Consider the following 57,671-nt stretch of genomic DNA (forward strand, 5'->3'; position numbering starts at 1 on the left):
CTTTAGCCATAATTTATCCTCTGAGATAGATTGTGGTTAGCTGGCGGCGGGAATTACCAGTTCCCTCTGTCAGCGCTTATTGCATTTAAACACGTCAAACGCAGATTTATAGTATTTGATTCTATAGTGCCTTGCAAATGAATTTTTTTAGCTGTTTTAGCAGGCACTATAGAAAATTCTATTTCCTCTATCACCCTCGTCAAGCCTTTTGCAATAAGGACTCTCCTCCCCCTCTTTCCTATAAACCCCGATGAATACAGTGCCCATGACTTCCTTTTTAGGTAGTGTTTTTTCTAATTTGAAAAAGAAATAATACACCCCTTTCGATTTCAAAGGATTTAGACATGTCTAATAAAGAGAAAGGGATGACTGCCATACCGCCACTTCTGATCATCGAAGATAATTTTATCTGCCAGAGAATCTATGTTGCAGCACTGCGTGATTATTATCCTGTCGAATTGGCCAGTAATGCTGAGGAAGCCTTAGAACGACTGGCAGAACAAGCTTACCAGTGTATTATTTCTGACTTGGGGTTACCGGATAGACCAGGGATTGAATTGTTACCTATTATTCGCAATAGCACACTGAATCAACACACTCCCATCGTGGTTATCTCAGCCCATATGAGCGAGGAGCTGAAACAAATTTGTTTACAGTTGGGAGCTGATAAGGTTTGTGTCAAGCCAATCACCGCAGTGGTACTACGGGAAATCATTGCAACACTCACAAGAGATCAAGTCTTTTGAAAAAGGGTATTGTCAATATCAATCGGTGTGGGAATGATATGTCCCAAGACCTCGTGCATAGACCCTGCTGTTAGTATTTATCCCTTAAAGCGCTTTGACGGGGTGTTAAAATAGCCAGTACAATCGCGATGATGAATAAAGCAGGAACATCACCATACAAATGCTCAAAATGCTGTGGGTAATATAATGCCTGGATAGCCATGATACCGCCGTGCACGATACTAGACCAAACAGTAAACCATATTAAACTTAAATGCTGAACCGGATTCTTCGCTGCCAGGATTAAAAAAACCCCCAAGGTTGCATAAACCCCTACTATCATTTGTAAATAGACGTTATGCCCAACCAGGTGCCATGCCCAGCCTGAAGGCCATAAAAAAGTTAATGGGTACACCCCGAAGATAAAAATCAATCCAATAATAACCAAGGCAATTCGAAGCACTTTGTAACCGTTTTTGGCGTCCATGATAATCTCGGCTAGAAAGACCTTATATTTATTTTAGCATGAGGATTATCATACGTTATTCGGGGGGAATCTATCCTTACCTCCCCCCTCATCGTATACCGACGCTTTCCTTCTCTTGCAGCATGAATTCTGTGATCTCCGCTAAAAGACGTGCAGATGCTTAACCGTTACCCTCTTTCCTATTTTGGCGAATACTAACACCCGCCACGCCATTCCCCCTCACGTAAAATGCTAAACTAAAAAAAGGTAACATCATTCGGCTGAGACATGAGTCTTTTTAACGGGATGAAAACGCGATTTATTGTTATTTTTACAATAACCTTTGTCGTCATTACTGCCCTACTTTTTGTATATTCAATCCACGTGCGCAGGCAGACAATTGATTATTACAAATTATTTTTTAAGCAGTGGGAGTCACAGCAACCTAATAACTATTTATTAACGTACAGCAGCAGCAATTATGGTAACTGTACATATACAATCAAGGTAGCTAATGGAATGCCTAAAATTGTTAAAACAGCTCATTCCGCGAATAATGATTTTTGTGAATATCTTACACCATCATGGCTAAATGAAGAGCAACCAATGACGAGCTTGTTTAATGATTTGATTCAATTAAATTATCCCCGGTGTGGAGCAAACGGTTGTATCTGCGACAATATTAATAACTTAACAGTTAAATTTGATAAACAATTAGGCTACATTCAGTCATGGAAAGAAATAAACTCAGGTGGCTTTACCCCGTATCGTACTGCAAGATTTTCCCTGGGTATTTCTTGCCATACGATGTATTCTCAACCTGTTGATTTTTCGGTATATCTAAGGCCCTTATAAATGAGAATAAATTGGATATTATCGATTCTTTTTTGTAGAAAAATACTCAGATCCAGTGAGAGCGGGCTCTTTTTTTTATTACAGCTTATCTTATTCCTGGAGTTCTGCGTCTTTCTAAGTCATTATCTGCCGTTTGACATACTCTATGAGAGGCTATTTTTATTTATAGTTTTGCTTATTTTATTTAATCTAATTTTGCTTGCCTGCTTCAAAACACATTCTTTTTTTTCTTATAACAATTCTTTCCTTATTAGTCTTTGGATATATACCTTCATTATTGTTATAGAACAGCTTCTGTTAATGCTCGTTTCTCCCTACCTGGTATCAGAGAAAGTAGTTTACCTGTGGGCAGTCTATTTTTTAATTTACTCACTCTTTGCTTATCTATGGGGATTTATGATGTTTATTAATATCTTAACTTTTTTTATTTCAAAGAAATGAAAACCTAGAGCCAAGTTTAAGTCTACTCCTGGCTATCAATTGGCAATGGAAGGTACCTTATGGTAAGGCATGGAAAAATAACCAAGTAGCAGTTTGTCGTGTTATGCCTCCTCCAATGCTTATATCTAGTTGAGTTAACATTCAGAGTAACAGAATTTTCAAAGGTGGCTGCCTACTTTAGCATGAAGATAACTAATACAGAGGGCCATGACCAAGTATCATTAAATCAACAATTGCCTAAGGACTCATTAGGCTCGATGAAAGAAGATTCTCCATATACGCCTTTGCTTCCATCATCGCAGGCAGGCTGCTATTTTATAATCAAAAAAAACCATTTTAGGGGATTTGTTATGCATAGTAAAAATGAGTTGAATAAGAGCTCAATCAATATTTCTAAAATTAATCATAGAGCGAGGCATAACACTAGCAGAAAACAGGATCTAACAAAACGATACTCTGTTAATTTTATAGAAGATCAACTCTTCTTTTCCAAGAAGAAAAGAATATCTTCCCCCTTCCACGCAAATCAAGAGAGCAACAATAGAATCAGGCCTAATATCATGGAGGTGTGTTATGAAGATAAAGCCTTGTGGAAGGCATTAAAGGAGGTAGAAGCCGCTTGTTGTTTTGGTAAACCGGTAAACTGCTACTTCTTCTTATCTTATTACAAATTTAAAAAGAGGAAAGAAAGAGCGGAACCTGACTCATTTCGAGCTATCTATAATAAATTTATCAAGGATGATGCTCGATTTCTTTTAAACCTTCCTTATGCAATAACCCTAACTGCAGAAACTGTTTACTCCAAAATAGAGAATATGGATGAGTGGGAAAGTGATGACGACCTTCATGAGGCAATTCAAGCTCTGGATGCAGTATATCGAGAAGTATCCAAGATCATGATACAATTTTGGCCGCTTCTTGAACAATATATTAAAAATCAAGAAAATTTGACAGACAAAGTTATTCCTACTCTTCTGGCTATTGTTGAACACTATGAAAAAAAATCACCCATTCTATGTAAGGACATTAAAGATATTATTGCACAGAGAACTGACCATAGAGAGTTGGTATTCAACACGTTCAAAAAAATCCTTCTGTTAATAATTGGTGACTTGATGAGATTAAGTGAAGCTCATGGAAAAAAAGACAATAGTTATTTAGTTGAAGCCACCTCTAGTCTGATGAAAATACGCAGTGAGAGGAACGAATCGGATGAAGACGAAAATTCATCAGAATTTAAAATTAATAGGCTATAAATTATGGCGTTGCAGAATATTGAATTATCCTCTTAGAACAAGATGCATTTGATCCTCCTATGCAACATCATTATTTACGGTTTGAGTATCTCTTCCGGGTCGTCCCGATGGATCTACGCAAACCATCTGTTCTATTACATTCCCTACTAATCCTGCACTATTAACTTGAAAAATTAAAATACAGGAGTAATTATTCACCACGTTCACCGAAAAGCCACAAAAGAAAGCACCCTCATCAATCTTCATCCCTAGTCCGGCCTAAAGAAGAACCTAAGTCCGTTGCTAAAAGAAGCAGAGTTAATGATTTGCAGGCTCCTTTCTCTGAGCCATCAACGAATGCTACTGTTGGTTTGGATAGGGTGGATACCTCCGATGAGACAGTCAGATCTTCTAAAGAAGAGTTATTGGCTTCTACTTATGAGGTATAAGTATTTTATTGATTAAAACAGAGTGATGTAAAAATTGAAAGTTTGCATACTTTGGTAGAATTTGAAGATAAAGCTGGATTGTTTTTTTATCTCGTCAGATTTTCATAAACAAGGATTAAGAAGAAAAATGTGGCATGCCGGATCAAGAGGGCCGTTTTATGACTGACTGATATACCCCGGTACAACAGACGACCTTCATATCAAGATAGATGATAGCTCCAGACTACAAAACTAATTATCTCAACCAGAAATCGATAGCCTTTGGGGTTCCTGCCAGCATGGCTCTACACCTTTTTCAAAAGGTGAAATTTTAGTATACGGCTAACTTGACGATGTCCCGAAGACAATAGAAGATTTGTCCTACTGAGTACAAGAAAAATAACCTCCATCGATATTCAAGGTTGCAAAACAATTGAAAAGGTAATCATCTTTTGGTAATTGTGAGTTCTTATCGAGAAATGTATAATATTGGCTCTCTATTTCATTAAATAATCGTCCAGTATCAGGTTGTTGTTCCATATTTTTTTTAAACTCACGCAAACTTTGACGTTTTTGATCAGGAGACAAAGCTTTTTTTAACTGACTATGTAATTGATTTAGACACCAAGCATATCGCTCCGCAGTAGTTCCCTCTAGATTACACGTTATTTCTTTATGATCAGCTCCTTGAAAGAATCTCATAATTTTCTCCCTTTCTGATTCATTGTTTACTTAGCACAAGTTTAATTTAATTCTATAAGTTTTGCATGGAAAAATTGCTAATTTCCAAGGTTAAGTGGAAATTCTTTTTCTCCTTCTTGTTCAGGGATGACATTACGGTTATCACTCTTATACATTATAAATTTGAGTGGAATCGCTTTCTAATTGCGAACTTTGGGAAGTTGTATGTCTCAATCTTTCTTGAAGTTCATTATCACTACAAGTTTTACAATAGTGATTGACGATCTGTAAAAACTCTTGTTTTGTGGCTTCAAAACCATAATTGCGAGTATTATTTTGGGTTAGTTCCAGTATCTGTTCTTTAGAACTAGGGTTTTCCTCTATATAATGTTTAATTACAGTTGTTGATTGCGAATTTTTTACCATTTCTGGTGATAGTTGATTCCAAGTTACAGAGAAAAGCCTTTCGCCCTCTTGTTTGGCTTGTGATCCTAACCTTTCGTGTAAGTCAGGAGGGAATGTTGCGACAATAAAAGAATGGTCTAAAGCAAAAATCGAGCAACTACAGCTATCTTTCTGCAATGACCCTTTAATTGTAGGTGGATCGACTTTGCCCGATGGAATGTCGGGGCTTTTTACATAGATTACTTTATCAATGAGGTGACTGAAGTTAGGCATCTGATGAAATCTATTTTGTCGGGAATCATCCGCAGCGTCGATAACCAAGCAGGAACGGTTTTTTTTATCAATGTCGAGCACTGTATAATGAGGACCTGATTTTACGATAATTTGAATTCTATTACTTCCTGATTTATCCTCACTAATTACCCGATCAATTTCCTCAAAGAGAAGTTTATTCTCTCGTCTAGTATGTGCTATCTTCCCCTCTTCTTTTTCCATCAAAAGCTCTTCTTGATTTGAGGGAAGCATGATGGTGAATGGATTCGCATCGACGAGATAGCCATTGTAAGATTGTTTCTGGCTCCTATCGTGCATCATAAGCAGGACTAATTCATCACGATGATCAGAAGGCGTGCTAAAATCAGTGATCTGTTTTTTTAATTTATTTTTAGTTGGCTCATGTATTGCTACAACAGATTGTGAAAAATTTTGCTCATCCTCCAAAAAAACCGCTGCATATTTTGAATTAATGTCTAATGTCGATAATTCTTGGAATATTTGATGCGCTTGGTCATATCCTTTGTCTAGGACATACTGCTTAATTTTTTTGAAGATTTCACTTAAACTAAGTTGATTTTTTGTTAGATCACCGAAGATTATTTCTACAAAATTAAAATCAGGAATTTTTTCTTTATTATCTTCATTGCTATCAATATATGCATCTAAAGCATCCCATAGGCCATCTCTAAATGTTTTTGCGCTTTCAGTATCTAAAGCTTCCTTAAAGAATGGCTGTTGCATTTTTGTCTTCCTTGAATTTTTTTCAAGTATAGTCGATGTTTTATTAAATTACTTAGGAATCAAAAAGGCTTAGTATTTTCAGGAGTATTATACGATTATATGCTATAGTATAACTGGGTCTGCACTATCTTAAGATTAAGTAGCCATCTATTTTCTTCTTATTTGCCTATCTTGCGAAATGCCATCTTAACAATGTTATTTCTTCAATTTATCTTGCTATCTTTATTTATAGGATTTAGGGGTGCTTATGAACCACAACACGTGCCATTACTGTTTGGAAGAGAACGATTATTTTTCAATAAGAGGGCAATACAAAGTAGCAAATGGAGAATTTCTCTGTTATCGACTATGCAAATCATGCTCCAATAAGTTCATTGGAATTAATTCCTATTCTGATAAAGAAGGTCGTCATATCTTCTTAAATACCGTAAAAGCTAATGCAAAAAAATACCCGCAATATGTTGAAAATTAGAATTAACTGCAAATTTTCCAATCATTAAGAGTCAAAGGGTTATTATGAAATTTAATAAAATATATATAGGTTCTTTGTCAACAAGTACCACTGAACAAGATCTAAAGAACATGTTCTCAGAATTCGGTTCTATTAATGAAATTAAATTTATAACTGATATGTATACCGGAATATCCAAAGGATTTGCATTTATTACTTATACATCTAGTTCTAGCGCATCAAAAGCTTTAATTATGAACGAAAAAGAATTTAATGATAGGACAATGCGAGTCAGTATAGCCAGAAAAAAAGAAAGCGGTTCCCAGGACAGACAAGGCAAATGGTAAGATGAAAACCGGTTAAATAGAGATTTATTTCTTTAGAAAATACCATGGAGCTTTTGTATATTTCTCTTATCCTAAATTTAATTTAGATGGAATCATTCATCTAGAACCAAGGTTTTCTATATATGATTAATTTTAAGCAATCTGACTTGCATAGCTTACTGAGACAAAAAGTAAACGCTCACTTTAAGGAAGCAAATGTTTCTAAATACGGTGGTTATACTATCGTCCTAAAAAGCATTATTCTTTTATTAATGCTTTTTATCCCATACAGCTTATTATTCATTGGCAATCATAGTAGCTTAACTATGCTTCTACTCGCAGCTACTATGGGTGTTGCAATAGCTGGATTGGGTATGAGTGTAATGCATGATTGTATTCATGGCTCATTTTCATCATCATCCAGGGTTAATACTTTGTGGGGTACAATTATCTATGTGCTTATTTCAGGAGGGAATCCTATTTGCTGGCGTTTACAGCATAATGTTCTTCACCATCGGTACACTAACATTCATGGTGTTGATGAAGATCTAAACCCTTATGGATTTATGCGCTTTAGTCCACATGATAAAGAAAAATCTTTTTTTAGGTTCCAACATATCTATGCTATTTTCTTATATTCTTTGACTACTTTAATCTGGGTATTTCATAAAGAATTTTTCCAATTAAAGAGATACTTTTCGATAGGGTTAATCAAATCAAAGGAACAATACAGGCGAGAACTTTCTTTTTTGGTTATTTCAAAAATCCTTTACTTTAGTTATATCCTTGTTATCCCTTTATTTTTTTTAAATATCAATATTTTTCAATGGATTATCGGCTTTATAGTGATGCAGTCCGTTACTGGTCTTATTCTGGCATTGGTATTTCAGTTAGCGCATGTTATTGAAAATACAGATTATCCATTACCCGATGAAGGTAATAATATTGGTCATGACTGGGCAAGCCATCAAGTAAAAACCACAACAAATTTTTCTCCCAATAATCGTCTTTTAACTTGGTTTATTGGTGGATTAAATTATCAAATTGAGCACCACTTTTTCCCCACTATTTCTCATATTCATTATCCCAAAATTGCGAAGCTGATTGAGCAGGCGATAAAAGAATATGGACTTACATACAGATGTTATCCAACTTTTAGGCAAGCCATAAAAGCCCATTTTAAACACCTTCATAATCTGGGGAATCACAAGAGGGTATTAAAGACTTAACACCTCTGAGCTACTCAAAGCTATGGTATCAGGGCCCTGCCCCCCGGTTACTTGTTGCTCCCTTTAAAAAACGGTTATTGCTTTCACTTATGAAACATTATAAAGTCCGCCAGCAAAAACTGTATAAGAAATGCAACGCGTACTGACAATCGTATTTAGGTAAGCGGCTCCAGCTTGAGGGCTTGCCAATTTCAGATTTTAATTTGTTAGTCATTCAGAGGTTAGCACCTCTGAGTCGGTTTTTTAGGGCACTTAATCCTTTTTCTAAATCATTCGGTATTTCTCACCGTACCAAACCTATGCTGAGTATATTGGCTTCAGATGAAATAACCAATTTATTAGCTCACGAAATTATTCAATTACAATAGGAAGCAAATTTATCCTGGGAAAGAACACTTGACACATAACCATCAAACAGACATTAAAGGGGTTCTGGCCTATTTGGTTTCCCTTTATTAGCACGCAAATTAATTTCTGATACCTATTTAGACCATAGAAAGTATACTCTTATTAATGCTGTAGCCTGGGCGATTACTATCCCGCTTGAGGTGATTAGACACTCATTGAGGTTAGCACTAACAATTGCTCTTGCTCCCGTAGCCGCTTTCGTCCATCTTTTGAGAAATTTAATAAATGCCCTGACCCCATTTGCAAATTGGGAATGTCCCCCTATCAAAAAACGACCTTTATTTAACGACTAAAGGTAGTCTTCACATCCATTCTAATTAAACGGCAGGCGCGCACATAGTAGTCGTCACTTCTTTGGCCACATCAGGCGCATGGAAATGCCGTGCCTGTTTAATGGCCTGGTCAATGTGTTGGGTGACTAGCTTGCCTATGCGTGCTTTATAATCTTCAAACTCTTCGGGGGTCTTAGGCAAGGGTTCACGCTTAATTGCAGCTTGTGCATGTTGGTAATAAGGATTATCTGCTTTGGTCAACTGATTGAAGTGCAAAAAGATATCGCTAGGCAGCTTACTACACTTTTGTTCTCTTTGTTGCTCTACACCCTGCTCATCTTTCTCCGTGAAAATAGCCATAGGCACACAGCGGGACTTAGCATGAAAAAAGCCATAGAGCCGATTGGCTTGGGGCGTATTGAGAAGTCTGGCTAATTGCTCCTCCTGAAAGTGAGTAATCTCATCAAGTAGACGTTTGGAGATAACTTTGCTTCTTAATTCTTCAGGTAGCAAGTGAGTTATTCGCGCTACCTCAGTCTCATCATCACTCGCGATGATAATCGAGGTTAACTTTGTGCAATGAGTAAATGCCCTCGTATCAATAGCCGTAATCCCAGCAGGAAATGTTATCGTTTGTAAGCGGCTACACCTATGAAAGGCCATCTTATCAATGGTTTTAAGCCCGGCAGGAAGTGTTATCGTTTGTAAATTAGCACAACCCCAAAATGCCCCAGTAGCAATAGTCGTAACCCCGGCAGGGATTGTTATTGTTTGTAAATTTCTACAGTTATAAAATGCATAAGGACCAATAGTCGTGACCCCAGCAGGAAGTGTTATCGTTTTTAAGCTGGAGCAACCATCAAATACCTTCTCACCAATAGTTGTAACCCCAGCAGGAAGCATTAGCGTTTGTAATTTGGTACAATTAATAAATGCCCAGGTTTCAATAGCCGTAATGCCGGCAGGAATTTGACAAGAACCATCGTCAATATCGCTGTCCCTAACTCTAACAAGGGTTTGGCCGTCACTACTTATTTGCATGATGTCTCCATTGACGATTAAAATTTCAAATACCTACTGCATAGGATTATGTATTTAAATCCTGTTAACAAAATTAAATCTAATTTTGCTTGCCTGCTTCAAAACACATTCTTTTTTTCTTGTGGGGATTTATGATGTTTATTAATGTATTCTTTTCTTTTATTCTTTTATGTCAAAGAAATGAAACATACAGGGTCAGCGCCTGACCTCTTTTATCTTCAGGATGATATTGCAAGTTCGCATGAAAAAAACTGGCTTCCGTTTATAATGTCTCTGGGCGAAGGTCTGTCATAACCCGGGTTTCACTTCGTTTCACCCAGGCTATTTACTACTTACGGAGGACACCGTGAGGAACCTCCGCAGATGAGTGTTTTAGTTTTTTGTCTTAAAATTTTACACGTAATTCTGCATAGACTTCATTAGCACGGAATTTACCATTCCATGGAGGAGTGCTGACTCCAGTGCGGCCAAGTGATGCATTTGGGGCAGAAGTAGAGGATAGGATATAGCTTGGAAATGGAATATCACCACCATCAAAATAGTTATAACCTACAGATACGATCGAGCGCTCTGTTAGCTGTGCTGATAGTCCAGCACTTGCGCGCCATGCAAACTCAGAACCAGTGACCAGTTGGTTAACAGAGGCTATTTCATTGCGGTTACCAAAAGGCAAACCAATGGTATGAAAATCATGAACTTTTGAATAATTAACACCAATCCCGGCGCCAACAAAAGGCTGCATGGCAAAGCTGCCCGACTGCCACATGAGCCTATCGGATAAAACCCCCAGATCGAGCCACCCATTCAGCATGAGTGCTTCACTGGTCAATTTGAATTTACGAATGCGACTGTCGCCGGTAAACCCAGGCGTAGACGAAACGCCAGTTTGTGGGTTGGAATAATGATAATCACCCCGGCGTTCTCCTCTGACATCTAAGCGAAAATAATCACTAATCTGGCGGCCTACTCCAAAAAAAAGCAAGGGAGCGGAACCCAGATCATCAGAGTATCCTCCTACGGCACTATCCCAAACTTGCGGGTCTACAGTAATATTCGCATCTCTGGAATGAGAATAGCCGGCGCCACCAACCAGATACCAAAATTCCGGTTGGGATACTGCTCCCATCGTGCCAGCTATTGCACTGCCATATGCAATCATTAGAGCAAACAGACTGGTTTTTTTCATTTGCAAAATCCCTTTTAAAATTCCTAAAAAGCTGGCATTTTAATCACGTAAAATCCTGGGGGTCAAGGCAATTTAAATTATTTGCCGCATGTAAGGGAAAGGTAAGCAGGAGATAAAATCCTCTGATCAAGGAACTTGACCCTTCTCGACATTAAACTCTATATAGGTCTCACTTCCGTAGTAAATTGTATTTCTGCAAAAATAAAATGGCGTTTGGAACTGAGGGGCTATAATCCCTTCCTTAGGCGTTGGGCTTACATAATCGGTTCGACTCCCAATGGAAATGACAACTTTATCCCCTTTTTTAAAAAGAGCTGCGGTAGGCATCAGGCTAAAGCAAAGCAGTACTGGTACATTTCTTTGCAAAGGCTGGTGAATGGACGTATCTAACGCGACCTCACACTTCGACGAATAGTTTTCATAAAGACTGCGAGTTGCTGCCCGTATGTGCCCCATGGTTAAAAAAGAGGAAGTGCCAGAGCTATCTATTCTATCCACTCGGACTACAACGAAGGAATCAATTTCATTACAACTAAATTTTAAGTGCATGGTAACCGGACCGGCCACTTTAAAGGTCTTGTCAACGGTAAATTCATATTCCAGGGTTTGTGCTGCCATATTATTCATATTTTTTACAATATCGGCATTAGGCGGCACATTTACCCAAGTCTCATCACTTTCTTCAGGGACAGTTTTTGAGAGTGTATTTGGACTTAAGTACCATTTTTCTTTCGCAGTATTTTCAGGAGGAAATGTGGTTGCACCCTCAAATTTTTCCTCGCCATCAACCCAATAACGCACCGGTAAGCGTTCTTGGTATCCATTATCTAACCCTTTGATTATATAATCAAAAAAAGCAGCTGCTTCCAACTGCCATTCCAGGACAGGTAATTCATACTCAGGACGGTTTATAATCAACCATTTCTTATTTTCAGGTGTCGCACTATGCTCGAATAAATCGTAAGCACCAAACTGATGTAGAGCGATATCAGTTCGATTCTGAACAACCACAAACGGGATATGTATATTTTTCAACTGTTGGAAAGGCCCGTGAGCGATATTTTCCTCTCTTGTATTTAAGTCAAACAGGATGTGTTCATAAAACGGCAGGGCTTCTTTTGCCACATAATGATCTTTCAAATTGTGATAAATATGATTGATAAAAGTATGGCCAAGCTTTGAAGTCCAGGAATGATTGATGAAATGGCTCAATAAAGCCCGTTTCCAGGGAGCAATATACCGTTTGATATTTTTTTCAGTAAAATTAGAGCCAGCCCATAAGCTCATAAAGCTATTGGCACTCAATCCCGCATAATGAAAAACATGGCGAAAATAATCGGTGCAGACTTCGTTAGCAAAGAAAGCTTTCAAGGCCGGAGGTTCTTTGGCTGCAACATTCACCTGAGACATTCCATAATAGGAAGAACCAAATAAGACAATTTGACCATCACACCAGCTTTGCTCACTCACCCACTGGATCGCATGAAAATGATCATCGACTTCTTCATCACACTGCCAATATCGTAGCTCTCCTTCAGAGCGTCCAACGCCGCGAGCGGTTAAAACAACGACATTATAACCACGATTGGTAAAATTAGGCGGTGAGCCAATCTCATTGGTCCCCGTAGGCATACCTACTGTATGCAAGTCTCGGTTATAAGCAGAAAATTGGACAATACTCGGATATTTTCCTTTTTTCTTTGGTGTATAAATGTCAGCTGAAAGGCGGACTCCATCCGGCATTGGCACATAGACGTCTGAATAAAGAATACACCCCAGGTTCTCATCGGCAAATTTTGTAGGTTTCCAACCAGCGTACTGTATCCCCAGGTAGCGAGAATGTAAGGGAATAAGGTTATCAAGCCATTTTGCTTTCATAATCTGCTACATCCTAAATAGTCCGGTTAGCCATGTTATGCCTCATGGGACATGGTTGTTTCGATAAATTTTATAATAAAATCAATTTATTATAATTTAAGTAGATGACCAAGTAAATCTTGCCTATCCTCAAACCCCACTCCTTCCACTCGCAACAAGCGTCCAAAAATAGGCTTCAAATAATGCCCATAGACTCCGTAAGCGGCTTTCTTGCTCGTATAGAATACTTCGCTCGCTGTGTAAATAACCAACGCTGATAAAAAAGTCATCTTATATCCAAAAAAATAATGGGCTTTTGAATGAAAAGATCAAAGTACTTGTTTGTTTTTTTATAAATAATCAATGATTTACGATAAATTACCATTATTCAAATTTTGGACCCTTCCCAAATTCGACGCTAGATGAAGAACATGAGAGTCTAACCCTACCCTGTCAGCGCCTTAATACTACGGCGATTCCCTTTGCAGAGAAAGGCCCGACCAGCGTTTAGATGTTTGTAGATGGTCTATACTCTAACTGATCTATTTAAAGGAGTTCCCTAAAATGAAAAGAGTATTTTTACCCATTCTATTATTCCTAGGAGTAGCATTTTCTCCTTTTACTTTTGCTGATGCCACCAAGACCTCTAATGACTGTCAAGATCAGTTAGTGGGTGTATCATTAAAAACCGCAGATGGTCAAAATATTAAGGTGTTTGTCCATAAAGATGATGTCGATAAAGTAAAACAATTGAAGCAAGGCGAGAAAGTCGAGTTATATGGATATGGCATTAACTTCTAATAGAAGCTGTTAATTGTTGTGAAACAGGATAACGTTTAAAACCTGTAATCTATTAGCTCTCAGATTACAGGTTTTTATTTGAAACCAAGGTTTACAATTTGCTAGTTTGAGTGATACACATTGATTTTGATCACCCAAGGGAAGCATCCTGATTCAGACTAAATACTGAGATGTTTCTTCGCCAATATAGCAAAATTGTCAACAAACCATGAAACAAGTCACAAAGATATAATTTCATCTATGTGCAAAGAACCAGGGATAAATGGTATGAAGCTAATAGTAATTAGAATAATAGGTTTCATTACAACAATTACCCTGTCCTCGTTCATCTTTGCTCAAAATGAAAAACAAGAAAGTTATAAATTTCCGGTTAGTTATAAAGTTGAGCACGGAATTTATACCATGCCTGTGCTAATAGGTAATCCGCCCCATTCAATTGAAGTAATAGTTGATACTGGAAGCTCTACTCTAGTAGTTATTCCTGAAAAAAAAATCTGTTCCCATTGTGATAACCCATTGACTAAAGGCTTTGTTGAAATCAATGCACTGAAACCTTCATCCACTAGCTCAAAATATGTATTGAAATATGGATCTGCAACTGACCGTGTTATTGAATTTTATGCACAAATTCAGGGGTACAAGCATAAAAATCCTATTATTCCTGAAATGCAAATATTTGTTATTGAGGATAGTACACAACCCTCCAATATTCTTGGGCTACTGAAAGAGAATATTTCAATCATTCCCAATGCCCAAACTTTTGTTAAAAATGTTCACAAGTATCATAATCTGCATCGAGTCATCACGTTTGTATTGTGTGGAGAGGATGCAGATAGCTATATAGAGATAGGTCCGGAATACATCAAGAATGTCACTGATCATCAAAATTATGAAAGCCCTATGACCCATAAAAATTATTATGAAATACAAAGTTCCGGATTTTTTGATGACAAAGGCAATCAGATCGCTAAACCAGTGCTTCCTTTTGTTGCTGCTGTACTGGATACTGGCACAGGAGGTTATGTTATTCTTAATGAAAATCTCCATAGCCAAATTTTAAAATATATCTTTGAGCATGCTGGCAAAAAAAATCAGGCTCTGGGAGAGCCTTTTTGGAAGAACAACTACTGTGTCCCATTAACAGATCTAGACTTCAGATCACTACCTAAAATCAAAATCGGTTTTCAGAGGAAGGACGATCCTTCTTCTTATTATTTATTAGATTTGGAACCTGACATTTATGTGAATAAGGCTGGTTGTGGCAATGATTCAGCCCGCCTGGTTTTTATCCGTTCATTACCACCTCATCCAACTGCTTGGCGTAATGCGAAACAAAGAGAAAGGATGAAGTATTTTCCGGCTATGATTTTAGGTTCCTCCTTTATGAATCAATATGTGATGCAATTTCATTTAACTGATAACGATCCTTATGTGACTTTTATACCAAATAAAAATATTTGTCATAAACCTGGCAAAGACAAATAAAACTTTCAAAAGAAATACTCTGTTTTTAACGTTAAATATACAAAAACCAGGGGGCCGTCAGAGGCGTTTCGGCCTAACAACGCCATTGGATCATAGCGAAGCATGACCAGCCGAAAAGGCGCGACCACATGACTTTAACTTGCCACTTCGGCTATTTTTTCACCACATCGCTAAATTTAAGAGTCTGTTAATAATCCTCTCCTATAATTTAAAAGAATTAATTTTTTACCTGGTAAATAATGCTTGAGCTTTACGTTTGGAATCCACGAAATAAAAACAAAAAAGACATACACGGATCATTAAAAGGCATTGCGAAAGCAGTGGTTCAGGGCGGCAATGTGGGGCATATGAGCCTGGCGGTGACGCTTTATGAAAATAAACACGACCTAAGTGAAATTGATAAAAAATTTAAGCAACTTAAATTCCACCAGGCTATGCCAATTTATGAATCAGTCAAAACTGGTGATCCCAATGAGCTTGGGTTTTATAAGCGAGGAAAAAAACTAAAAGGTATCAGCGCTTTCTTAAGTCTATGGCCTGGCGACGAAGGTATTACAAAATTACGCGCTGTTCAAAGCTTCTTCAGAGTAGGTGGAAAAGTTAAGTCCCTTTTTAGTGAGAAGGTTCAAATGGATATGCGGGGGGAATGGTCAGATTCTTCGGATGAGTCGCCCCATTCAAAACGCGTTATTGAACATCACCGAGGCAGTGAATTTGAACCTTCAGAACTATCACAAAAACAGCAAGCAGTGGATCAACGGATAGCTGAACTTGAAAAACAAAAACAAGAAATGCGATCCGAACTCGAAAAAAAAGGGCGGGCGCCACAAACCGCTATGGAAAAAAAATTAGAAGCGAGAAGAAAATTACTGCCACAAACCACCCCCAATGTGGTTAATCTCTTATCCAGGCCAGGAGTAAAAAAAGCAGACGACGGTCTTTCTGCAGCCCAAGAAAAACAAGAATTGGAGAAAGAACTTAAGCAATTAAAATTGGAATTCCATAATTTATTGCTAAACGCTGATATGCCGAAAATTTATGCCTATATTGAAGAGTATCGTCAATTAACTTCCGAGTTTAATAAAATCAATACACTTTATGACGACGAACCCGATAGTATTAAGGTAAGACGTCATCTTAGGCTTTATTTTCAACGCTACCCTGAAAACGAAGATGCACAAGAGTTATTGGCATTACAAACTCAAATCACTGACGCAATTAACAAGCTTCGTGATCTTGAAAAAGAAGAGCATAGAATAAATGAACTGCTAAAGCAGTATGAAAACATAAAAAAAGAACTACACGACTTAAAACAAGAAAAAGAGCAAATTGAGCTTGAACTCGAAAATAGTGAAGTGACTGAAGGCTTAAGTCCTGACCATAAAGTATCGCTTCCCACCAGAGAATGTGGCCAACCTTATTTTCTTGATGAAATAGCTATCTTAAAAAAGATGGAACGAATCTTACATGATCCGAACTATAAGTATGACTTATTCGGTCAAAATTGCGCACGCGCTGTTAAAGAATGTGTTATGGCAGGACTTTCAGAAACAACCCGCAAAGCTATTAAAAAATTACCTGATTACTCGAAACATTTTTTTGATTCCCGATTTTTCGAAACGCCGGTAATGGCGATTGAGTGGATTTTTAAGTTAAATCATTATCTTAATGAGCTCAATCAGGATCCTGGGTTGCGCGCAAAAACAGCTGTTTCGCCAAATCCCAAACCAGCATAGTCTTGACAGAGCATAGCATAACCAGGGTTTTATTTACCCTGGTCCCTTATCCAATCGACAGCGCTTTTCCATTTAATCGTTTGTTGCTTTGGCAGTATTTGATACTGGTTTTACCTGGAACAGACGCTGGACACCTAGCCGGTAAACTCCACTCTAATTTACTATCCATTGGTTTTACTTACTTGCTATAATGACGCGCAAGATGAGCAAACAATGCAAAGCTCGCTGCATAACGTCCTTAAACATTTATTTTTTTAAGAGAACCACTACTATGAACCCCCTTTCAGCTAATTATTTATTCTCATGGATTATTGCCGGTAGTTTATTTTTTACTGTAACGCCAGCCAATGCAGCAGAAGAGATAACTCCCCCTTTAATTCAAGAAAAACTGGCAAAACTGGAAGCCTCTTCAGGCGGAAAAATAGGTATTTATGCCATTAACACAGCCAATGGCCAAAAAATACATTATCGTGCTAATCAACGATTTCCTATGGGGTGCACCTCCAAGGTAATGGGGGTTGCCGCTATCCTTAAAAAAAGTATGAGTGACCCGACTCTCTTGTCACAAAGAATATCCTATACAAAAAAAGATTTGACCAATTGGGCTCCGATTGCTGAAAAACATCTCAATACAGGAATGACTGTCGCTGAATTATGCGCGGCATCCATCAGCTATAGTGATAATACTGCGATGAACCTGCTGGTAAAAAAACTGGGGGGGCTTGAAAAAATTAACGATTTTGCCCGTTCTATCCATAACGATACATTCCGGCAGGACAATGGATGGCCAGAAGAAGCGATGTCTGGGGGGCCGAATAATGTCTATGATAGCTCTACACCCAAGGCGATGGCCCAAAGTTTACAGCAATTGGCTTTAAATAACGTTTTAGCCAAGCCCCAGCATGAACTTTTATTATCCTGGTTAAAAAGCAACACCACGGGTGATAAACGTATAAGAGCAGGCGTACCGAAGGGCTGGATTGTTGGAGATAAAACAGGAACCGGCATGTATTATGGAACAACGAATGACATTGGTGTTATTTGGCCTCCTCAGTGCTCTCCTGTTGTTATAGCTGTCTATTATACAAATAATAATAAAGAAGCCATTCAACGAAACGATATTGTCTCATCAGCCACCCGGTTAGTAATCGATGGATTTGCCCATAACGATCAATGCATCCGAAACCAGTTAGCCAGTTAATCTTCTCTTATTTCGGACACATTTAGTGAATTCTTAACTCCATTTGGACCGCGCTGCGGTCCTTATAAAGGATAGATTTATTGGCTGGTTCCCTATAAATCAATACGTAACATAGCCAATTGGGTTAATGCATTAACATAGGCAATACAATTATCCAAATCGATATCGGTGGCTTTTACGGAATAAATAACAGGCTCAATTTGGGCTAACTGCGCTTCTATCTGTGATTTGAACATCTGCCTCTTATCAGGTTGTTTTGTATCGTACAGAGTCTTGACCATTTGTTCTAAAGTATCCAGGTTAATACCCAATGAAACAGCGGTGTTATGTGCTTTTTCCTGATCAATACTTCGATGAATAAGACTAATTGTCGCTTGAATAAGCGCTAATTGGGCAAACTTCCTTTTCGCCTCTATTAACTTTTTTTGCTTTTTGGGACTTAGCTGTTCTTCATTGAAGGATTCTAATAAACCGCGCGACACCCAAAATAAATTAGCGAGATCGTAGAGTTTTTCTTTTTCCTTTTTTACACTGAGTAATTCAATCATGTTATATCTAACATAGCGGAATAACTTCCTTACATGTCCAAATGCCATGTTCAGAAGATCAGTACGCCATAAAATATTAGCTACCAGGAAACTGGCAGTGATACCAATAAAAATTCCTCCCAGACGCTCCAAAGGGGGAGCCAAATCAGTAGGAGGACCTCCCGCCTGTGCCAGGGAGATAACTAAAGCAATATTTGCTTGTAAACCAATATAAGCATATTTCGTGTACTTAAAAGCAAAATAACTAAAGCCCCAGACCGCAAAAAATAAAACAAGAATCAAGTCATATAAATTCATGGAAAAAAAAGCGAGGGGAAATAAAGCCACACCTCCGCCAGATAAACAGCCTAGAATGCGATGAAAACTAATGTTTTTCATGTCAAACAGATTTCTTCTGATCGAAATAACAATGCTACTGATAATTCCATTCAACCCTCCAGGCCAATTACTCACTAGCCAGAAACTAAGGGCAAGTACAGCGGCTAAACCAGCTTTAATACTGTGCTTGATAATATCGGGATCATGACGCAATTGCTGTTTGAAACTAATTAATCGATCCTCTTTTACTTCCAAATTCTGTCCACTGATTAAAATCGTACTTAAACTGGTTATGACAGTATTGATTTGCTGCAGCAAAGGTTCGATTTGATAGTAATGTTTTATTTTTACCAGTGATTCATCTGTTTCAGATGTTATTGTTTGCTTTAAAACTGCCATCGCGCCATCAATTTGTATAGTCCGGTCGTTTTCCGCAACAGAAAAGAATGCTTTGCGTAATACGTCTAAATCATGTTGCACGGCAGTAAATACCTCGGCGACGGGCTGATACAGATCAGCAGCCCATTCCCGCCCAACTTCCCTTTCATACGAAGAAATAAAAAAGGAAATAGTCCGACTTAAATTTAAGAAAAGATCAATTAACACTCGGATCTGGTCTATTTTCTCCTTTTTGACACCTAGTTCACGCCGCATAAAATCGATTATTTCGGTTGATTTTTTTAGCTTTCTTTTCAATTGCAAATTACTGTTTTTAATTTCTGTAAAATCAAACTCGCCAGTTAATAGATTGGTTTTTAAGCCTTCCAATACATTTTCAAGTTCCGTAAAAATTGCATCGATATCCTTTAAAGCATGCTCACTGATATTATTTGGAAAAAGACAAAAAGCAGCGGCTGCCGAAACCAGCACGCCTAAACCAATCTCAATGGGCCTCCAGACTGCTACAAAAAAGGCTTCTTGAGGAGCCATCGCTAATTGAGCTATGACTAAAAAAGCCCCGATTGCCCCCAGGAGATAGGCATATGCATGGGAGCTAAAGTTATAGTAATAGACACCAATTGCAACCAGCATGAAATTCATCAACAAATAAAGAAACAAACTATTCGCAACAAAACCGGCAAAAAAGAAACCAAGCCAGACACCAAATACAGTACCCAGGATACGCAGAATTGCTTTATCAATAATGCTACCCGTATATAAATTGGCAAGAATAACAACAGTCATCCCAGCCCAATAAGGTTTGTCCAAATGCAGCATAAAGGCGATCAAGACGGCAACGACCGTTGCAATGGCGGTTCGTAATGCAGCTCTATTTTCTATCGTTTTTGGCGTGATCAATTTAAAAAGTCCTTACCACCTCACCGATAAGTGATCGTGGTTGCACTCGCACCTATTCGCATAGGATACTCGGGTGTCAGATCATCAATATAGATTCGTACTGGAAATCGCTGCGCGATCTTAATCCAATATTCGGTTGCCTCCAGGTAAACCAGGGTCGACGGAGCAACCTTGCCCGACTGAACACGATTAATACCCCAACCAATGCTTCCAACATGTCCGTGAAAAACTTTGCCAGGGTACATATCAAGCATAATCTTTGCTTTATCACCCGGTTTAATTAAGCGGATAACTGTTTCTCTGTAACGCGTTACGACCCACCAGCGTTTAGTGTCTACTACAGCAAATAGACCTTGTCCCACACTAATATATTGACCATGGCGTAAATTGAAGTTAGTCACGTACCCATCGGTTGGCGCAAGAACCGTAGTATGCTCATACAGGTAGCGCGCTTTCTCGTAAACTGCCTTTGCGGCTATAACTTTATTATCATCAAAATTCTGTTGTGCTATCTGCAATTCTTGAGCCGCACTAAGTACCATCGCTTCCTGCTCTTGAATTTTGGATTCCACATTAATTAATCGGATTTCGGGGATATCACCTCGCTGTTGCAATTTACTGTAACGCTGGTAATGATCGCGACTTAATGCAAGCATGGCCTGATTTTGCTGCAATTTATCGTGTGCTACCTTAATCGCTAATCGCTCATTCTCATAATCAAGTTTAGCGATCTGAAGTTCAGCCCAGGCTTTGTCCATCGCATATTTGTAAGGCCTGGGATCAATTTCAATTAACTTCTGCCCTTTTTTTACAGGTTGATTTTCACAGACATAAATTTTGCTAATGGGGCCCGCTACCAGGGAAGCCATGTTAATTATATTGGCTGAGACATAAGCATCATCGGAACGGGTATAATAGTAGGCAAAAAAACGATAGCCGGCAAAAGCCAATACAATAATTGTCAGCGTAATAAGGTGTGGCCAATATGGAAACGCCGCTAAACGCTCTCGATTCATTGAACAACCGTCCTTTGCCTATCTACGAATATAGCCAACCAACGAACTCTGAGTCCTTATAGATAAATAAGACTTTATTTCTTTAAGCTCATTTCATGCCAAAAAAGTCAGAGGCCTCCAATTAAGTAACAAAAATATTCCCTCTATAATTCGAAATAAATGCAAGAAAGGTTTATTCTTTTATAAAGAATAGAACTGACAAAGAGACTGCACAGGATTTTAATGGCGCTCTACCAGAACTATCGGCATTTAATAAGGGAGAAGATTCAATGGACTATTCACATTGCCTGGATAAGGATGGAAAACCCTATTGTGAGGTTTATGTTACTGATTACCGACTAATTACCAATCCCATACTGAATAAAGGCACGGGGTTTACCAAGCAAGAGCGTGAAGAATTCAATTTATTTGGGCTTTTGCCACCAGAAGAAAGCCATATTGCTGATCAGCGCGCCCGTTCTTACGCGGCCTTTAAAAATAAAAACAGTGATCTGGAAAAATATATTTATCTACGCGACTTGCAGGATTCAAACGAAACGCTCTATTACAGCTTGCTTAATGAGCATATCACCGAAATGATGCCCATTGTTTATACCCCTATTGTGGGTGATGCATGTATTAATTTTAGCCACATTTACCGTCGCCCACGCGGTATTTTTATCGCTTATCCTGATCGCGACCGTATTGATCAAATCCTGGCAAATCCGCGTTTTGATAAAGTAAAAGCTATTGTAGTATCTGATGGCGAACGTATTTTAGGCTTAGGCGATCAAGGCGCCGGCGGCATGGGGATTCCTATTGGTAAACTTGCTTTGTATTGTGCCTGCTCTGGAATACACCCCTCTGCAACACTGCCAATTTTACTCGATACGGGTACTAACAATGCCGAACTAATGAAAGATCCCTTGTATATCGGTTGGCGGCATGAACGAATTCGTGGGAAAGAATACGATGATTTTATCGCGGCTTTTATCAAAGCATTAAAAAAACGCTTCCCTCATATTCTTTTGCAATGGGAAGATTTTGCCTTGCAAAATGCTACTCGCCTCTTGGATACCTACCGTACACAGTTATGTACCTTCAATGATGATGTACAAGGTACAGCAGCCATTGCTACCGGTACCCTTTTGTCCGCTGTACAAGTAACAGGTATCCACTTACGCGAACAACGTATTGTGATTGTGGGTGCAGGATCGGCTGGTTGTGGTATAGCTGAGTTGATAGTGCATGCCATGATCGATGATGGTATTTCCGAAAAAGAAGCAAGGGATCGGATTTATATGATCGATCGCAATGGCTTGCTAGTAGAAGGAATGGCAGGTTTACTGCCCTTCCAACAAAAATTATTAAAATCCAAGCAAGCTATTGCCAATTGGCAGTGTGAAAGCAAAGACATGGTCAGTTTAAAAGATGTCATTAAAAATTTGCATCCTAATGCCTTATTGGGTGTTTCTGGGCAGGTTGGGATCTTTACTGAAGAATTAATTCGCGAAATGGCAGCGCATGTTGCCCAACCCATTATCATGCCTCTTTCTAATCCTATTACTCATAGCGAAGCGGTACCCACTGATCTCATGTTATGGACCGATAATCGCGCTGTCATTGGCACTGGCAGCCCTTTTGGCAACATTATAAAAAATGGTAAACCTTTCCGAGTAGATCAAACCAATAACGTCTATATTTTTCCAGGAATGGGTCTTGGCTTGATCGCTGTCAAAGCAAAACAAGTCTCTGATAAAATGTTCATGGCTGCAGCCAAAGCACTGGCAAGCTGCTCACCTGCCAAACACGATCCGCAGGCTAACCTGCTCCCCCCTCTTACCGAAGTGCGGGAAGTTTCCTATAAAGTAGCCTTAGCTGTCGCCAGAGAAGCTGTTAATTCCAATTTAGCTGATTTTTTAACCGATGCCGATATCGAAAAAAGCATTAAAAGTCATATCTGGGAACCTACTTATATTCCTTATAAGTTAGTCAAGAAGGAATAAAGCAATTCACGTCAGGATTCCGTGTTCACCCACGGAATCCCTCCGTTTAAAACCAGGGCACGCAAGCTCTACCCGGATTTGAATCGGGTAATTCTGCCCTGTTTTGTATTCCAGCAGATTATATTCTTTTCACTGCTGGTAACTGCCATTGACCATCAATAATTGCTGGCTTGGGCCAGTAAAATCGGAACATCAAAATGAAAGTCCCTTCAGGCGCTGGCAACCAGTTAGACTCTTTGTCTTTGCCAGGAGATTGATGTTGAATATAGAGATCAAGAGAGCCATCCTGATTATATTTTAAATTATCACGGGGGCTTAATGTATAACGGTTAAGAGGATTGGCCACAAAAAACAAACGCTCGTCATACATCGTTAGGGACCAAAACCCATTAACGGGCGGCGTTTCATCCTGGTCAAAATGAATCAGATATTGATTAGCACCATTGAGGGTCTGACCACTATTGTCTGTCATTGCTACCGGATAAATGGCGTCTTGCGGACGATTCGCACCAAGACCCGCGGCAGTTAGGAGAGCTCGCTGCTTATAGTCAGTTCCATAAATACCTGTGCGCGTTGTGACAATCCAGCCATTTCTCAAATCTTTAGCAGCCTTCAGTTTCTGCATCAGAATTTCATACTGTCCAGCCTTTACAGCATTTTCCAACGCAATTGCTACAGGAGGATCAAGTTTTGCAAAATCAAAATCCTTGCCTGCAACAATACCAATTTTAGCCAGTTTCTCAACCATGGGGGCATCCGTACTTGCAGGAGGGTTATCCTTGAGGAGAACTGCCAATTTCTTAAAATACGTTGCGGCATCCATTGCGTTAACCTGCTGACGTATGGGGGTCTTCATATCGATGCTCTGATCAACGATACCCGTAGGAGGCGTATAGGATTTACCATAGAAGCTAAGAGGTTTTAAACTGTATTTATCTTGTAGGCTATGAACAAGATGGTAATCCTCAGCGGTTCCCGTACTATAGGTACGACCTAAGATCCAGACCATGTTTGTCGGTGATTTTAATTCGACTAACCCTTCGGGCACAGTCCCTTTCCAATAAGGTCCAACAATAACAAAATCGTGTGCTTCTGTACCCGTCGTTCGGCTGCCTGGAGCAGCAAATACTTCAGTCCACCCACTTAACAAGGGCATAATGTAATAACGCCCATTTTCATTAGGTACATGCAACAGGTAGGGTTCTTTACTGAGATCAAGCCAGGCAAAAGAATAAAGCGTATCAGCATTAGGTGCTGGAATATCTTTAAATGAAGCATCGGGGAATCGCCTGATATTGATAAATTGCCCCATAGGTCCGCGACCATTGTTCGGCTTCACTGCATTAGTCATCACTCGCTTAGTCAAATCCATAGTCACTAAAGGATAACCATAGATATAAGCTTCTGTGCCTAACTGTAATGCCTCAAATGCACTCAGACTTGCTGAATTTGCCCAGGTCAAAGGATAAAAAATTAAAAAAACGAGTGTTCCTAACTTCCAAACACAGGGTTTTCCTATCATTATCCTTCTCCAACAATACTTAGGGACTGCTTACCTTTCTCTAGCTTGGTTGTGGCTTACTTTCTGCGCTTCGCTGCTCACCTACTACGTTGTATGCTGCAATACTCGAAAATCAAGCCATAATCACCCAGGCTAGAGAAAGGTAAACAGCCCCTAATAAAAAATAAATACTCTTGTTACCATAGCATAATTTCTGACAGATTAACTGACTAAATAGCGCCAACTGATAATACCTGTATGGATAAAAACCAAAGGCTTATTTTCGCAGCTAATTAAGGGAGCAATCCTGGCAATCCGCAATTGTAAGAAATTAAATCGTTCCTCCTTTGCCAGAACAGAAAGCCGCCAATGGTGTGTACTGTATATCCCTTTTTCTTTCACTGTCTGCATACAAGGAAAGACACCAAGTTCTTCTATTAAATAGAAAAACGATTGCTGCTCATAAGAGAGAGAACACCCTTTGCCATTTTTTAATAAGGTGAGTACTTCATTTGGATCTTTTTCTGTAACAAGGCAACCGGCTTGCAGCGGATTAGTGTTAAAAGCCGATAGTTTTTGAGCAATCATCTCGATTTGGTAAAATGACTGGTGTTTGTCGACCAACCGATTCAGCGACTTATATACTAAAAAGACAGTTTGCATCTGCGATACTACCAATAAGGCTAACAGCGCTAACATCAGTATCGTAGAAATTAAAACTATCCCTGCTTCGCGGTTCATGGCGTGCGAATGGTTGTTTCAATAGGCAGGTTTTGCATGTCATCCAAACCCAAATTGACTGTAACGAATGTTTTTTCCTGCGAAAAATTTATATCAGCGGTTAATTTATTAATGACAGACGTTAACTCCTCCGCATGCTTATAACGGTAAAAAAATGCCCATTTCTTTTGTCGGTTTTGTTGAATAAAAAATGCTTCCTCAATCCACTCACCGACATAAATCGGTTCAACATAATGAAAGATAAAGGGATGGGAAAAAATCATCTCAACGCCCTTAAGGGTAGGTCGCAATGATAAAATCTGCTGAACTTCAGCATGGTAACAATCAGCCAGCAAAACAGGGTGTTTGGTTGTATAGGCTTGTCCGGCAGGTATTAATAAACGGGAAGAATTTATAACTTGCAAGACAGGGGTAAAATACTCACTCATCCGATTCAAGTGCAAAGCACGGTTTTTACCAACATCCCTTTCAATCGCAAGTAAATGTGTTCTGTTATTACGTCTATCAATACTTTGCAAACGATTGATATTAACACAGGGAGTGAATCCGGCCCTTCTTACACTATCGCGAATTAAATCGCTAACCAGCTGCAGTTCAAATTCTCGTTCAAGCAAAATTTGTGCGTCCAAATAGAATTTTTTACAATTTAGATAATGCTGCAACAAAATAATGATAATTAAACTGGCCAACAGTAGGCTGATCATCACTTCCGTTAAACCAAATCCTCGCTCGTATTTCATGGCAGTACAATTTGACGTTGTAAATGACACCAATCCGGGCGGATGACTGCCACTGGCCAGCTTATCTGCAATCTAACAGTAGAATTCGTTTCTGTTTTTTGCCAGTGAAACGGCTCTTTAACCATTGCCAAAGCTTGTCTTGCAATTATTCTTTCCGAATTATTATCAAGTTGAATTAAAGCAAGTGCACGCAGCAACCCTTGATTAAGACGTTGATTGGTCTGCCATTGTTGCTGCAAAAGTGTAAGCGAAGTCGTAGTAAGTAAAAGTAGAGCGACCAATACTTCGGTCAAGGAAAATCCTTGATAAGCGTTCATATTCCATTCCTGAGGTTGCTATGCGGTGTATAGAGTACGACTTAAAAAAAGAGTAAACAAGCGATTAATACATAGTCGTTTGATGAACATAGAAACAATTTGAAATAATAGGTAAGATGATAAGTTTTCACTTTGTAAGGAGAGTTCATTGTCCTGCGATTATCACGGATTGCCACACTCCGGCATTCAATCACTTAATCCTTATGTGCCGGGTAAATCGATCGAGGAATTGGCAAAAGAGCAAGGTTTAATAGATATTATTAAACTTGCCAGTAATGAAAATCCGTTAGGATGCAGTCCTTTGGCAAAACAGGCCTTGGCCGAACTCTCTGGCATGCAGATAGCGACCTATCCCACACCGGCCAACCATCCTTTACGGCAAAAATTAAGCAAACACTTGGGCATTGATGCAGACATGCTTACCTTAAGCAATGGTTCAGACCTCTTATTTTCTATCTTATTGACAAACTTTGCCTTGCATAATAATAAGCATATGTTAACGCATGATCATGCGTTTATTTCCTATCAAATCCAGGCCCAAACGTTGGGAATACCTGTACGTAGTATTGGGTTGAAATCGAATTGGGAAGTCGATATTGATGCAATTATTGCTGCCTGTAATCAACAAACTGCACTCATCTTTATTGCAAATCCTAATAATCCTACAGGTCTATTTATCAGCCCGGATTATATTCAAAAGCTACTGAATAACATTCCGGCAACAACCATTCTTGTTCTCGATGAAGCCTATTATGAATATGCTTACCCTGAGGGTGATAAAGCCAGTATCAATCTATTGCAACACCACCCCAATTTAGTCATCACCCGCACTTTTTCCAAAGCCTATGGACTTGCCGGGCTACGCTTGGGCTATGCCATTGCCAATCTTGAAATTGCAGAATTATTACAACGTGTGCAACTTCCTTTTGCAGTTAATCAGGCGGCCCTGGCGGCAGCTCATGCCGCAATTGATGATCAGCAATTTCTGAGACAGACCGTAGAATTAAATGCCCTGGGAAGAGAGCAAATTCGCCAGGGTCTGGAAGCCTTCAATTTATCTGCTCTTCCTTCACGTTGTAACTTTATTACCTTTGATTGCGGAACTAGTGCCCTACCGATTTACCAGGGATTACTTGGAAAAGGAGTGATTGTACGCCCGTTAGCACCCTACAATTTATTTAATCATTTGCGAGTAAGTATTGGTAATAGCCTTCAAAACACCCGATTTCTTGATACACTCGCTATCTGTTTGTCTGAAAATAAGAAGGAGCCAGGCCATGAAAACTGATCTAAGTCAAAAACATTGCGAATCTTGTGAAGGGATTGGTCAAGCATTAACTGCTGAGCAGATTCATAACCTAATGCCACAACTCGATAAAAAATGGCAGGTTCATGATAATAACAAAGAAATTAAACGATCATTCCGCTTCGAAAATTTTTACGAAACGATGGCTTTTGTTAATGCCATAGCTTGGATAGCGAATACCGAGAATCATCATCCTGATCTGGAAATTGGTTATAACTATTGCCATGTACGATTCATGACTCATGCTCTCAACGGCTTATCACATAATGATTTTATCTGTGCAGCCAAAATTGATGCATTAACGCTATAGGTCCATACGCTGTTGGGCAAACTGCCCAACCTACACGGGTTTATGGCCTGGTTTTCGAGCATTGCAGCGGAGCATACACACAAGTATGTGAGCAGTGAAACACAGAAAACCAAGCCTCAAATGCGCCAAGGGGTGACTTACATTTCGCTAGCTTGTGTGCTTATGCTTTGATTTTCGAGCATCGCAGCGGAGCATACATACAAGTATGTGAGCAGCGAAGCACAGAAAACCAAGCCTCAAATGCGCCAAGGGGTGATTTACATTTCGCTAGCTTGCGTGCTTATGCTTTGATTTTCGAGCATCGCAGCGGAGCATACATACAAGTATGTGAGCAGCGAAGCACAGAAGATCAAGCCTCAAATGCGCTAAGGGGTGATTTACATTTCGCTAGCTTGCGTGCTTATGCTTTGATTTTCGAGCATCGCAGCGGAGCATACATACAAGTATGTGAGCAGCGAAGCACAGAAAATCAAAGCATAAGCGCCAAGATAGTAGAAATGTCAATTACCCCTAGGGTCTGTCATCAATTTCTTTGCGTTGCGCTGGCATAAAATCTTTTCTGTCCAAACCCATTGCAACAGCCAAAGCACCTGCCACGTAGATTGAAGAATAAGTACCGATAACTATTCCGATGATTAATGCCAAAGAAAATCCACGAATTGTCTCACCACCATAGACGAATAAAGCAACCACAACAAACAAAGTTAACAAAGAAGTCATGATGGTTCGGGATAACGTCTGGTTAATAGAAATATTCATTATTTCTAACGACGATGCACGCCGGATCTTAACAAAATTCTCTCGTACCCGATCAAAAACAACGATCGTATCGTTTAATGAATAACCAATAACCGCAAGCAGACCCGCTAACGCTTTGAGATCAAACTCAATACCAAACATAGCAAAAACACCAAGAATGAGTACCGGATCATGCACCAAGGCTACTGCGGAACTAACTGCCAAACGGTATTCAAAACGCATGGCAATATAAATCATGGTAGCAAGCAGAGATACAATGATTGCCAATGCACCTTTAGTAGCTAATTCTTGTCCAACCTGAGGACCCACAAAATCAACTCGTTGCTTTGTCGCACCAGGTAATTGTTGCATCACTTTCTCAACAAGCAAAGTCTGATCAAGATCAGCCCGGGGCGCGATACTAATTAACACATCCTTGGATGTACCATAGCTAACTACCTGAGCTTCCTTAAAGCCCACCTTGTATAAATTGTCGCGGATCGCAGTTAAATCAGCCGGTTGCTGATAAGAAATTTCAATTTGGGTTCCACCAGTAAAATCCAGCCCCCATTTCAACCCGTTAATCAACAAGGCACCAATCGATACCAAGAAGACAAGCGCAGAAAATAGAGCGGTCCACTTGCGGGCCCCCATGAAATCTATTTTTGAATTTGGATTAAAAAATTCCATCTAAGCCTCGCCTCAAATACCAATTGACAGTTTTTTCACATTCCGTCCACCGTAATACCAATTTACGATAGCACGAGTATAGGTGATGCTTGTTAACATCGATGTCAACAATCCCAAGCATAAGATCACTGCAAAACCACGAACAGGCCCAGTACCTATAGCAAACAAGACTATACCCACAATCAGTGTGGTAACGTTGGCATCGATAATCGTTGCAAAAGCCCGTTCATACCCTGCAAACATAGCTGCCTGAGGTGATAAACCGTTGCGTAACTCTTCCCTGATTCTTTCATAGATCAAGACGTTAGCGTCAACGGCCATCCCCACCGTTAACACAAAACCAGCGATTCCAGGCAAAGTCAACGTAGCACCGATAATCGACATTAGCGCGCTAAGCAAAATCAGGTTCAAAAATAATGCAATATTAGCGACTAGGCCAAAGAAGCGATAGTACACCAGCATCAAAACTAAAATTAAACCCATACCCACTTGCAGAGAAACCATACCACGATGAATATTCTCTTTACCTAATGAAGGTCCGACTGTACGTTCCTCTACGGGATAAATCACTGCAGGCAGCGCACCTGCCCGTAATAGCAGGGCTAAATTGCTCGCTTCCTTACTGTCTGACAGCCCAGTAATCTGGAAACTATTACCCAAAGCATTTTGAATAACTGGTGCCGAAATCACCCGCTCTTCACGATGATTAATTCGTTTGCTGACTCCGTCCACTGTTTGAGTTGTTGCCTTGGTTTCAACAAACACAATGGCCATACGCTTATTAATATTTTCCCGAGTAATTTTGGTAAATAAGCTTTCACCACCCCCGCCTAGCTGAATTTGTACGGAAGGGCTAGCTGTCTGCTGATCAAAACTGGAAACAGCACTAGTAATTGAATCACCACTGAGTACCACCTGGCGCTTCAATAAGATAGGGTGTCCATCCATCATATAGAGTTTGCTATCAACAGGAATAACACCTGTTTGTTTGGCAATCTGTGCATCGTTGTCCTGATCAACCAGATGGAATTGCAAAGTAGCGGTACCACCAAGAATTTGTTTTGCACGTGCCGCATCCTGGATACCAGGAAGATCGACTCCAATTCTTGTTGCTCCCTGTTGCTGGACTACTGCTTCTCCAACACCTAGTTCATTAACCCGATTTCGTAAAATACCCATGGTTTGTTCAATAGTATTCTGACGAATTGAGTTTAATTCCGCAGGGGACAAGGAAAGAGAAATCGTATAAGCAGCATTCGATTTTTCCAGGACCAAATTAGAAAACTTGTCCTTAATCTCGACAGCTGCATTTTGCATGTCTTCAGTTGAACGAAAGCGTACGTCAATGCCTTTATCAGCGACATAACGAATTCCAGTATAACGAATACCCGCTTCACGCAAATCCTGGCCGATGCTTTTCATCAAACCTTCAAAACGGCGGCCGACAACACTGTCTACGTCCACTTCCAAAAGAAAATGTACCCCACCACGCAGATCCAAACCTTGCTTCATTGGTTCCGCACCTATTCTGCTTAACCAGGTTGGAGTGGCTGCTGCTAAATTTAACGCAACTGTGTAATCTGAACCAAGACCATTCTTAATAATATCCCGTGCCAGCAATTGTGTATCAGTCGAAGAAAACCTTATTTCCAGATTGTCTCCAGAAACAATTATCGGACTATATTTGAGCTTTGCTTCGTCGAGTAAAGTCTGAACTTGTTGACTGAGTTGCTCCATGTCAACAGGGGTTGATGAAGAAATTTGTACAGCGGGATCTTCACTGTACAAATTAGGTATAGCATAAATCAAGCCGAGCACCACAATGATGATCAGCATAATGTTTTTCCACAGAGGATATTTATTCTGCATTTCCGTGTCCCTGCGCCAACTTAAAGGGATTTAATGGTGCCTTTAGGCAAAATTGTACTTACTGCGCCTCGCTGCAAGTTAATTTCAACACCTTCGGCAAGAGCAACTTTGATGTATTGCTCATCAATGCTAACAACCTTAGCCAGTATTCCTCCGGACGTTACAATTTCATCGCCCTTCTTTAATTGATTAACCATTTCACGATGTTCTTTTGCTCGTTTGTTTTGTGGCCTTATCAACATAAAATAAAACAATACAAAAATGACAACGATCATAATCAGCGAAAACGTGCCGTCAGGCTGCGCTGCTTGTGTAGTGGTTGGGGCTGCAGCCATAGCATCGCTTATAAAAAAACTCATACTAATCTCCTCAGTCGCTGTTTAATCATGGCACTAGCCCAAGGCTGGGCAAGATAGCGTGACATCATAACGATATTTCACTCTCGCGTAAATGAAGTACCTAAGGAATTTCATGATGTTTGTAATGAGGGTAATAGCAGATGTTGATAATAATGAACATTATGTTGAATAAGAAACCGTTGGCACAAAAGTGGTGTGTGTCCTAATAAATGATGTAAATAGGCTCTGGTCAATGATTGCTGGCAAGTTGGACAAGAGCAATCAGCAATGGGGCGGTAATCTTCTGCCTGTTGGCTATCAAGTATATTAATGACACTTTCTTTATTGTAAACCCGCCCTTCCATTGCATCTCTGGCCGGTTTATCAGACTCTACATGCCAAACAGGATAACGTGCCAACTCCTGCAACTGTTCACTTGTGAACTCACCACTCAGGTAGAGAGGTGCATCGGCATATTGTCGCAGTTCCTGCATAAAATCGGAAAACGGTTTTGTGCAGTCATAGCGCAGATACCTGCCCAATAACCAGTCCGGATAAATTGGTGGGTGTTCATCTACTGAAACAAATAACATACTTGTTTCGGCTAAGGTTTGCCAAACTTTTAGGTTAGAATTATTCAATATTCCGTAAGGCAAAACCACTCTATCCGCCTGCAACAAGCTAATTAAGGAAGTCAATTCACTCTGGTCAATTATTATACGGCTACCATCGTAGCAAGAGCGAATCGTATAAACACCATTTCGTGCAGTTAATAGTGAAGCATTTAATACAGTAATCCCTTGCCAACCGGCATAATTAGATAAAGGAGCAAGTTTTTCAAGGCAAGCAACCCCAGGTTTCATGAGCAATGCGTCCAAATAATAAGCCGCAGCCTTAATACCGACCTCATGCCAGTTTGCCAGGGTCAAACAACTGCCTGCTTCCGTAGTCAACACTGGGGTCAAACCTGAACCTTGTTTTTTGTTTATCATGCAAATCCTTATTAAAGCAACAAACTGGCATCGCCATAACTAAAAAAACGATAATTTTGTGCTATGGCCTCTTGATAAAGAGCCATTGCTTGCGCGTGACCTATAAAAGCAGAAACAAGCATTAAAAGGGTTGATTCAGGCAAATGGAAATTAGTAATCAAACCATCACAGATTTGAAATTGATAACCCGGATAAATGAAAATATCGGTATCGCGACTGCAAGGTTTGAGGCGACCTCCTTCCGCGGCACTCTCCAAACTGCGCAAGGCGGTTGTCCCAACAGCAATCACGCGCTTGCCTGCTTCCCGGGTCCCATTGACTGCCTGGCATAGCGCCTCGGTGACAGTAAATTGCTCACTATGCATCTTATGTTCGCTGATTGCTTCACAGCGCACCGGACGAAAAGTCCCCGCACCGACATGCAAGGTTGAATAGGCAATGTTAATCCCTTTTCCCTGTAACTGCTGCAAAAGTTCTTCATCAAAATGCAAACCAGCTGTCGGTGCTGCTACTGACCCTTTATATTTTGCATACACAGTCTGATACCGCTCGCTATCCATTGTGTCATCCGCACGAGTAATATAGGGAGGCAATGGCATATGCCCTATTTGCTCCAGCATCATCTCAACATCACCTAAAACCTGACAATGGTATAAATCATCCTGCTTGCTTAATACTTCAATACGCCAATCATTGTCCAAATAAATAAGTGTACCCGCTTTGGGTGATTTGCTCGCTTTAATATGGGCTAAAAATGAATTATCGCCTTGCAGGCGTTCAATCAATAGCTCGATCTTGCCCCCACTTTCCTTTCTGCCATACAAGCGCGCCGGGATAACTTTGCTATTATTCATTACCAAAAGATCACCAGGCTGCAAAAATTGCACAATGTCTTTGAATTGATGATGCGCACTAGAACCCGTTTCACGATTGTAAATCAATAATCGCGAGTCGCTGCGTTTGGCTAAAGGATGCTGCGCAATCAACTCTTGCGGTAAATCAAAATAAAAATCTTGTTTATTCATTTTTCGACCTGGCAACAAAATGGCACTATTATATACCTAATCAATTAAAGTTGTGTCGATTTAGGCAGAACCTTTTGATTTAGGGGCTGTAGACCTTTGGCGAAAAGCATTGATTTCCTTCGCTGCTCTTTTACTCTCGTGTAAACTGGGCGCGATGAGCATGAACCACCGCTTTTCAACTCAAGCTAGCCTAATGTCTACAGACCCTAGTAACATCTGTATTGTTAGATGATAAAAATAAGGAAATGATTATGTTGGTTACTTTCTCCAGTGATGCTTACGAAAATATCACCATGTTTGGTGATGTAGCAATACAACTTTTAAAAATGATGGGGCACAGCGCCACAATTCCCGGTGCAATTGTTGCTGCCGATATTCCTGAAGCATTAACTCGCTTACAACAGGGACTCGCCAAAACAGAGAAAAAAGAACAAAACACCGACGAGGGGGCAGATGACGAAGAACCTGATATAAGCCTTGCTCATCGCGCCTTTCCTTTACTCAATATGCTGAAATCAGCCCAAAAGAAGCAATGTGATGTTTTATGGGCATAAACTCCGACTCTTAGGGTATTTTGTACATTGTGATACTATAGCGCCTACTTAATTGCTAGTTCCGAATACTATGTTAACACTGCGTCAAATTACCCTTTCTCGCGGTAATAAAGTCCTGCTGGATAAAACCAGCGTGACACTGTACGAAAAACAGAAGGTTGGCTTGATTGGGCATAATGGTTGTGGCAAATCCAGTTTGTTTGCCTTAATCCTGGGTCAATTGCATCCTGATAGCGGTGATTGCCTGCTTAATCCGCAATTGCGGATTAGCCATTTATCACAGCAATTACCGGATAGTGACGAACCTGCCCTTGATTTTGTACTTGCTGGTGATGACGAGTATTTGGCGTTACAACAACGATTGAGCCATGCAGAGCAAGAAGGTGACGATGCTGAGGTTCTCCTCTGTCATGAATTACTGAATCAAACAGCAGGTTATAGTAAACCAGCAAAAGCAGCCTCTATCATGGCCGGCTTGGGATTTAAAGCCACTGAGCAAAAAAATTCTGTCAACAGCTTTTCAGGCGGTTGGCGTATGCGTTTAAGCCTTGCCCGCTGCCTCATGAAACCTGCCGATCTCCTGTTGCTTGATGAACCGACTAACCACTTGGATATGGAAGCTATTTTCTGGTTGGAAAAATGGCTAAAGCAATGCCCCAGCAGCATTTTACTCATTTCCCATGATCGCGAATTTCTGGATGCCTTTGTTACTCATATTCTTCATATAGAACAGCAAGCTATGAATTTATATAGTGGTAATTACAGCCGTTTTGAGCAAATCCGTGCTCAACAACTGGCTCTACAGCAACTCACTTATGAAAAACAGCAACAGAAAATCAATCACTTGATGACGTATGTTAATCGCTTTCGCGCCAAAGCATCGAAAGCCAAACAGGCACAAAGTCGACTCAATGCGATTGCTAAAATGGACATTGTGGCACAGGCACAGGTTGATTCACCTTTTTCCTTTAACTTTTATCCCTGTCCACGTGCAGGTAACCCTTTGCTCAACTGTGAAAAAGTAAATGCTGGCTACGATATAAACAGTCCAATTCTGAAAAAGATCAATTTGGTATTAAATCCCGGAGACAGACTTGCTTTACTAGGTCCTAACGGTGAAGGAAAATCAACTTTAATTAAAACCCTGACGGGAACCTTAACACCTTTGTCTGGTACGATTTATCGCTCACCCCACTTGCAAATCGGTTATTATGCCCAGCACCAATTGGAAGAATTGGACGATCAATTAAGCCCTGTTGAAACAATTCAGATCCTCTCCCCTGAAGCCCGCGAACAAACCATTCGTGATTATTTGGGTGGTTTTAATTTTATAGGGGACATGGCCACCAAACCTATCCACTACTTTTCGGGCGGTGAAAAAGCGCGGCTCGCTCTGGCTAAATTGGTTTGGTTAAAACCCAACCTATTATTGCTTGATGAGCCCACAAACCATTTGGACCTAGGTATGCGAGCTGCAATAGAAATCGCTCTACAAAGCTATGAAGGCGCCTTAATTCTGATTTCTCATGACAGGCATTTATTGCGCACATCAGTAGATGATTTTTATCTTGTTTATCAACATCAAGTGCAACCCTTTAAAGGTGATTTGGACGATTATTATCAATGGCTACAGAATCGAGAAACAGGGAAAGAAAATACATCAACCCAAAATGCAACCCAATACCGTGAGAAAAAAAGCTTACAAAATCGTCTGAAAAAATTGGAGCAAATGATCGAACAGCTCCATCAACAGCTCTCACAATTTGAAACAATACTTTCAGATTTATCCCTCTATGAAGAGGGACAGCAAAAAAAATTGCAAACGTTGTTAAATGAACAGAAAAATATACAGCAAGCGCTTCTTCAGGCCGAAGAGGAATGGTTAGAAATAGCCAGCAGCATGGAGGAATCACGCTAAAATTACTCTCGCTGACAATTTATGCCTCTTTTTATTGCTTACGATAAAGACCAATTAATTCACTTTTCTCCAACACATGATTGGCCATCGCGGTGAGAAGATCTTGTTTAGTGGCATTGGCATTAAGAGTTAAGAGCGTATCCAATGCATAAAGTTTAAAGAAATAACGATGCGTACCACTTGGCGGGCATGGACCGCGATAGCCTGTTTGCCCCCAACTGTTTTTACTGTTTACGGCGCCTGTTGGTAATTCAGCATCATCCGCTAATCGTTGGACAGTTGGCGGTATATTAAATACCACCCAATGCACCCAATCTCCGCCAGGGGCATCGGGATCATCCAGGATTAATACATAAGATTTTGTCTCTGCAGGTGCATCTTGCCAAAGCAGCGCAGGAGAAATATCAGCACCTTGACAGGTATATTGAGCAGGGATGAGGGTATTCGCTGCAAAAGCGGGACTCATAAGGGATAAGCTCATAGCAAAACTCCTTATGTTGAAGCCGAATAAAAGGACAAACCAGAATACAACAGATTTCTTGCTCATCGCTTTATCTTCCTGATAATCCAGTCCATTTACTCATGCAGTGGATATTGCAACAAGCATTTGAAACCCACTGTACTTTCGCCCTGAAACCTGTTGTCCCCGTGCAAACGGGGACTATTTATCCAAGTATAGGACAGAAATCCATATGGCTTTTAATCAAGCGAACACGGGTTACGACTAGAACGCCTCAGATTCTTCAATTGCTTTTTTGCGGTTATTATTTTTCCACTCACTATCAATCGAACCTCTTTCAAGGCTTTGTAGTTTATGATCTAAAGCTACCCTGTCATCAAAAACAAAACAGCTGCCTTCCCACAAGGATTTTTCCTTGGGGATAGAAGCTAAATAATTAAGTATGCCACCATCCAACTGATAGACTTCATTAAAGCCCAATCTTTTTAAATAAGATGTCGATTTTTCACAACGTATGCCACCAGTACAAAACATGGCAATTTTCTTATCTTTTTTATCGCTCAAATGGGTTGTAACATAGTCAGGGAAATCTCTGAAGTTTTCCGTTTTTGGATTAATCGCTCCTTTAAAAGTCCCTAACTGCACTTCATAATCATTTCTGGTATCAATCACTACCACATCGGGATCAGCTATCAACTGGTTCCACTCCTGGGGGCTCACATGAGTACCAGTAAGCAGAACAGGATCAATACCCTCTTCTCCCAAAGTCACAATTTCCTTGCGCAATTTTACCTTTGCTTTATCGAAAGGGTTAAATTCATCAAAACTTTCTTTAAAAGAAAGATCTTCCAGGCCCGCATAACTACGCATGAAAGCGATTAGCGATAACACACCCTCTTTTTTACCACAAAAAGTACCATTTACCCCTTCACTAGCCAGAATAATAGTTCCTTTTATTTCATTTTTTTTCATTGACTTTAATAAAGGCTCTTTCATAGAGACATAATCAGCGAGTGGTGTAAATTTATAAAATGTAACAATTACATATAAGCTCATTCTACCTATTTCCTATCATTAAATTTTGACAACTTTTATCCTGACATTTGGGGCCAGATAAAATTTCTACAACCTGTGCAATCCATTTTTGACTATCCTTTCTTATTATGGTGTTAGTACGTCCATAAAGCCTGCTATGTTTAGGGCAATGAAGGTAATGCGCAATCACTGAATCACATTGCACTGCAAAATATTGCTGCCCAGTATCATAGGTTTTTAATTTGTTAATTACCAAGAGTTTCCCAAAAGGAATCTTGGTATCCAGTACTCCTGTTATAACTTTATCAGGCAGTTCACTAAAGTTCATAGTGATTAGGGCGAACTCCACTGCCACTGCTTCATTCTTTAATTGGGCAATATTTACATCATCCCGTTTTTTATTACCATCTATCAACATAATGATCGCACGGGAATAAGTATTCGCCTGCTCATCCTTTTTGGCAGATATTATCTCAATTTTTGGCGTACGATGGTAATATTTTTCTATACCCATTGTCATTAATGGCTGTATCAGCAAAAAATTATAGGGTTCAGGTAACTTATCTTTATTGATATTTTGTTCCAATACACTGATTTTTTTACCAAAAAAATTATAAAAGCCATTTATCTGGTGAAAACTGATTTTGTTCGTGGAAACCTGCTTATCCAAGGCATAAGAATTCGCCAAGAAACCACAGCATAAAAACGACATTACTAGTTTGAGAGTTAATCCTTTTTTCTTCGTCATTTTCTTACCCAGGAATAAATGATTTGATCATTATAATAAAATAGTAGATAGGAAGCCGATAGTTAAAAACAGCGTTTGCTTAAAGTCAGGTTCTTTATATCAAACTCCATTTAATTAATAGCCAGAATGGTGTTTAGTAACCCTATATAATTTGTATAGGGATAACAATTTTTATTTATGTGTCTTTGCATAAATAAATCCAACGCACCCTTCTTTGCTTCGGGTGGATTTCCTACTTGCAGTTCTAAAACTAACGTTAAAGCTGAATGCAAGATAGCCATCTTTTCAATGATTCCTTGTATTTGCAAACTTTGTTCTTCAGGCGATACTCTTTTCATTATTTTAATTTTCTCAGCCAAAACAACAATATTTTCCTGTAGGGCCAGTTTATGCTGACAGCTATCTTTCACTTGATTTAATAATTGCAATAAATGAGCAAGAAACAACTCATCCACTTGAAATTTATTGATATCTCTTAAGGTTTGCATCCATAAGGTAAAATGGGTCCCCTCCCAATTTTCACAAACAATACAATCCCTTAATAAGCGGGGTAAAGAAGAAAAACTTTCTATCGTTCCATTACCAGCCAGGATATCAAGACAATGATGAACATTCTCTACTGTGCGCTTGGCAGTAAAATACTTATTGATATTCGCCAAAGTTCGCAAAAGAAGCTGTTGCGTTTTAGCATGCTCTTGGTGCGGATTAGCATCCAACTCATCCTGAACATGTACCATATGAAAAATACTGGCCAGCAACGCGGTATTTTCAGCTTTGATATGGGCTAATGTTTCTTTTACCAAGGGATAATTAATAATTTTATGCTGGAAAGCAGCGCGATTAACGGCATAGTAATAAGCGATTTGATAAGCACGTCTTGCCATACCCAAAACGGAAAAGGCATTAAAAATTCGCGATAAATGCAAGACATTTTCCATGACCAAATTAATGCCTTGAGCCATTTCCCCCATCGGATAAGCTAACGCTGCTTCAAAATCAATTTCAGCCGTCGCCATCGAGCGAGTACCAATTTTTTGTTTTAAACGTCTGAGTTTAAATTGGTTAGGCTTACCATCCGACAATTGACCCGGCAGCAAAAACAACCCCAAGCCCCGAGTTCCACTAATATGTTGATCATAACGGGCTGTCAATAAAATCAAATCAGCATTGGCATTGGAACAAAACCATTTTTCTCCGCTAATCCGCCATTGCCCTTCGTTGTCTTGATAGGCATAAGTCGCATTTGCGCCAACATCTGAACCACCTTGAATCTCAGTTAAAAACTGTGCACCTGTGTAATTTTGACTAAATGAAGGCTACGTTAATTTATCCAAATAACAATCAGTTTGTTGTAATTTAGAATAATTACTTAAGATACGAATTACGCCCGCTGAACAAGCGATAGGACAATTATGACCGGCCTCACCAGCATGTGCAGATAACAGGAACAGGCTAAGGGTCTTTTGCATTTGTCCTGGTGTAAGCAAATAGCGCATTAAGCCCGACCCATAAATGAGGTCGCCAGCAGCAACATAAGAAGGGTGATGAATGACCCGATCATGCCGCTCACCAATCGCATTATATTGTTCAATTTTTGGCAGATTAGCATCCAAATTATTTTCTACTACAAGGGGTTCTAATTGCTCTGCCACTTGAAGAGCAAAACGACTTAATTGTTGTATGAAGTCCGGTTGTTGGGAAAAATAGCATTGATAGGTATGCATAAGGGAAGAATTGGGCCTCAAAATAGTCTCTTGCAATTGTTGGCGCCACGTTTGAAAATCAGTTCTTGCCTGCTGATAGTCCTTATCAACGTTCATCCTTACCCTCCAGCCTGGTGACAGGTTTCTTCAAGATAGTGAAGTAAACCCAGTAATCAATTAATTCTGTTAATCCTAAACTACTTTTAACGCAATATCCCAACGATAGCCAAACGGATCAGCAAGACGTGCCGTTTTATCTCCCCAAAATTGGACATCAGGTTCAGCCAGGGATCTACATCCCTTAGCGATAGCCTCGGCATAAAGTTTATCAACATCATCGACATAGACATAAAAAATAAACGGCGGAATATTATTCGTAGTCTGTGGGGAACCCCCTTCAAAATTAAAAGCGCTCTCTTGACTTAGGGTAAAATTGCAACCCCGGTAGCGTAATCGGGCAAAAACCAACTCGCCGTGGTCATCAGGTAGTTCGAAAATAGGAACAAAACCAAAGACTTCTTCATAAAATGACACTGCCTTTTTAACATCGGGCACGACTAACATCGCAGTCAACCAGTTTAACCCAGGCCGGGGATGAGGACGTTGTTCAACATTATCAAACCAATCCAGACGCGAAAATGAAGAAGACATAAAGAACCTTATGCAAATGAAGATACGAAGAAATAGACGTTATTATTCCCAAGATCGATGTTAGAGTCCACACAAGGGTTTCATCAATCAGAAAAATAAGTACCGTATAAATTTAAGTAAGTATTGTCTTTTTCAATGCCCTGCAATTGCTGATTAATCGTTCCTATTAAGGCTGAATTGGTGGATAAAGCCATAATGCCATAACCAGACCCTATAATTGCAGGTTCTCCCAAGGCTTTAAACTGGCCCCCCCCCATTTTGCTCCCAATAAGCAGCGGTGGGTTGATTAAGAAAGGCTGCCGTAATGCTCTTATTACTTAAGGCCGTAATAATATCTTCCATGTCATCAAACTTCATCAGTTGGAATTGATTAGTGTATTTGACAGACAAGTAATTATAAAATACTCCAGCCTGCTCTTCTCCCCTTATAACACCGACTTTGCCACCCAGTAAATTATCTATTGATTTAATACCGCTGTTTTTCAAAATTAAAAATTGCCCCTTACTCACCATATAAGGCAAACTGAAAATATAAACGGCTTCTCTGTCAGGCGAAATAGAAATACCGCCGATAGCAATATCAATTGTCCCGTCATTTAGCGCAGTAAATAACTGATTGTAATCCATCGGGATGATCTCATATGACGTTTTCATCCGTTGGAAAATCGTACGGATCAAATCAATATCGAAGCCTTGATTGATTGACATCACAAAAGGAGGATCAAAAAAAACCGTACCGACCTTAACATTCGTATCAGCATAACCTGGAGGTGCACTTAGCATAAAACATAAAACGAATGGCCAAACCAGCCTTTTGAATAATCCCATTTTCTCTTCCTTTAGTCAGTAGGAAATCCTCGTTATTCACTCAATCTGACCAGCTTTATTTCTTGTTAAGTTTAGTAGACATTCCTTGCGAAAATCAAAACTCATCAATACCATAATATTAATTTTATGCAGATAGGATATAACCAAATAAAATAATCATCATAGCCGTTATAGACAATGTCACTCTTTCTTCCAGGATAATTAATCATTCTTAATTTTTCACAATGATTAATTGTTTTTCACAGAGCCAAATAATTGACAAAAATTTGTTGTTAATGGTAGCATGGTGCAAAAATTGATCTATAACTGCCGCAAAATTTAATAAGCAAGCAATTATTAATCAGAGAGGCTCACAATGTTTGAGTACTTTGTAACAATTTATAATCATAACTGCTCCTCCGACGAACAGTGGAAAGAGACCCAGCAACTCGTATCCCAAGAACTTATTTGGGAAACACTTCTTGCAAAATTAAAGTCTCTGAATAAAAATCGATACTACTTTGCCCTTTTAGACTTTGAAACGCTTACTATGGGTAAGCTGATTAAGGCGATTCATTCTTTTGTGGCACAAGACGATTTCTATAAAGAATTGTATGGTAAAAATAATAGTGACAAATATAAAGACTTAATTAATATCGCAAAGCTCATCGCCTTGTACAAAGGCGAAAGAAACTATCATCATTTCTTATTACCCGGTGCGGAACAGGATTACGATTTACTGGCAAATAATCTTTATACCATGAAGCACGCTGATTTATGTGCCGTGCGTAGAACGCCTCCCCAGATCGATGCACCAGTAGCAGAGGGAGTAGTCGAAGAGGTAGCTCTCGTTGGCGGGCCAGGTGCAGGAGGCAATCCAGCTGCAGCAGGCGTTCAATTTGATCTACTTACTTTTGATGACATCCTGGCGAACTTCAAAGAAACCGGCCGATTGGAAAATTTTTATGCTCGCCAAAATATTAATGCAGCCCAAACTATTGCTCATCCGGAGTGTTCACACCGCGCAGCCTACCTTGCCTATGTCAACACGATGAACGGAAAATTGAGTAAATCGGCATTCGCTGCGTTAAAAGACTATGCTGAGCTGGTCTCCAATCAGTTTGATGCCGAACACCGTATCGACAGTTTCTTCTACCGACGCAGGGTTGACACAAAAAAAAGAGCGTTTGCAAACCTCTGTGCCTTTGTAGAATCCTTGCCAAAAGTGGAGCGAGATGCTCTTTACGCAATCAAAATAAATAGTAATAACACATTTAAAGCCCGCTTAGATGGAGCGAAACGAGGCGACTGTCTTTCCCAATTTGCTGACGACATCACCAAAATACTGTATCAATGCGATAATACGATTCGTTTTACTAACCCAAGGCCAAATCAGGTTATTGCGCGGCAAAGAGACTCTCTTGTATTAAAGGGAGAGGTTTTGAACACTGATGAAGAGGATCGCAGCTTTCTAAGAAATATGCAAAAAGTCATTATCAATACCCATTACAAGGTGAAAAAAGGTACGCAAATTACTTTGGACGGAAAAACCAATTGGGTTCCCAGTACTGTAGCAGGAATTTTTCATAAATGTGGGGATGGGATTGCTGGCAGAGGAATTACACCTGGTGAAGCAAGGTATCAAGCGGTTAAAACAGCTTCTGAAGCATCCCGTAACCCGCATCATAACTCCATTCTTCTGTTCTTGCTTCTTCTCATAGTGAATATACGTGATAAAACGACAGACAATTTCTATGCCTTGGTTTTTAACGAGCAGTGCACTAAAATAATCGCAGAAAACGACAGTTTAGACCACCATGACGCTTTTACTCAAGGCGTACATTTCTTAAAGCCATAATGAAGCAGCATGGAAGCTGTGCTAAGATTTTTATATTGATACCTCTTATGGATAAGAGTTCATGCCAGCGCAAACAAGAAATCTTCTTTCCTCGCGAAACCCAATATTAATTGACTTGGCGTTACAAGGAGGCGGCGCACATGGTGCCTACACCTGGGGAGTTATCGATAGATTATTGGAAGAGCCAAGCCTGCTTATTGAGGGTATTTCAGGGACCTCGGCCGGCTCTATGAACGCTGCCGTATTAGCGAGTGGCTACCTCGAAGGTGGTGCTGAGGGTGGGAAAAAAGCGCTTGAAGAATTTTGGCTGCGAGTTTCTCAAGCTGCCGCCTATAGTCCCTTTCAACGTGGCATCTGGGATATCCTTGCAGGCAGATGGACACTGGATAATTCACCCTTATTTCTTGCTTTTGATTTTGCATCTCGTCTCTATTCACCTTATGATCTTAATCCCATGATGTTTAATCCCCTGCGTGCTATTTTGACTGATAGCATTGACTTTAAACGACTTGCTAAATCCCCTATAAAATTATTCATAACAGCAACGAATGTGAGAACCGGTCAAGGTAAGGTATTTAGAAATAAAGAAATAACACCGGATGTTTTACTTGCTTCAGCCTGCCTGCCAACCTTATTCCAAGCCGTCGAGATAGAGGGTGAAGCCTATTGGGATGGTGGTTATACAGGAAATCCCACCATCACCCCGCTCATAAAGGAGTGTGAGTCAAGCGATACCATTTTAATACAGATCAATCCGGTTGAACGCCCTGGAACACCTAAAAGTGCACGTGAGATTCTTAATCGTCTGAATGAAGTGGCTTTTAATGCTACCTTAATGAAAGAATTACGTATGATTGCAATATTAAGGCAGGTTGCAGACTTGGGACAGTGTGAAGGCACACGCTGGGCAAAAATGCGCATTCATCGCATTGCCAGTGACGACATGGTTCATCTCGGTTATTCCTCAAAACTTAATGCTGAATGGCCTTTCCTATGCATGTTGCGAGAACAAGGTAGACATTCAGCAGAATTGTTTCTACGTCAACATGGTAAAGATTTAAATCAACGCTCGAGTTTTGAACTCGATTCACTTCTTTGAGCCCAGGCTACTATGAAGAAGGGTTTTTTAATAATTGCAGCAGCAATCTTGCAGCATGCTGTTCAGCTTTACGGCGATTTGGTCCCTGCCCCGAAGTTACTTTTCTAAAACCACTCACCTTACAACTTACATGAAAAACCTGCTCATGCTCTTCCCCTTCGATTTTGGTCAGGTTATATTCCGGCAAAGGCCGTTTTTCAGCTTGCAGATATTCCTGTAACTGGGTTTTAGCATCTTTTAAATTATCGTGCAGACTCTCATCATCCAGGCGTGACCGATACAAGTTGAGAATAAGTTGTTGACTGGCCTGAATACCACCATCGATAAAAACAGCTGCAATGATTGCTTCCAGAGCATCCGCTAAAATGGATGCCCGACGAAAACCACCACTTTTTAACTCACCTTGCCCTAAGTACAAATAATCGCCTAGCTCAATTTCTGTTGCAATTTCCGCCAGCATTTCACCCTTAACCAAAAAAGCACGCAAACGACTTAGTTGCCCTTCACTTTGTTCAGGAAACATTTCAAATAAAGCATTGGCAATAACAAAGCTTAAGATAGCATCACCAAGAAACTCAAAACGTTCGTTATTTTCGCTACCGGCACTACAGTGCGTCAGAGCCTGCTTTAACAAGGCAAGTGTTTTAAACTCATAACCTAATCGTCTGCTTAGACGTTGCAAATCACCCTGTACCAATATTTACCCCGTTACCCATTAGAACTCACGTTTAGTATAGGCGATTAATTGATTAAACGGCCTATCTTTGACCAGCGTATCCTGGACGTTTTACTATTCCAGCTCATCCATACCAGGAAAGCTTTACCGCGCAAATAGCTGTCTTCTACAAATCCCCAAAAACGGCTGTCAGCACTGTCATCACGATTATCACCCATCATGAAATACTGCCCGGCAGGGACCTCAACATCAAAATCTTCCGCAGGAACATCAGGCCGCACAAAAATATCATGTTCTATGCCATTCAGATTCTCTCGATACTTAGCAACGGCTTTACCAGAACTTTCATCGACAGTATATTCAACAAAGGTTTGTTTCATTTCTTTTCCGTTAATCGTCAAAACCTTGTTATGGTAACTTACCTTATCCCCCGGGACTCCAATGACTCGCTTGATATAGTCATAGCTCGGATCAGGTGGCCAACGAAAAACAGCAATTTCACCCGACTTGGGATTCGCAATAGGAATTACTTTCTTTTCCCAGACTGGCAAGCGAATCCCATAAGCAAATTTATTGACTGCAAGAAAATCACCTACCAATAATGTCGGTTCTAAAGATCCGGAAGGGATACGAAAAGGTTCTATTAGAAAGGAGCGCAATAAAAGGACAATAAAGAATACTGGAAAAAAAGAGCGTGAGTATTCAATAATACGTCCAGGCTTCTGCTCAGGCTTACGTTTCTTAGCCCAGAACAAAACATCCAGTAAATAAATACTTCCACTTAAAAAAGAAAGAACGACTAATAACAGAGCGAAATTCATGCTTGTTCCTATGAATGATTACCAGACCCTAGTATTTCCTGATTTACTTACTTTTTTCGATCAGTCTGAAAAACTGCCATAAAAGCTTCTTGTGGGATTTCAACATGCCCCACCTGCTTCATCCGTTTTTTACCGGCCTTTTGCTTTTCAAGCAGTTTACGCTTACGAGTTATGTCTCCGCCATAACATTTTGCCGTTACATTCTTACGTAACGCTTTTACTGTTTGTCTGGCAATAATGTGATTCCCTAGTGCAGCCTGAATAGCGACGTCGAACATTTGGCGCGGAATAAGTTCACGCATTTTATCTGCCAAGGCTTTGCCACGATTATAAGCAGCATCACGATGGACAATAACAGCCAAGGCATCAACACGCTCGTTATTAATCAAAACATCCATTTTCACCAAATCTGCTTCCTGGAAGCGGATAAAATTATAATCCAAAGAGGCATAACCACGACTCACCGATTTCAAACGGTCAAAAAAATCAGAGACCACTTCACTCATTGGCAAATCATAAACCACCGAGACTTGGCGACCACTGTATGTCATATTAATTTGTACGCCACGACGCTCAACACAAAGACTGATGATTTGTCCCAGATAATCTTGTGGAACCAAAATACTTGCCCGCACAATCGGTTCAAACATTTGCTTTATTTGCTGTGACGGTGGTAATTGCGAGGGATTATCAATCATGACCGTTTCGCCTTTGGTAGTAATCACCTGATAAACGACTGTAGGCGCTGTTGAAATCAAATCAAGATTATATTCACGCTCGAGTCTTTCCTGCACAATTTCCATATGCAGCATCCCTAGAAAACCACAGCGAAAACCGAAGCCCAGGGCTTCTGAGGACTCAGGTTCATAAAATAGCGAAGCATCATTAAGGCTCAATTTCGCTAACGCTTCGCGAAACGCTTCAAAATCATCTGCACTAATTGGAAAAAGGCCGGCATAAACCTGGGGCTTCACTCGTTGAAAACCCGGTAAAGGTTTCAACGCCTGATTTTTTTCCAGGGTTAACGTATCCCCTACAGGTGCTCCCTGGATCTCTTTAATACCGGCAACCACATAGCCAACCTCTCCCGCCTGCAAGACCTCCAATTTGGTACGTTTGGGGGTAAAAATACCCACTTGATCCACTTCATAGGTTCTGCCAGTCGACATGACTCGCATCTTGTCCCCTTTGCGCAACGAGCCATTGGCTATTCGTACTAAGGAAACGACGCCAAGATAACTGTCAAACCATGAATCAATGATCAACGCTTGTAACGGTGCTTCACTATCCCCTTGCGGCGGGGGAATACGGGCAACCAGGGCTTCGAGTACATCTTCAACACCAAGGCCACTTTTGGCACTGACACGAATTGCGTCATGCGCCTCAAGGCCAATAATATCTTCAATTTCTGCAATGACCCGCTCCGGCTCAGCTTGCGGTAAATCGATTTTATTAAGAACTGGCAGTATCTCCAGCGATTGATCAATCGCTGTGTAACAAACAGCAACCGTTTGCGCCTCTACACCCTGTGCTGCATCAACGACAAGAATCGCCCCTTCACAAGCAGCCAGTGAACGAGATACTTCATAGCTAAAGTCAACATGGCCTGGTGTATCGATAAAATTAAGCAAATACGTTTTACCGTCTCGAGCTGTATAATTTAGTGAAACACTCTGTGCCTTGATGGTAATACCACGCTCGCGCTCGATATCCATGGAATCAAGCACCTGTTCTGCCATTTCCCGGTCAGATAAACCACCACAGAGTTGGATGAATCGATCAGCAAGGGTCGACTTGCCATGATCAATATGGGCAATAATAGAAAAATTGCGAATTCGCGTTAGATCACTCAACTGATAAAACCTACTAATAAATTGCGCTATTCTAGCTTAATTATCAGCGTCCAGAAAGTAGTCATCTTAATAGACTTCTTCCGAAACTCGCTGTATTGCGATCAGAGCAGGAGAAACGGCGCGCAGAAATGTAGTGTAAACCCTCCATTACATAAGGACTCAAGCACCGTATGGACGAAGTGATGCTCCAATCCAGTAGCCTTTCGAAAGAAGTCAACATGGGTTCATTTGCAGCAGAAATTACACCCAATTAGGGATGAAATGACATGTCAGAGAGCTCTTTTTTACAGTATTCCTCCCATTTCGCAGCCCCTCTCCAAGCTGGATCAAATTGTAAAAGAAATTGCTGTTGCTTCATTTTTACCCTAAAATTAGTCGATTTGATTCCAATTTAAAGGATAACCAATGCGACGATTAACCATGCTCTGCCTTGCCTTCTTAACACTGTTTAGCAGTTATGCTGTACAAGCAGATCCAGCGTTTGTACAACGTAAGGATGTGCAGCAATTTATCAATAAAATGGTTAAGCAGCATGGTTTTAACAAGAAAGAGCTGACTCAGATAATGAGCGATGTCCAACTGCAGCCGCAAATCATTGAATCGATGGAAAAGCCTTATGAGAAAAAGACCTGGGATGTTTATAAGCAACTATTCTTAACGCCACAACGCGTACAAGGTGGTATAGAATTTTGGAAAGCTAACCGTGTATCCCTGGAAAAAGCTGAAAAAAAATATGGTGTCCCTGCCAATGTTATCGTTGCTATTCTTGGTATAGAAACACTTTATGGTAAACATCAGGGAAATTACCGGGTTATTGATGCCTTATCGACCTTGGCTTTTAATTATCCCAAACGTTCTCAATTTTTTAGCAAAGAACTTGGTGAGTATTTATTACTCTGTCGTGAACACCATGTATCTCCAACCCAATATTTAGGTTCTTATGCCGGCGCAATGGGCAAACCACAATTCATGCCCAGTAGTTATCGTTACTACGCAGCTAATTTTACCGGCAATCCCAAAAAAGATTTAATGAACGATGATGCCGCAGTGATTGCCAGTGTGGCTAACTATTTCCATAAACATGGCTGGAAAATCAATCAAGGCATTGCTCAACCCGCTGTAGTCGAGGGTGCCCGTTACAAGAAGATCAATCCGAATTATAAAACGGCTGTCTATCGTCTTAACCAATTAATTGCTGCAGGAATCAAACCTTTAACCGCTTCAGTAAACACACCGACGAGAGTTGGTTTGATTGAGTTAACCACACAAACAGGGCAAGAATTCTGGCTCGCTTATCCCAATTTCTACGTGATAACCCGTTACAATACCAGCCCACAGTATGCAATGGCGGTTTATTTATTGTCCCAGCAGTTAAAAAGCCAATGGGCGGCAGCAGCCGTTGGCAAAAAATACGCTTACGTGTAAGCTGTTAATCAGGTGATCCCGCGACTCGCTCGCGGGAATCATTGTAACCAATTTCGATCTGGAGTCTTGGATCGCGAACAGTAATGATTGTTAGCGAGAAAGCATTATGAAGCTCGATTGTTAATCAAGGATGACGTGTGGCTACCTGCTTTTTATTCACCCAATACCTGAATGATGATAGCTGCCTCAGCCTGAGCCTTGGACAACAAGGCCAAGTTGAAGCCCCACTCGCACAACGCTCTTTTGCTGATATTAAGGTACTTCAACAGAATGCGCAGACAATCGTTATTGCGCCGACAGATTTCTTCACACTGCATCAAGTCGAATTACCCTGGCTTGCCGATAGAAAAGCCCGCGCTGCCATTCCTTTTGCTCTTGAAGATAAACTTGCCCAAAATGTTGACTCCTTGCATTTTGCTTTTGACCGAGCCCATTATAATGCTGGCCATTATCTCGTTGTCGCTGGCGATAAAAGCTTTCTTACAGAATTAATTAACACATTTGACAATCAGGGTATACGCTTTGATAGCTTAACCCTTGATTGGTTTGGACTACAACGAAATGAAGCCGCCATTACCCCCACAAATATCCTGGTAAATGACGCTCATTTTCAAGGTGCATTAAGTCCTGAGCTGGCAACCCTTTATTGTAAATCACAGCTTGAAACCAGTTTTTATCGGTTCACCGATAGTAATGAATTATTAATGAAGGAACTAGCTGCATCCATTAAAGAAACAGAAGACAGTTGGTATTGCTGGTTGGCAAAGCGCTTACAAAACAGTAAAGCAATAAATCTTTGCCAAGGTGAATTACAACATAGCAGTACTCCTGGTAAAACCAAACGTTGGTACCAGGCAGCCATTGCGATGAGTATGGTTTGGCTGTTAAGTATCCTTGCTGTGAATGCAGTGAAACTGTATTTTCTTAATAAGGATATCGATCAGATCGATACAAAAATAGCCACTATCTACCATGAATTTTTCCCGCAAGCACAACAGGTCATTAGTCCACGATTTCGTATCAATCAATTGCTCAAAGCAAGTCATGGTAATATGGATGACAGCTTTTGGGTATTATTAGACAAACTAGCCAGTACCTTTAATAGCAACACCATCACTTTTGAACAACTTCGATTCCAAAATCAAACGCTTTTGGTCACATTAGCAACCAAAAATTTTGCTGATCTGGAAGATTTGCAAACTCGGTTGCAACAAAAAAAGGTCAAGGTTAAACAAACTCAAGCCGCCACTACAAATGAGCAGGTTGTTGGTATCCTGGAGTTAAATCTATGAGAAATTTCTGGAATAACCTGAATGAACGAGAACGCTGGATGGTTGGTATTGGCTCCCTGTTTGCCTTGTTCTATTTGTTTTATCTCTTGCTTTATTCCCCCCTAACAACCGCTGTTAGTAACAAAACCGCACAATTATCTGAAAAACAACAGACTCTGACCTGGATGCAACAGGTTCGTCAACAACCTAAAAAACAAAAAGTACAGCAGTCTATTAGTAATGCCAAACTACTAAGTCTAATTGGCAATCAGTTAGGTACAGGTTCTTTACGCGTTTTTCCCTATCAGCTGCAACAAACGAGCTCAGGAGATATTCAATTATCCTATGAACTGGTTCCCTTTAACTACTTTTTATCCTGGTTGTGGACTCTCAATAATAATTATGCCATCGTCCTCAAACAGTTTAGTGCGGAACGAACCCCTACGGCAGGTGTAGTAAAATTACAGATTGTTATTACAGCAAAATAAACATCCTTTGCCCCTGAGGCCTGTATCTTAATCAGATTCACCGTTGTAGAAAATAATCCATCAGTGCCCAAGTAGAAAAGGTTAACAGCCTCTAATAATCTTCGTTAGCCTGTACTTTACTCCAGCTTTTAACCCCAGCACTCTGTTTTACGTCGTCTGGTAAATTATTTAATGCTTTTTGTGCATCCTCGTAATTATTGTAACTCCCGTATACACCCTTGTAGTAGGTTCTGCCATTTTTATTGTATTTAATTTGTGCCCTTCGATCATTCTTAGGTAATTTATAGAGTTTGCCGGCTACCTGAGCAGGCCGCTCACCTTCAGCAACCTCAATGGTATATCCTTGTGGATTTTGGCTATTCACCCAATTTCTATCCATGTCTTTATGGGAAGTTGGGGAATGATAAGCCCCTACATAATAGGAGTCAGGCACTGTCACTTGTCCACCAGTTGGCGATTGATATCCATAATCTACTCCGCCATTGTAACCTTGCCGATAATAGGTATCCGTATAAACATAGGGTTGGTAAGTGGTATAATAGCTGCTCTGTTGATAGTTACTACAAGCAGTTAATGTGGTAACACAAAGGCCTAGAGCCAACGAACGTACTTTTTTATTCATAGCGCCTCCCCCTTTTATCACTTATTTTGCAGCCTTCAATGCAAAACAAGCCTTTTTTTTATTGGGATAGATAAGCTTCTTTTCCCCTTTGACTCTTGTTATCTGCCGAATTTCAAAAAACTTTAGCTTCTTGTGTTGTTTCAATTGATGCTATCGCATACAGTATGGGTTTTATTATTTTTGACAATTTGATATAGCAATATGTGGACTCACAGGCGTTCAGGACAAACACATCAACGTGGCAACCAGGATCACCGGGATCCTTACGAACGCGATCGTACAAGGGTGATTCATTGCCCTGCCTTCCGACGCTTGCAACGAAAAACACAAATATTAGGTACTGATGAGGGTGATTTTCATCGTACGCGTTTAACACACTCCCTTGAAGTAGCCTCTATTGGCCGCAGTATCGTACGTAATTTATCTGCTAACCACCAACAATCGGTTTTACCCGGTTTACTTCCTAATGATGATTTGATTTCAGTCATTTGTTTATTGCATGACATTGGTCATCCTCCGTTCGGCCATGGTGGAGAAGTTGCTTTAAATTATATGATGCGTATGCATGGAGGATTTGAAGGTAATGGACAGACTTTACGTTTATTAACCAAAGTAGAAAACAGTTATGGCATCTATGGACTTGATTTAACCCGCAGAGCCTTGCTTGGTATACTCAAATATCCGGTTAGTCGTTCAAAGGTAGTGGCAACGGAAATACCCAAAGTAGTCGAATCACTCCATAAAACTATTCGCATTAACGATTGGCTGCCACCGAAAGCTTACTTCGATTGTGAGCAACCAGAAATTGATTGGCTTCTATCACCCTTCAGTGAAAATGATAGAACGCTCTTTCAATCGCTGCAGAAAGCGCCGCAAACAAACCAGCATGGGAAAGCTGCTTATCATAGTTTTGACTGTTCTATCATGGATATTGCTGATGATATCGCTTATGGTGTGCATGATCTGGAAGACGCCATTCATTTACGGTTGATAAACCGAGAGCAACTGGATAATACCGATTTCCGCCAACTTCTCGCTGCAACCCAACTTAACCAAAACTCCGAACAATTACTTGATTTTCTATTTAACCAGGAACTTGATAAACGGAAACAAGCCATTGGTGAAATGGTTAATTATTTTATTACTGCGACACAAATCACGATAACGAATGAAGATTTTGAAAATAATTTGTTAAAGCATAATATTTGTTTATTACCTCAAGCTGCCTCCTTACTCAATTACTTGATGGGGTGTATTTATCGTCATGTCATTGATTCTCAGGAAGCCCGTACCTTTGAATACGGTGGTCAAACAGTAGTGCTCAGACTATTTGAAGCCATTAGTTCTAATCCTGGCAGCTTGCTTGATAATAAAAATCGCGCATTATTTCATCAAACAGACGATGAAATAACTGCATTCAGAGTAGTTTGTGATTATATTGCTAATATGACTGACGAATACGCTTATCGCATGCATGAACGCTTGTTTGGCTTTAATACTCGTACTATTTTTGAACGACTATAAACTACCTCCTGGAGCTCCAGAGCTCGTTCAACAAGAGTGTCCCCTTTACAGAATAACCTTCCTTTAGTGATGCCACTGGAAGGTTATTTGCTCAATTTTTTAATTGTACTTGCCAACTCTTCTACATCACCAGAATAATGGTAATAAATTCGCTGATGCTGGCAATCAATAACACAAAGCGGTTCCTTAGGCTGATCGCCCAATTGTTTAAAAATCCAATAAATACCCTCTGAGTCGTTCCGCTGAATCTCTTGCAATAAATCCAGCATCTTCTCTTCTTCAATTTCTGAATGTGTACAAAGCAATCCAGAAGATTGACTGGTTATTTTGTAGGCGTAGTGCTTTTCTTTCATAATCTTACTCGCTTAAAGACACATTATTGTTCGCTTACTGGGATTTCTTCTGATATCGCTCTGTATATTTTTTTCCTAACTCCTTGGCTTTATTCAGTTGATCCTCGCTTAGTGTTTTCTCAAGCTCATCCTGATTTTTTTGGGCATCACTAAAACCGTTTGCGACAGCAGCAGTGAACCAGGCATAGGATTCGACTGGATCAGTGGTAACACCAATTCCATCACGGTAAAAAATCCCTAACTTATATTGTGCTTTTCCAAAACCTTGCTCCGCAGATTTACGTATCCATGACACTGCCTGCTCAATATTCTTGGTGACCCCATCACCATATAAGTACATATCACCTATATTAAACTGAGCATTGGGATTACCTTGGTCAGCACTTTTTTGATACCACAGTGCCGCCTTTTGTAAATCAGCCGTTTGGCCACCTTTACCGGTATCATAGAAATACCCTACTTCTAATTGCGATTTGGCATGCCCTTGATCAGCGGCTTTTTGAAAATACTGGAATGCCTTGCTTTCATCCTTTGGAACACCATCACCAAACTTATATAATAAACCAAGGTTGTATAACGCACTGGTATTACCTAAGTCTGCAGATTTTTCGTACCATTTCGCCGCCTCAGCGAAATCTTTTTCTACCCCTGCACCCGAATCATACATAAAACCCACTGCTAAGGCTGCATCGGAATTTCCTTGCGCAGCTGATTTTTTGTACCATGACATTGCCGTCTCGTCATTTTTCGGCACACCATTAGCATATTGATACATGTACCCTAAAGCATATTGAGCATCTGCATTATTTTGATCAGCCGCTTTTTGATACCAGCCAAGCGATTTGCGAAATCCTTCAGGGGTATTCTGGTGCCAATAAAAACCCGCTAGTAAGACTTGGGCATCGACATTACCTTGATTTGCAGAAGAAAGTAATAATTGCTCCGCTTTTTCAGCATTAAAAGCAACACCCTGGCCGTTATAATACATTTTACCGAGCAAATATTGGGCTTTAGCATCCCCCTTTGCAGCTTCATCAGAGAGGAGAAGGAATGCTTTTTCATAGCGTTGCTGATTAAAAGCTGCTTCCCCTTCCTGGGTATCAGCGAAAATTGGAGTGGATAACAAACTAAGCAGGGAAAATGATAAAACTTGTTTTCTCATGTCCATAGCAGAAACCTTATGCAGAATCATTCCTGTTTATAGTATATAGCTGAATTAGCTGGCTTTTGCGAGTTCCATGTTTACATTTTGTAACATAACAGGAACACACGATAGGCACCAGTGGAAGAAAAGCGCTGTCTGAAAAAAAATGGAATTAAATTTAAGAATTGACTAGCCAGAATGGCGTCCCCAAGGGGATTCGAACCCCTGTTACCGCCGTGAAAGGGCAGTGTCCTAGGCCTCTAGACGATGGGGACCCGGAACTTAACACATTATAAACCAAACTACTCAAGCCAAAATTGGCGTCCCCAAGGGGATTCGAACCCCTGTTACCGCCGTGAAAGGGCAGTGTCCTAGGCCTCTAGACGATGGGGACCTTAGAACTTTCTCATCATCAACCAATGTTGATGATGGTGGAGCTAGGCGGGATCGAACCGCCGACCTCTTGCATGCCATGCAAGCGCTCTCCCAGCTGAGCTATAGCCCCAAAATAAGAATCGCAGTTTAATGAGGCACCTTACAGCTGTCAAGCAATTTTTAATAAATTGATGTAAATCGTACTATGTGAAGCAGGAGCGATATTTTGAATGAATTACATTGGTGCCTACTGCTTGAAGCTCACCACTGTTCTACAAACTTTTATTACTTCAACGAATGGCTTACAGATAGCAGACGAGAAGCGCAACTTAATAAAGGCGTCAAAGGCGTCATAAAACTGACACCTTCACTTAGAGGTAAATTAAGCCTGAGTCGCTTCAGCACGCTTTTTAACTGACTTTCTGTGCTGTTTCCAGTCACGATCTTTTGCAAAAACAAAACTGGCTGCTTCTTCAATAAAAAAACTGATATCGTCAATATTGGCCCAAGCACAATATGCGTTGATCAACTCAAAAGTTTCACTGCTGATTTCAGCTTTAATTTTTTCTTTCTTTTGCACGCGAGTGCCATTGATAATTGGCATTTTATCACCCCAAATGTTATTAAACGGAGTAGATATTAACAAATTAAATTATGCTTGCAAAGACAGGTTAATCCTGCTTCTGATTGAGGTTAATTTCATGAAAGCAAATAAATTTACACAGCGCGTATTATTAATTCAATTCTGATCATATAAACAGGATCTCAACCAGATGACTTGGATACTTGATGCTGTTTACAGCATCAAGCAACACTGCACTTAACCAGAGACTATTTATTAATTAATTTCGCACTAAAAATTAGTAATCATGAAGGGTTTGGATATTTCAGGATAAAAAGTAGACCACATTTTATCGCAGAAAAAGAGTATGTTTTTATGTTTATGCAAATGTGTTTTTAAATTACAGTCATAAGGAAACCAAACAATATTCGCCAAAAAACCAAAGGCTGTTGCATCGATACTCGTGAGTTCTGTACCATGAAAATATTTCTTTTCACCCAGAACAGATGCAATTGCATCCAACGTTTTATATCCCATCTGTAATACTTCATCATAACTGTGTCGACCAGTACCTTGAAAATACAAGGATTTCTGCATATTTTTTCGTATCAATTTTGGTAAAAAAATTCTTTTAAAACCCGATAAATCACCAAAAAAAGTATCTCGCAAAAGAGGCCATATAGCATCAACTTGCCAACGCATATAAAGCATGATCCAATATAATCGCTCAGAAAATACATCATCCAGCAAAGCAGATAATGCCTTTTGTTCACTATTTAAATTTTTATCCAATACGTCGCCAAATTTTCCCTTAAGATAATCAATAATTATCTCACTATCTGGAATTAATTTTTCGTCAATTTTGACAAAAGGCAACTTCCCCTTCGGACTTTTTCGTGGGTCCCTGACAAACCTAATTTCGTAAGGAATTTCTGCCATACGCAAATAAGTTTCAATTTTCAAACAAAAAGGACTTGCATTAGGCAAGCCCCACATTCCAGGAAATTGGTATAAGGTAATCATGTTTGTTTATTCCTTTAGTAAAACCACAACGAGCACATACTTAAATAGACTTCTTTCGAAACTCGCTGCAGTAAGAAAAGAGCGTGGAGAAACAGCGCGCAAAACCACAGTGTACACACCAGTACATGAGGATTCGAGCACCGGATCGACGAAGCGATACTCCAATGCAGTAGATTTTCTAAAGAAGTCATCGATAATAACTTGGTGACGGCGATTATACTCACGATATAATTCACTGTGAACAGACCTCATACCACCTGGACTTTATGAAAAACGTCGCGGTCGAGGCAAAATTTGATTTTAATGAGGGAGTTTAACCTAACCAGCTGACCGCATTAAAATCAAATTTAAACGAAAAGATCGGTTTTTTGCATGAGTTCTAATCAATAATCACTGGAGTTAACGAGATGAATCAATGTCCCTGCGGTTTACCAACGGATTACCTGGCTTGTTGCGGTTCCTACATCGAGAAACTGGAAACAGCTAAAACACCGGAAGCATTAATGCGATCTCGTTACACGGCATATAGCCAAGCCAGGGTTGATTACCTGAGGAAAACGATGCTAGGTAAACCATTAGTGGGTTTTAATGACCATGAGACAGCACTGTGGGCAAAACAAGTAAAATGGTTGGGTCTGCAAGTGATCACCAGCTATCTAGACCCGAAGGACGAAAACACAGGTTTTGTAGAGTTTATTGCGAGATATATGGAAAAAAATACC

Annotated in this window: 56 protein-coding genes and 3 tRNA genes (1 of these 59 only partly in view); 21 read left to right on the forward strand and 38 right to left on the reverse strand. The window is 40.1% G+C overall.

Annotation, left to right across the window (positions count from 1 at the left end; translation table 11 throughout):
• The first annotated feature begins 344 nt into the window (after positions 1-344).
• A complete protein-coding gene (locus Lfee_RS06945) occupies positions 345-746 on the forward strand; it encodes a response regulator (protein ID WP_058445249.1) in 402 nt (133 codons plus the stop codon).
• Between the two features lie 70 nt (positions 747-816).
• Here Lfee_RS06945 and Lfee_RS06950 read toward each other — a convergent pair whose 3' ends face one another.
• The gene (locus Lfee_RS06950; protein WP_058445251.1) at positions 817-1,212 is read right to left on the reverse strand and encodes a DUF6632 domain-containing protein; all 396 of its coding nucleotides are present in this window, start codon (positions 1,210-1,212) and stop codon (positions 817-819) included.
• A 498-nt stretch (positions 1,213-1,710) separates the two neighbouring features.
• Here Lfee_RS06950 and Lfee_RS16960 point away from each other — a divergent pair, with 498 nt between their 5' ends.
• Positions 1,711-2,046, forward strand: coding sequence for a hypothetical protein (locus Lfee_RS16960; protein WP_131753163.1), 336 nt, complete (start codon positions 1,711-1,713; stop codon positions 2,044-2,046).
• 698 nt (positions 2,047-2,744) lie between these two features.
• Positions 2,745-3,743 carry a hypothetical protein gene (locus Lfee_RS06965; protein WP_156413370.1) on the forward strand — a complete coding sequence of 333 codons (999 nt, stop codon included), beginning with the start codon at positions 2,745-2,747 and terminating at the stop codon, positions 3,741-3,743.
• A 788-nt stretch (positions 3,744-4,531) separates the two neighbouring features.
• Here Lfee_RS06965 and Lfee_RS06970 read toward each other — a convergent pair.
• Together Lfee_RS06970 and Lfee_RS06975 are read right to left on the reverse strand one after the other, a co-directional pair.
• A complete protein-coding gene (locus tag Lfee_RS06970; protein WP_058445259.1) occupies positions 4,532-4,852 on the reverse strand; it encodes a hypothetical protein in 321 nt (106 codons plus the stop codon).
• Between the two features lie 147 nt (positions 4,853-4,999).
• A complete protein-coding gene (locus Lfee_RS06975; protein WP_058445261.1) occupies positions 5,000-6,253 on the reverse strand; it encodes a YopJ family acetyltransferase in 1,254 nt (417 codons plus the stop codon).
• 516 nt (positions 6,254-6,769) lie between these two features.
• On the opposite strand from Lfee_RS06975, the gene Lfee_RS06980 reads away from it, so the two are divergent.
• Positions 6,770-7,051, forward strand: coding sequence for an RNA recognition motif domain-containing protein (locus Lfee_RS06980; protein ID WP_058445263.1), 282 nt, complete (start codon positions 6,770-6,772; stop codon positions 7,049-7,051).
• 122 nt (positions 7,052-7,173) lie between these two features.
• A complete protein-coding gene (locus tag Lfee_RS06985) occupies positions 7,174-8,259 on the forward strand; it encodes a fatty acid desaturase family protein (RefSeq protein ID WP_058445265.1) in 1,086 nt (361 codons plus the stop codon).
• A 725-nt stretch (positions 8,260-8,984) separates the two neighbouring features.
• Here the strand turns inward: Lfee_RS06985 and Lfee_RS06990 are convergent.
• The 4 genes from Lfee_RS06990 to Lfee_RS07005 form a co-directional block, all read right to left on the reverse strand.
• Complete coding sequence (locus tag Lfee_RS06990; RefSeq protein ID WP_058445267.1) at positions 8,985-9,980, reverse strand: leucine-rich repeat domain-containing protein; 996 nt, start codon at positions 9,978-9,980, stop codon at positions 8,985-8,987.
• Between the two features lie 385 nt (positions 9,981-10,365).
• A complete protein-coding gene (locus Lfee_RS06995; RefSeq protein ID WP_058445269.1) occupies positions 10,366-11,166 on the reverse strand; it encodes an outer membrane protein in 801 nt (266 codons plus the stop codon).
• 126 nt (positions 11,167-11,292) lie between these two features.
• Positions 11,293-13,044 (reverse strand): CocE/NonD family hydrolase, encoded by a 1,752-nt coding sequence (locus tag Lfee_RS07000; RefSeq protein ID WP_058445271.1) that lies wholly within the window; start codon positions 13,042-13,044, stop codon positions 11,293-11,295.
• An 89-nt stretch (positions 13,045-13,133) separates the two neighbouring features.
• Positions 13,134-13,313, reverse strand: coding sequence for a hypothetical protein (locus tag Lfee_RS07005; protein ID WP_058445273.1), 180 nt, complete (start codon positions 13,311-13,313; stop codon positions 13,134-13,136).
• A 274-nt stretch (positions 13,314-13,587) separates the two neighbouring features.
• On the opposite strand from Lfee_RS07005, the gene Lfee_RS07010 reads away from it, so the two are divergent.
• The 4 genes from Lfee_RS07010 to bla all read left to right on the forward strand — a co-directional run bounded on the left by Lfee_RS07010 (position 13,588) and on the right by bla (position 18,246).
• Positions 13,588-13,824 (forward strand): hypothetical protein, encoded by a 237-nt coding sequence (locus tag Lfee_RS07010; RefSeq protein ID WP_058445275.1) that lies wholly within the window; start codon positions 13,588-13,590, stop codon positions 13,822-13,824.
• A 267-nt stretch (positions 13,825-14,091) separates the two neighbouring features.
• On the forward strand, positions 14,092-15,309 hold the full coding sequence (locus tag Lfee_RS07015) for a pepsin-like aspartyl protease (RefSeq protein ID WP_058445277.1): 1,218 nt from the start codon (positions 14,092-14,094) through the stop codon (positions 15,307-15,309).
• A gap of 239 nt (positions 15,310-15,548) precedes the next feature.
• Entirely contained in the window at positions 15,549-17,045 is a 1,497-nt protein-coding gene (locus Lfee_RS07020) for a hypothetical protein (RefSeq protein ID WP_058445279.1), read from the forward strand.
• A 271-nt stretch (positions 17,046-17,316) separates the two neighbouring features.
• Entirely contained in the window at positions 17,317-18,246 is a 930-nt protein-coding gene (bla, locus tag Lfee_RS07025; RefSeq protein ID WP_064088310.1) for a class A beta-lactamase, read from the forward strand.
• 92 nt (positions 18,247-18,338) lie between these two features.
• Here the strand turns inward: bla and Lfee_RS07030 are convergent, their stop codons facing one another.
• Both Lfee_RS07030 and Lfee_RS07035 read right to left on the reverse strand, forming a co-directional pair.
• Entirely contained in the window at positions 18,339-20,411 is a 2,073-nt protein-coding gene (locus Lfee_RS07030; protein ID WP_058445281.1) for an FUSC family protein, read from the reverse strand.
• 20 nt (positions 20,412-20,431) lie between these two features.
• The gene (locus tag Lfee_RS07035; RefSeq protein ID WP_058445283.1) at positions 20,432-21,427 is read right to left on the reverse strand and encodes an HlyD family secretion protein; all 996 of its coding nucleotides are present in this window, start codon (positions 21,425-21,427) and stop codon (positions 20,432-20,434) included.
• Between the two features lie 269 nt (positions 21,428-21,696).
• On the opposite strand from Lfee_RS07035, the gene Lfee_RS07040 reads away from it, so the two are divergent.
• Positions 21,697-23,412 carry an NAD-dependent malic enzyme gene (locus Lfee_RS07040; protein WP_058445285.1) on the forward strand — a complete coding sequence of 572 codons (1,716 nt, stop codon included), beginning with the start codon at positions 21,697-21,699 and terminating at the stop codon, positions 23,410-23,412.
• A gap of 118 nt (positions 23,413-23,530) precedes the next feature.
• Here the strand turns inward: Lfee_RS07040 and Lfee_RS07045 are convergent, their stop codons facing one another.
• The 4 genes from Lfee_RS07045 to Lfee_RS07060 all read right to left on the reverse strand — a co-directional run bounded on the left by Lfee_RS07045 (position 23,531) and on the right by Lfee_RS07060 (position 26,711).
• Entirely contained in the window at positions 23,531-24,934 is a 1,404-nt protein-coding gene (locus tag Lfee_RS07045; RefSeq protein WP_058445287.1) for a DUF1254 domain-containing protein, read from the reverse strand.
• 201 nt (positions 24,935-25,135) lie between these two features.
• Complete coding sequence (locus Lfee_RS07050) at positions 25,136-25,654, reverse strand: hypothetical protein (RefSeq protein WP_058445289.1); 519 nt, start codon at positions 25,652-25,654, stop codon at positions 25,136-25,138.
• On the reverse strand, positions 25,651-26,394 hold the full coding sequence (locus Lfee_RS07055) for a hypothetical protein (RefSeq protein ID WP_058445291.1): 744 nt from the start codon (positions 26,392-26,394) through the stop codon (positions 25,651-25,653). The genes Lfee_RS07050 and Lfee_RS07055 overlap by 4 nt, the downstream gene beginning before the upstream one ends.
• Positions 26,391-26,711 (reverse strand): prepilin-type N-terminal cleavage/methylation domain-containing protein, encoded by a 321-nt coding sequence (locus Lfee_RS07060; RefSeq protein WP_058445293.1) that lies wholly within the window; start codon positions 26,709-26,711, stop codon positions 26,391-26,393. Before Lfee_RS07060 ends, Lfee_RS07055 begins: the two co-directional genes overlap by 4 nt.
• 148 nt (positions 26,712-26,859) lie before the next feature.
• On the opposite strand from Lfee_RS07060, the gene hisC reads away from it, so the two are divergent.
• Together hisC and Lfee_RS07070 are read left to right on the forward strand one after the other, a co-directional pair.
• Entirely contained in the window at positions 26,860-27,999 is a 1,140-nt protein-coding gene (gene hisC, locus Lfee_RS07065; protein ID WP_058445295.1) for a histidinol-phosphate transaminase, read from the forward strand.
• Positions 27,989-28,327 carry a 4a-hydroxytetrahydrobiopterin dehydratase gene (locus tag Lfee_RS07070; protein ID WP_058445297.1) on the forward strand — a complete coding sequence of 113 codons (339 nt, stop codon included), beginning with the start codon at positions 27,989-27,991 and terminating at the stop codon, positions 28,325-28,327. Before hisC ends, Lfee_RS07070 begins: the two co-directional genes overlap by 11 nt.
• A 510-nt stretch (positions 28,328-28,837) precedes the next feature.
• Here the strand turns inward: Lfee_RS07070 and secF are convergent.
• From secF to queA, 5 genes are all read right to left on the reverse strand, one after another.
• A complete protein-coding gene (secF, locus tag Lfee_RS07080; protein WP_058445299.1) occupies positions 28,838-29,755 on the reverse strand; it encodes a protein translocase subunit SecF in 918 nt (305 codons plus the stop codon).
• Between the two features lie 12 nt (positions 29,756-29,767).
• Positions 29,768-31,624, reverse strand: a complete 1,857-nt coding sequence (secD, locus tag Lfee_RS07085) for a protein translocase subunit SecD (RefSeq protein WP_058445300.1) — start codon at positions 31,622-31,624, stop codon at positions 29,768-29,770.
• 20 nt (positions 31,625-31,644) lie between these two features.
• The gene (yajC, locus tag Lfee_RS07090) at positions 31,645-31,983 is read right to left on the reverse strand and encodes a preprotein translocase subunit YajC (RefSeq protein WP_058445302.1); all 339 of its coding nucleotides are present in this window, start codon (positions 31,981-31,983) and stop codon (positions 31,645-31,647) included.
• A 110-nt stretch (positions 31,984-32,093) separates the two neighbouring features.
• Positions 32,094-32,954 (reverse strand): tRNA guanosine transglycosylase family protein, encoded by an 861-nt coding sequence (locus Lfee_RS07095; protein WP_058445304.1) that lies wholly within the window; start codon positions 32,952-32,954, stop codon positions 32,094-32,096.
• Between the two features lie 11 nt (positions 32,955-32,965).
• Positions 32,966-33,979 (reverse strand): tRNA preQ1(34) S-adenosylmethionine ribosyltransferase-isomerase QueA, encoded by a 1,014-nt coding sequence (gene queA, locus Lfee_RS07100; protein ID WP_058445305.1) that lies wholly within the window; start codon positions 33,977-33,979, stop codon positions 32,966-32,968.
• Positions 33,980-34,230: 251 nt separating this feature from the next.
• On the opposite strand from queA, the gene Lfee_RS07105 reads away from it, so the two are divergent.
• Together Lfee_RS07105 and Lfee_RS07110 are read left to right on the forward strand one after the other, a co-directional pair.
• A complete protein-coding gene (locus tag Lfee_RS07105) occupies positions 34,231-34,533 on the forward strand; it encodes a DUF1840 domain-containing protein (RefSeq protein ID WP_058445307.1) in 303 nt (100 codons plus the stop codon).
• 70 nt (positions 34,534-34,603) lie between these two features.
• The gene (locus tag Lfee_RS07110) at positions 34,604-36,451 is read left to right on the forward strand and encodes an ABC-F family ATP-binding cassette domain-containing protein (RefSeq protein WP_058445309.1); all 1,848 of its coding nucleotides are present in this window, start codon (positions 34,604-34,606) and stop codon (positions 36,449-36,451) included.
• A 31-nt stretch (positions 36,452-36,482) separates the two neighbouring features.
• Here Lfee_RS07110 and Lfee_RS07115 read toward each other — a convergent pair whose 3' ends face one another.
• The 8 genes from Lfee_RS07115 to Lfee_RS07140 all read right to left on the reverse strand — a co-directional run bounded on the left by Lfee_RS07115 (position 36,483) and on the right by Lfee_RS07140 (position 41,876).
• Positions 36,483-36,932, reverse strand: coding sequence for a YbhB/YbcL family Raf kinase inhibitor-like protein (locus Lfee_RS07115; protein WP_058445311.1), 450 nt, complete (start codon positions 36,930-36,932; stop codon positions 36,483-36,485).
• A 243-nt stretch (positions 36,933-37,175) separates the two neighbouring features.
• The gene (gene trhO, locus Lfee_RS07120; RefSeq protein ID WP_064088309.1) at positions 37,176-37,967 is read right to left on the reverse strand and encodes an oxygen-dependent tRNA uridine(34) hydroxylase TrhO; all 792 of its coding nucleotides are present in this window, start codon (positions 37,965-37,967) and stop codon (positions 37,176-37,178) included.
• A 1-nt stretch (position 37,968) separates the two neighbouring features.
• Positions 37,969-38,694: a hypothetical protein gene (locus Lfee_RS07125; protein ID WP_064088308.1), complete on the reverse strand. Its 726-nt coding sequence runs from the start codon at positions 38,692-38,694 to the stop codon at positions 37,969-37,971.
• Positions 38,695-38,804: 110 nt separating this feature from the next.
• Complete coding sequence (locus Lfee_RS07130) at positions 38,805-39,965, reverse strand: acyl-CoA dehydrogenase family protein (protein WP_238584888.1); 1,161 nt, start codon at positions 39,963-39,965, stop codon at positions 38,805-38,807.
• Positions 39,966-40,010: 45 nt separating this feature from the next.
• Complete coding sequence (locus Lfee_RS17635) at positions 40,011-40,514, reverse strand: acyl-CoA dehydrogenase family protein (protein WP_238584887.1); 504 nt, start codon at positions 40,512-40,514, stop codon at positions 40,011-40,013.
• 75 nt (positions 40,515-40,589) lie between these two features.
• Positions 40,590-41,048 carry a VOC family protein gene (locus Lfee_RS07135; RefSeq protein WP_058445314.1) on the reverse strand — a complete coding sequence of 153 codons (459 nt, stop codon included), beginning with the start codon at positions 41,046-41,048 and terminating at the stop codon, positions 40,590-40,592.
• Positions 41,049-41,131: 83 nt separating this feature from the next.
• Positions 41,132-41,305 (reverse strand): type 2 periplasmic-binding domain-containing protein, encoded by a 174-nt coding sequence (locus Lfee_RS16970; protein ID WP_156413371.1) that lies wholly within the window; start codon positions 41,303-41,305, stop codon positions 41,132-41,134.
• A complete protein-coding gene (locus Lfee_RS07140) occupies positions 41,286-41,876 on the reverse strand; it encodes a transporter substrate-binding domain-containing protein (protein ID WP_058445316.1) in 591 nt (196 codons plus the stop codon). The genes Lfee_RS16970 and Lfee_RS07140 overlap by 20 nt, the downstream gene beginning before the upstream one ends.
• A 355-nt stretch (positions 41,877-42,231) precedes the next feature.
• On the opposite strand from Lfee_RS07140, the gene Lfee_RS07145 reads away from it, so the two are divergent.
• The gene (locus tag Lfee_RS07145; RefSeq protein WP_058445318.1) at positions 42,232-43,713 is read left to right on the forward strand and encodes a hypothetical protein; all 1,482 of its coding nucleotides are present in this window, start codon (positions 42,232-42,234) and stop codon (positions 43,711-43,713) included.
• Between the two features lie 61 nt (positions 43,714-43,774).
• Entirely contained in the window at positions 43,775-44,812 is a 1,038-nt protein-coding gene (locus Lfee_RS07150; RefSeq protein ID WP_058445320.1) for a patatin-like phospholipase family protein, read from the forward strand.
• A gap of 10 nt (positions 44,813-44,822) precedes the next feature.
• Here the strand turns inward: Lfee_RS07150 and rnc are convergent, their stop codons facing one another.
• The 3 genes from rnc to lepA are packed head-to-tail and all read right to left on the reverse strand — an operon-like array spanning position 44,823 to position 48,192.
• A complete protein-coding gene (gene rnc / locus Lfee_RS07155) occupies positions 44,823-45,512 on the reverse strand; it encodes a ribonuclease III (RefSeq protein ID WP_082646597.1) in 690 nt (229 codons plus the stop codon).
• Positions 45,513-45,553: 41 nt separating this feature from the next.
• A complete protein-coding gene (lepB, locus tag Lfee_RS07160; protein ID WP_058445324.1) occupies positions 45,554-46,309 on the reverse strand; it encodes a signal peptidase I in 756 nt (251 codons plus the stop codon).
• 47 nt (positions 46,310-46,356) lie between these two features.
• Entirely contained in the window at positions 46,357-48,192 is a 1,836-nt protein-coding gene (lepA, locus tag Lfee_RS07165) for a translation elongation factor 4 (RefSeq protein WP_370447023.1), read from the reverse strand.
• 375 nt (positions 48,193-48,567) lie between these two features.
• Here lepA and mltB point away from each other — a divergent pair, with 375 nt between their 5' ends.
• The 3 genes from mltB to gspM all read left to right on the forward strand — a co-directional run bounded on the left by mltB (position 48,568) and on the right by gspM (position 51,346).
• Positions 48,568-49,587 carry a lytic murein transglycosylase B gene (gene mltB, locus Lfee_RS07170; protein ID WP_058445328.1) on the forward strand — a complete coding sequence of 340 codons (1,020 nt, stop codon included), beginning with the start codon at positions 48,568-48,570 and terminating at the stop codon, positions 49,585-49,587.
• 137 nt (positions 49,588-49,724) lie between these two features.
• Positions 49,725-50,879, forward strand: coding sequence for a type II secretion system protein GspL (gspL, locus tag Lfee_RS07175; RefSeq protein WP_058445330.1), 1,155 nt, complete (start codon positions 49,725-49,727; stop codon positions 50,877-50,879).
• Entirely contained in the window at positions 50,876-51,346 is a 471-nt protein-coding gene (gene gspM / locus Lfee_RS07180; protein ID WP_058445332.1) for a type II secretion system protein GspM, read from the forward strand. Before gspL ends, gspM begins: the two co-directional genes overlap by 4 nt.
• A gap of 91 nt (positions 51,347-51,437) precedes the next feature.
• Here the strand turns inward: gspM and Lfee_RS07185 are convergent, their stop codons facing one another.
• A complete protein-coding gene (locus Lfee_RS07185; protein ID WP_058445333.1) occupies positions 51,438-51,968 on the reverse strand; it encodes an SPOR domain-containing protein in 531 nt (176 codons plus the stop codon).
• 201 nt (positions 51,969-52,169) lie between these two features.
• Between Lfee_RS07185 and Lfee_RS07190 the strand changes: the two genes are divergently transcribed.
• A complete protein-coding gene (locus tag Lfee_RS07190; protein WP_058445335.1) occupies positions 52,170-53,492 on the forward strand; it encodes an anti-phage deoxyguanosine triphosphatase in 1,323 nt (440 codons plus the stop codon).
• Between the two features lie 83 nt (positions 53,493-53,575).
• Here Lfee_RS07190 and Lfee_RS07195 read toward each other — a convergent pair whose 3' ends face one another.
• From Lfee_RS07195 to Lfee_RS16975, 8 genes are all read right to left on the reverse strand, one after another.
• Positions 53,576-53,845 (reverse strand): hypothetical protein, encoded by a 270-nt coding sequence (locus Lfee_RS07195; protein WP_058445337.1) that lies wholly within the window; start codon positions 53,843-53,845, stop codon positions 53,576-53,578.
• A 34-nt stretch (positions 53,846-53,879) separates the two neighbouring features.
• Entirely contained in the window at positions 53,880-55,007 is a 1,128-nt protein-coding gene (locus Lfee_RS07200; RefSeq protein WP_269147457.1) for an SEL1-like repeat protein, read from the reverse strand.
• Between the two features lie 181 nt (positions 55,008-55,188).
• Positions 55,189-55,264 (reverse strand) — tRNA-Glu (locus tag Lfee_RS07205).
• Positions 55,265-55,307: 43 nt separating this feature from the next.
• Positions 55,308-55,383: transfer RNA gene (locus Lfee_RS07210), tRNA-Glu, on the reverse strand.
• 35 nt (positions 55,384-55,418) lie between these two features.
• Positions 55,419-55,494 (reverse strand) — tRNA-Ala (locus Lfee_RS07215).
• 252 nt (positions 55,495-55,746) lie between these two features.
• Positions 55,747-55,968: a hypothetical protein gene (locus Lfee_RS07220; RefSeq protein WP_058445341.1), complete on the reverse strand. Its 222-nt coding sequence runs from the start codon at positions 55,966-55,968 to the stop codon at positions 55,747-55,749.
• Positions 55,969-56,217: 249 nt separating this feature from the next.
• Positions 56,218-56,949: a glutathione S-transferase family protein gene (locus Lfee_RS07225; protein WP_058445343.1), complete on the reverse strand. Its 732-nt coding sequence runs from the start codon at positions 56,947-56,949 to the stop codon at positions 56,218-56,220.
• Positions 56,950-56,955: 6 nt separating this feature from the next.
• A complete protein-coding gene (locus tag Lfee_RS16975) occupies positions 56,956-57,201 on the reverse strand; it encodes a hypothetical protein (protein WP_131753165.1) in 246 nt (81 codons plus the stop codon).
• A 155-nt stretch (positions 57,202-57,356) separates the two neighbouring features.
• Between Lfee_RS16975 and Lfee_RS07230 the strand changes: the two genes are divergently transcribed.
• Positions 57,357-57,671 carry the 5' portion of a YchJ family protein gene (locus Lfee_RS07230; protein WP_058445344.1) on the forward strand. 180 nt of this gene lie beyond the right edge of the window, so the window shows 315 of its 495 coding nt (coding positions 1-315); its start codon is at positions 57,357-57,359; its stop codon lies off the right edge, out of view.

This window comes from Legionella feeleii, from assembly GCF_001467625.1.
Taxonomy (GTDB): Bacteria; Pseudomonadota; Gammaproteobacteria; order Legionellales; family Legionellaceae; genus Tatlockia; species Tatlockia feeleii.

Bases quoted from the DNA above. Each gene is read 5' to 3' on its own strand.
- trhO (WP_064088309.1), bottom strand. From the start codon at position 37,967: ATGAGCTTATATGTAATTGTTACATTTTATAAATTTACACCACTCGCT.
- Lfee_RS07045 (WP_058445287.1), bottom strand. From the start codon at position 24,934: ATGATAGGAAAACCCTGTGTTTGGAAGTTAGGAACACTCGTTTTTTTA.
- Lfee_RS06950 (WP_058445251.1), bottom strand. From the start codon at position 1,212: ATGGACGCCAAAAACGGTTACAAAGTGCTTCGAATTGCCTTGGTTATT.
- Lfee_RS06980 (WP_058445263.1), top strand. From the start codon at position 6,770: ATGAAATTTAATAAAATATATATAGGTTCTTTGTCAACAAGTACCACT.
- Lfee_RS07115 (WP_058445311.1), bottom strand. From the start codon at position 36,932: ATGAGCTTATCCCTTATGAGTCCCGCTTTTGCAGCGAATACCCTCATC.
- Lfee_RS16975 (WP_131753165.1), bottom strand. From the start codon at position 57,201: ATGAGGTCTGTTCACAGTGAATTATATCGTGAGTATAATCGCCGTCAC.
- Lfee_RS06970 (WP_058445259.1), bottom strand. From the start codon at position 4,852: ATGAGATTCTTTCAAGGAGCTGATCATAAAGAAATAACGTGTAATCTA.
- Lfee_RS06985 (WP_058445265.1), top strand. From the start codon at position 7,174: ATGATTAATTTTAAGCAATCTGACTTGCATAGCTTACTGAGACAAAAA.
- Lfee_RS07020 (WP_058445279.1), top strand. From the start codon at position 15,549: ATGCTTGAGCTTTACGTTTGGAATCCACGAAATAAAAACAAAAAAGAC.
- Lfee_RS06945 (WP_058445249.1), top strand. From the start codon at position 345: ATGTCTAATAAAGAGAAAGGGATGACTGCCATACCGCCACTTCTGATC.
- Lfee_RS07050 (WP_058445289.1), bottom strand. From the start codon at position 25,654: ATGAACCGCGAAGCAGGGATAGTTTTAATTTCTACGATACTGATGTTA.
- yajC (WP_058445302.1), bottom strand. From the start codon at position 31,983: ATGAGTTTTTTTATAAGCGATGCTATGGCTGCAGCCCCAACCACTACA.
- Lfee_RS07095 (WP_058445304.1), bottom strand. From the start codon at position 32,954: ATGATAAACAAAAAACAAGGTTCAGGTTTGACCCCAGTGTTGACTACG.
- Lfee_RS06975 (WP_058445261.1), bottom strand. From the start codon at position 6,253: ATGCAACAGCCATTCTTTAAGGAAGCTTTAGATACTGAAAGCGCAAAA.
- secD (WP_058445300.1), bottom strand. From the start codon at position 31,624: ATGCAGAATAAATATCCTCTGTGGAAAAACATTATGCTGATCATCATT.
- Lfee_RS07040 (WP_058445285.1), top strand. From the start codon at position 21,697: ATGGACTATTCACATTGCCTGGATAAGGATGGAAAACCCTATTGTGAG.
- Lfee_RS07125 (WP_064088308.1), bottom strand. From the start codon at position 38,694: ATGACGAAGAAAAAAGGATTAACTCTCAAACTAGTAATGTCGTTTTTA.
- Lfee_RS07035 (WP_058445283.1), bottom strand. From the start codon at position 21,427: ATGAATCGAGAGCGTTTAGCGGCGTTTCCATATTGGCCACACCTTATT.
- Lfee_RS16960 (WP_131753163.1), top strand. From the start codon at position 1,711: ATGCCTAAAATTGTTAAAACAGCTCATTCCGCGAATAATGATTTTTGT.
- mltB (WP_058445328.1), top strand. From the start codon at position 48,568: ATGCGACGATTAACCATGCTCTGCCTTGCCTTCTTAACACTGTTTAGC.
- Lfee_RS07010 (WP_058445275.1), top strand. From the start codon at position 13,588: ATGAAAAGAGTATTTTTACCCATTCTATTATTCCTAGGAGTAGCATTT.
- Lfee_RS07015 (WP_058445277.1), top strand. From the start codon at position 14,092: ATGAAGCTAATAGTAATTAGAATAATAGGTTTCATTACAACAATTACC.
- Lfee_RS07055 (WP_058445291.1), bottom strand. From the start codon at position 26,394: ATGAAATACGAGCGAGGATTTGGTTTAACGGAAGTGATGATCAGCCTA.
- Lfee_RS07225 (WP_058445343.1), bottom strand. From the start codon at position 56,949: ATGATTACCTTATACCAATTTCCTGGAATGTGGGGCTTGCCTAATGCA.
- Lfee_RS07135 (WP_058445314.1), bottom strand. From the start codon at position 41,048: ATGTCTTCTTCATTTTCGCGTCTGGATTGGTTTGATAATGTTGAACAA.
- Lfee_RS06965 (WP_156413370.1), top strand. From the start codon at position 2,745: ATGAAAGAAGATTCTCCATATACGCCTTTGCTTCCATCATCGCAGGCA.
- Lfee_RS07190 (WP_058445335.1), top strand. From the start codon at position 52,170: ATGTGGACTCACAGGCGTTCAGGACAAACACATCAACGTGGCAACCAG.
- Lfee_RS17635 (WP_238584887.1), bottom strand. From the start codon at position 40,514: ATGAACGTTGATAAGGACTATCAGCAGGCAAGAACTGATTTTCAAACG.
- gspM (WP_058445332.1), top strand. From the start codon at position 50,876: ATGAGAAATTTCTGGAATAACCTGAATGAACGAGAACGCTGGATGGTT.
- secF (WP_058445299.1), bottom strand. From the start codon at position 29,755: ATGGAATTTTTTAATCCAAATTCAAAAATAGATTTCATGGGGGCCCGC.
- Lfee_RS06995 (WP_058445269.1), bottom strand. From the start codon at position 11,166: ATGAAAAAAACCAGTCTGTTTGCTCTAATGATTGCATATGGCAGTGCA.
- Lfee_RS07005 (WP_058445273.1), bottom strand. From the start codon at position 13,313: ATGACTTTTTTATCAGCGTTGGTTATTTACACAGCGAGCGAAGTATTC.
- Lfee_RS07110 (WP_058445309.1), top strand. From the start codon at position 34,604: ATGTTAACACTGCGTCAAATTACCCTTTCTCGCGGTAATAAAGTCCTG.
- Lfee_RS16970 (WP_156413371.1), bottom strand. From the start codon at position 41,305: ATGGGGGGGGGCCAGTTTAAAGCCTTGGGAGAACCTGCAATTATAGGG.
- Lfee_RS07145 (WP_058445318.1), top strand. From the start codon at position 42,232: ATGTTTGAGTACTTTGTAACAATTTATAATCATAACTGCTCCTCCGAC.
- Lfee_RS07140 (WP_058445316.1), bottom strand. From the start codon at position 41,876: ATGGGATTATTCAAAAGGCTGGTTTGGCCATTCGTTTTATGTTTTATG.
- Lfee_RS07105 (WP_058445307.1), top strand. From the start codon at position 34,231: ATGTTGGTTACTTTCTCCAGTGATGCTTACGAAAATATCACCATGTTT.
- queA (WP_058445305.1), bottom strand. From the start codon at position 33,979: ATGAATAAACAAGATTTTTATTTTGATTTACCGCAAGAGTTGATTGCG.
- Lfee_RS07000 (WP_058445271.1), bottom strand. From the start codon at position 13,044: ATGAAAGCAAAATGGCTTGATAACCTTATTCCCTTACATTCTCGCTAC.
- Lfee_RS07070 (WP_058445297.1), top strand. From the start codon at position 27,989: ATGAAAACTGATCTAAGTCAAAAACATTGCGAATCTTGTGAAGGGATT.
- Lfee_RS06990 (WP_058445267.1), bottom strand. From the start codon at position 9,980: ATGCAAATAAGTAGTGACGGCCAAACCCTTGTTAGAGTTAGGGACAGC.
- lepB (WP_058445324.1), bottom strand. From the start codon at position 46,309: ATGAATTTCGCTCTGTTATTAGTCGTTCTTTCTTTTTTAAGTGGAAGT.
- Lfee_RS07200 (WP_269147457.1), bottom strand. From the start codon at position 55,007: ATGAGAAAACAAGTTTTATCATTTTCCCTGCTTAGTTTGTTATCCACT.
- Lfee_RS07150 (WP_058445320.1), top strand. From the start codon at position 43,775: ATGCCAGCGCAAACAAGAAATCTTCTTTCCTCGCGAAACCCAATATTA.
- Lfee_RS07195 (WP_058445337.1), bottom strand. From the start codon at position 53,845: ATGAAAGAAAAGCACTACGCCTACAAAATAACCAGTCAATCTTCTGGA.
- Lfee_RS07060 (WP_058445293.1), bottom strand. From the start codon at position 26,711: ATGAACGCTTATCAAGGATTTTCCTTGACCGAAGTATTGGTCGCTCTA.
- Lfee_RS07185 (WP_058445333.1), bottom strand. From the start codon at position 51,968: ATGAATAAAAAAGTACGTTCGTTGGCTCTAGGCCTTTGTGTTACCACA.
- bla (WP_064088310.1), top strand. From the start codon at position 17,317: ATGAACCCCCTTTCAGCTAATTATTTATTCTCATGGATTATTGCCGGT.
- Lfee_RS07220 (WP_058445341.1), bottom strand. From the start codon at position 55,968: ATGCCAATTATCAATGGCACTCGCGTGCAAAAGAAAGAAAAAATTAAA.